Origin of the sequence: Chroococcidiopsis sp. [FACHB-1243], assembly GCF_014696895.1 — a bacterium.
Lineage (GTDB): Bacteria > Cyanobacteriota > Cyanobacteriia > Cyanobacteriales > Chroococcidiopsidaceae > Chroococcidiopsis.
Genome location: NZ_JACJQX010000002.1, coordinates 115,343 through 173,013, shown reverse-complemented (window position 1 = coordinate 173,013; position 57,671 = coordinate 115,343). Strand labels below are relative to the sequence as shown.

Below are 57,671 nucleotides of genomic sequence, written 5' to 3'. Positions count from 1 at the left end.
ATCACGGGTTCTCCTGTTGCAGGTATCGATGCCAACGAACTCATCGACACGCGCGGATTGTGCCGCATTCTCCAAGATGCCATTACTAACAACGGTGAAGGCAATCTCGAACTGAGTGATTTACCTCGAAAATTTAACATAGCTGTGGCTGGTGGTCGCGATAACTCGGTTCACGCCGAAATTAACGACCTCGGCTTGCTTCCAGCATATAAAGACGGGACGCTAGGCTTTAACATCATTGTCGGTGGTTATTTTGCCCCCAATCAATATGTATCGGCAATTCCCCTTGATGCTTGGATTCCTCCCGAAGATGTGGTTGCTTTAACTCTGGCGATAATGATGGTCTATCGCGAAAATGGACCGAGGGAAAACCGCCAAAAGTGCCGCATGATGCACTTAATTAACCAATGGGGAATAGAAAAGTTTCGCGCTGAGGTAGAACAACGGTTCGGTAAACCGCTAGCTACAGCCGCAGAAAAAGATGAAATTGATTGGGAAAAACGCGACCATATTGGAGTTTATCCCCAAAAACAAACAGGATTAAATTATGTCGGATTGCACGTTCCTATCGGTCGCTTGTATGCAAATGAAATGTTTGAACTGGCGCGAATGGCAGAGGTTTACGGCAATGGAGAAATTCGCCTCACCGTCGAGCAAAATTTAATTATTCCCCATATTCCCGATACACGTTTGAGTGCATTTTTAGCCGAACCTCTGCTAAAAGAGCGTTTTACAATTGAGCCAGGAATTTTAAATCGAGGCTTAGTTTCTTGTACTGGAAATGAGTTTTGCGGTTTTGCAATTATCGAAACTAAAAACCGCGCTTTAGCAATAGTTAAGGAACTCGAACAAGAGTTAATCTTAACTCAACCAGTGCGAATTCATTGGACGGGATGCCCTAATTCCTGCGGTCAACCTCAAGTTGCAGATATTGGTTTTATCGGCACGAAAACGCGCAAAGACGATCGCACGGTGGAGGCAGTAGATATATGGATGGGTGGTAAGGTTGGTAAGGATGCCCACTTAGGTAAAGAGGTGATGAAACGGGTTGCCTGTGAAGATTTAAAATCAGTAGTGCGGGACTTATTGGTCGAACATTTTGGGGCAGAAATTAAAGAGGAAGTTTTGGTAGGTTAGATCCCCCCAACCCCCCTTAAAAAGGGGGACTTTGGTTAATTCATATGTAGGGGCGCACAGCTGTGCGCCCCTACCAGCCGACATTCAATCAAGGGGGCTTTAGATTGAAGCGATCGCACCATTACGCCGTTTATCTCCCGCACCTGAAATAATTCCCGATTCATCTTCCATGACTGTATGCACGCCGCCAAAAAACATATTCTGCTTGTTCCATAATAGGGATATTTCATCAGCAGAAATTAAGTGAGCGATCGCTTCCTCATTCCACCCTGGTTCTAGATTCAAGACATTATCTTCCCAATGCAGGCGAGAACTGTTCACAGCTAAATCTACAGGCATTTGAAAATCAATAATATTGGAAATAACTTGTAAAATTGCTGTTCTGATTCGCTTAGAACCACCAGACCCTAAAACAATTTCAGGGCGATTGTCTTTTAATACAATTGTGGGCGACATCATGGAAGAAATTCGTACATTTTCTTGCCATTGATGAAAGCCATGTGGATTTATATCGTCCTCACCTAGCATATTATTTAGCATGATGCCCGTACCTGGAATAATGTAACCACAACCCTCTCCATTAGAAGTTGTGACGCTAGCGGCATTTCCTTCATCGTCCACAACGCTTAGATGGGTGGTACTACCCCACTTATTCACAACTGAATTTAATTGCGATGCATATTCGGTAATTTGAGCAGCAGCTAAAAATGTTTCTGATATATTAGTTTGATAAACATTAGAATCGTACTTTTCTTTTCGAGCGCGATCGGTTAATCGCATTATTTCTGTGATAATTTGTAAGTGCTGCGGCGTGCCAAAACCAATTTTACTAAGATCGAATTGAGACAGCAATTCTAAAGCAAAAGCAATTAGAATTCCTCCTGAACTAGAAGGCGGATTTGTTAATAATGTATTTCCTCGATAATTAATCGTCAGCGGTTCTCTCTCAATAACTTGATATTGTGCTAAATCTGCCTCAGTTAAATAACCGCCATTGTTTTGACAATCTTTAATTAATTGTCGGGCAATATCTCCTCGATAAAACTCTTGCACTCCTCGTTCGGCAAGATAGCTTAAGGTTGCTGCAAAATCAGGCATGAATAATTTATCTCCTACCTCCAGCAACACGCTTTGCGGCGCGTAAATTTGTCGTGCTGCTTTGGTAGCGGTCAAAATTGGTTGTAAAATTCGCCAGCAGTAAGTTTGAAACTCATTCACTTCTATACCATATTTAGCATAGTGAACTGCTGGCTCAGTAACGACATGAAAAGGTAATTTACCTAACTTTTGTTGTACGTGAAAAATCCCTCCAATATTTCCCGGTACGGCAATCGCGCCCAGTCCAATATGAAATTCTTGCACGGCATCGCCAAAATTCACATCTATGGGGTAAAAATTAATTTCTTGTTGAGGTCTTTTATGAATAGGAGTTTGGGAAAAGAAATCAAATAAAATATTCTGATTGTCCTGAGTATGCGCTAAAAGAAAGCCTCCACCAGCAGCAGAAGTCAGCGATGATTCGGTGACAAATGAAGCTAAAACAGCAGCGGCGGCGGCATCAAAAGCATTACCACCCAGGCGAAACATTTCAATTCCGGCTGCGGCGGTTCTTGCATCTCCAGCCGCGATCGTACCGCGTGTAACCTTGCTCATGTTTGCAGATTAGGACAAAAGGAGAATTGGGACGAAAGTAAGTCAAAAGTTAAAAGTCAAAAGTCAAAAATAGCCGATGGCTGACAAAAAGTGTTAATTAATACAGTTTATAGTACACTGTATAAGAGAAAATATACACAAAAGTGAGTATTTAAATAAAGATAAAACAATTTACTGAAAGTAAGTCATATATCACTTTTTAAGCTGCTACCTACTTTCTATTTGCTGAGAACTGATAACTGATAAGTGATGAACCCAAGCTGGGTATTAGAGCGAGTTGGAAATGGTGCGATCGCGGCTGTAGCCTTACATGACGGTCATGATGTCAGACAGGAAGTTGCAGATTTAATGGTCATCAGTGAAGCCGATCGCTGGCGAGAAGAAGACCCATTTACGGCGGCTTGGACGACGATCGCAGATACGCAAATTGTGGTGAAGCGATCGCGGTTTGAATTAGATCTCAACCGTCCTAGAGAAAAAGCAGTTTATATTTACCCCAAAGATGCATGGGGTTTGGAAGTTTGGCAATCCATGCCATCAGCTGAAATTCTTGCCCGTTCCTTAGCTGAATACGATACTTTTTATGCTAATTTAGAACGAATTTTTAGAGATTTAGAACGCCGTCACGGACGTTTTGTTGTATTTGAACTGCATACTTACAATCATCGCCGTTTGGGACGAGATGCCGAACCTGCCGATCCGAGATATAATCCAGAAATTAATTTAGGCACTGCGACACTGGATCGCGATCGCTGGCATTCTATCATCGAAAGTTTTCTCTCGGATCTCCGCAACTTTGACTTTTTGGGAAGGCAACTTGACGTAAGAGAAAATGTCAAATTTTACGGCGGACATTTTCCTACTTGGGTACATCAAAAGTTTCCCGATTCTGCTTGCGTCCTCTCGATTGAAGTCAAAAAGTTTTTTATGGATGAATGGACGAACGAAGTAGATTTAGAGCAATTAGAAGCGATCCGCCACGCCTTACAATCCACCGTACCAGGGATATTGAAGCAGCTAGTGGTAGAAACCAGAGGAAAATATTAATTTTGCTAACTTGAGGGCTAGGTGCGATCGCGATTCGAGTCAACGGTAGACTTAGCCTGTGTAGTCGCGAATTCTATTCGCCCAATCTCTTCGTATTACGAATAGTAAACAGTCAGGTAGGTGAATTCCTACCTGACTGAGAATTTATCCAATATTAACTTTCACAACCTTATTCTTTTCTTCTTCTGCTTTCGGTAATGTGAGAGTTAGAACGCCATTTTGGTAGTTAGCTTGGACGTTTTCATGCTGAATTCTAGTTGGGAGTGGAATGACGCGACGGAACGAACCATAACGAAATTCGGAACGAGTTACGCCTTTTTCTTCTGTCTTGGTTTCAGATTTACGTTCGCCACTAATTGCAACAGCTTCCGCCGTTACTTGTACATCTAAATCTTTAGCTTCCATTCCAGGAACTTCGAGTTTCAGGTGAATTGCTTCTGGTGTTTCTTGCAATTCAGCTGCGGGTACGAACGCCGTACCACCATTACCACCAGTGCGAGGTGACAAGCTGTCAAACAAACGGTTCATTTCTCTTTGTAAATTGCCAAATTCGCGGAATGGTTCCATTTCAAATTCGCGGAATGGTTCCCAACGTACTAGTGCCATAATTACCTCCGAACTTTGCTGTATCTCTAGCTAATGTGTGTTAACTGAATTACCGACTCAACAGCTGTTTATTTGTCGGGGGTTGACTTTTCTCAACCCAATATCAGGCTATCAAAGGTAGTCGTAGGGAGATGTTCGGTTCTTTGCCTATGCTATGTTCTTCTTACCGTAATTAAATGAAGTAGAAGTAGGGTGCGTTAAGTAACGCACCCTACCACGAACTCTTATTTTTTCGACTTACATAAATAGGCTGTAGGTTCTAAAACCCAAAGAGTATATCCTTTAGGAGTTTTAACAATTAAAGCATTGTTGTCTTTTTCCTGAAGTTTAGCAACCACGCTTAAGGCTTTTTCTCGATCTTTAACTGACTTGAAAAAACTATAGTATTGCTTGTTAAACATAATTGCAGCCATTCGTTCATTTGAATCAGGGACGCAAATATGACAAGTACAGAATTCACCAGGAGAGAGAAATAGACTGTTTTGAGGATTGCGGTTGGAAGATGAAATCGTAGGTTGCATAATTTTTTCTGTTATCTATTGACCCAGCAGAGGATAAGTTACAAATAGCGATCGCCCGATCGTAAATATCATTTCTATTATTAAAATATGTAAATTTAGCTGTGAGTGCATACCGTATCATTGCGGATTTCCACAAAACAAAAATAGGTAGCAGGGCTGTGCTACCTAACAGACAAAAATTCTTTGTAGTAGGGTGCGTTACGTAACGCACCCTACCATTGTCGATCGCCGATTTAGACTTGCACCAAATGATAAGGACTGGTCAACTTATCCAACTGCTGGACTAACAAACTCAAGAATAATCCTACGTCTGTCACCACACCGACAGATTCAACCGAACCGCGATCGCTCAGTTTTGTGACTACGGCGGGGTTAATATCGACACAGACCATTTTCACCCCAGCAGCCGTCATATTCCCTACGCCAATAGAATGCAGCATCGAAGAGAGCATTAAAATCATATCTGCTCCCTGCAATAACCGTGCGTATTCGGTTTGAGCCTTAATTAAATCCATCTCGGTGTCGGGTAAAGGACCATCATCCCGAATCGATCCTGCTAAGCAGAAGGGGACGTTGTTGCGGACGCACTCGTACATGACTCCGCTTTGCAATACACCTTGCTCGACAGCCTTAGCAATACTGCCATAACGCCGGATCGTGTTGATAACCTTCAAGTGGTGGCGGTGTCCTCCTTGTACGGCGACTCCCCGCTTCATATCAACACCGAGGGAAGTTCCCATCATATTTTGTTCGATATCGTGGACGGCGATCGCGTTTCCACCCAATAAAGCTTGCACGTAGCCTTGGCGGATCAACTGCGATAGGTGTTCCCCGCCACCTGTATGAATCACCACGGGTCCAGCCGTGACAACCACCTTACCACCTTGGTCGCGTACTTGTCGCAGTTCCCAAGCTACTTGTTCTACTACCAGTTCGACGCGGCGTTCGCTGGAGACTCCAGCAGACATAAAGCTAAATTCCTGCTTGTTGCGCTGTTCCCGCGATTCCGTTTTGCGAATGGTACGAATACCTTCAATTCCAACAATGACGTGTTCGCCAACTTCCAAATCCCGCAATAACTTGCAACGAGCCAAGGGACTACCAGAATTAAATGTAACTGCGATCGCGCCATCCATCCGCTGATTTTGTACCTTCACCCACTCGCAATTTACCCGCACTTCTGTTGGATAAATCGTCGTGACGTAAAAATCATCGGGAGCTACACCCGCTTGATGTACGGGTTCCATATTCACGTCGCAAACTTCTTGCGGACGCGGCACAGCACCCAAATCGATTAGCTGAGATATAATCTCTTCCATCACGTCGCGGGATGGAGCTGTCACCTTCACTTCGGCGGAAGAAGTGCTTTGTCGCTGTTCTCCCAAGCTAAAATTCAGCACCTGGAAGCTACCGCCATTTTCCACGATCGCATCTAAAGCGCGGTTGATTAAACCGGAATCCAACAAATGTCCTTCCATACGGACAGCACGACTTTCCACAGGCGTGCTGGCGTGGACTTCTTCCCGTACTGGTTCTGTCACCCGCAACGTCAGACATTTGGCGGCTCCCCCAGCCTTAAGGAATTCTGTCAGCGGGGTTTCAATTACCTGAAATCCCAGTTTAGTCAAGCGAGCTTTTAAATCTTCACTCGCCTTATTCATTACTACTACCGAGTCGATGTTGACGGCGTTACAAGCAAAATTCACCGCATCGGCTTCTTTAATCGCGATCCGCTTTTCAGCTGGAACCCGCATTTCAATCAGACGGTTGGAATAGGAATCAAAAGCTGGGGGATAGTAGAGGAGATAACCGCCACTCAAGGGACAAAAACAGGTATCGAGGTGATAGAAGCGCTCGTCCATCAAGCGCAAGGATAACACTTCAATATCAAGCCATTTGGCGAGATAAGGGTGAGAATCGAGTTCGGAACGGAAGCCATACCCAGCCCATAACCAGCGTCCTTCCCGATCCAGCAGTGCATCTCCAGCACCTTCAAATGGTAAGTCTTTAGGTAATTCGTGTACCGTGTAACCTTTGGACTCAAACCACTGCTTGAAGAATGGTTCTTCTCCCTGACGCTCCTTGTGGAAGAATCGGCTGAGGACAACTGTATCCCCCAAAACCAAGCCTGCATTCGCAGTAAATACCATGTCTGGTACGCCTGGTTGCGGTTGCACCAAATCGACAACGGCTTGTTCCTTTAGGACATGGAACAACTTTTGCCACTGTTCGACGGCGCGATCGCGGGAGGACTTGTGAATGTTACCCTCCATCCAGGGGTTAATCACGTAGTCCACATCATAGTGGTCGGGGGCGCACATTAAGAAGCGGATCGAAGAACTCATAGAAAGCTTTCTATTGGGTCAATATGACAAACTCTTCATGAATACAGATTTTTATGTCACCAATTCTGTAGAAATTGTTACGGAATCTGTACTCAATGCAACTACATTGCAACTGCAATTCTAGATCTTCATTCTATTACTTTGAGGAACAGTAGGATGAAATGGCTTGTGAGGGGGCGATCGCAATGTTTGTGCTTCGCAATTCTTGATGAGATTAAGTATTTACTCTTATTGGCTGAATTAGCGGTATTGCAGCTATTTTTAATAATTTGCGTGTTAGCTTAACTAATTTGCTGTAGATAAAAGCCAATTGAGTATAGGTGGGCAATGCCCACCCTACTATAAAATCGCTACTATAAAATCGCGATCGCTTAGAGTAACGACAGATTATGGCGATAAATTAGTCAAGCTGGCTTGATTTTTAGCTTGCTAGCAAATAGCACAAACTATTGCCCAATTCTGCTATTTTTAATATTTTCTAAATAATTCACACCGAAGGGTTAGCAACTAAATAATAATCGCGCTTTTCAACCTGTAAACCAACTACCAACTAACATTTACCAATTACCTAGCTAGCTTTTGTATTGCAAAAATGCAGCTATTTCTCATCATAATTAGTCGCCAAATTCAAGAACTACTAATTTTTCTTAACATTTACCTCGATCGCAAAAAACGCTATGTTAAGCTGTTGGCGCGAGTAACATTTGAGGAAATAGAGAAAAGCAACCGTTTTCCATAAATTTACTTATATAGACCGACTAATAAATATTACGGATAAAGCTAGTAGTGTCATGCGTCAACCTACTAGAAAAATTGCATTATGACAACACATGATTTTGCTTTTACTCTTAGTTTGGCATCTCAACTCAACAAAAATTCGTGCAACATAGTTTCCATTATTTTGACTTTTAACTTTTAACCTTTGACTTTTCAGGGGAGGCTCTTTGTGTCAGAAAACTTGCAAGTAACAGATGTTGAATTTTCCCTTTGGGATGAAGAACCAGTTCAACTAATTAACCAAATTCAATCACACGGAGTCATTATAGTTTTAGAAGAGCCAAACCTCAAAATTTTACAAGTCAGTACTAATGCATTTTCTGTTTTTGGAATTTCCTCTGAAGAATTGGTTTTGCAGAATCTAGAAGATCTGCTTGACTCTTATCAAATAGAAAGAATCAAACTAGGACTAGCAGAAGAAAATTTCGATCTGCTCAACCCGATAAAAATTTGGTTGAGAGTTAAAGGAGACGATTACGTAGTATTTGATGGCATATTTCATCGCAATCGAGATAGATTACTGATTTTAGAATTAGAGCCAGCTCTAACTCAAGAAAACATTCCATTTTTAAGTTTTTATCACCTAGCTAGAGCCTCAATTAATCGATTAGCAACAACAACAAAATTACAAGATTTCGGTCAAGTCATCGTTCAAGAAATACGTAAAGTCACGGGATTTGACCGCGTGATGCTCTATAAATTTGACAATGACGGACACGGTATTGTCATTGCCGAAGAAAAATTAGATGATATGGAAGCTTACTTAGGATTGCACTTTCCCGAGTCGGATATTCCTAAACCAGCGAGAAAACTGTTTTGTTCCAATTGGATTAGAATAATTCCCAACGCTCATGCTAAACCAGTAGAACTTTTCCCTTTAATTAACCCGACAAATTTACGTCCGCTAGATTTAACTCATTCAACTTTAAGAAGTGCCTCTTCCTGTCATCTTAAGTACTTACATAATATGGAAGTAGGTGCTTCTTTAACAATTTCTTTAATTAAAGAAGACAAACTTTGGGGGTTAATTGCTTGTCATCATCGCTCGCCTAAATATGTATCCTACGAGCTACGTAAAGCTTGTGAGTTTCTCGGACAAATGATTTTTGCAGAAATTTCGGCAATAGAAGAAACAGACGATTACGACTACAACCTTCACATCACATATGTGCGATCGCAACTAGTCGAATATATGTCGCAAGCCGAAAATTGGATTAATGGTTTAGTTAAACAAGAACCGAACTTATTAGAATTAGTTGATGCTCAAGGAGCAGCCATCTGTTTTAATAACGAATGGACGACAATTGGGCAAGTTCCAAAGCCGGAAAGCTTAAATGTAATCGTACAGTGGTTAAGATATCAGTTTCGAGATGAGGAAGTTTTCTACACGGATACCCTACCACTAGTATTTCCAGAAGCAGAAATTTATAAACATGTTGCTAGCGGCTTGTTAGCGATTCCTATTGCTGAAAAAAGCTATATTTTATGGTTTCGCCCTGAAGTCATCCAAACAGTCAATTGGGGTGGAAATCCGCATGAAGCATATGAATTCACTCAGGAAAATGACAGCGTGTATTTATCTCCACGCAAATCCTTTCGATTATGGCAAGAAATTGTCCAGGGTAAATCTTTGCCGTGGAAAAAAGTAGAAATCAAAGCCGCGATCGATCTGCGTAAAGCCACAATTGAGGTAGTTTTAAGACAAGCAGAAGAACTCTCGCAAATCGCATACGATTTAGAACGTTCTAATGCCGAATTGAAAAAGTTTGCCTACGTCGCTTCCCACGACTTGCAAGAACCATTAAATCAAGTTGCGAATTACGTCCAGTTGTTAGAGATGCGCTATCAAGAACAGCTCGATGAAGATGCTAAAGAATTTATTAGCTATGCGGTATCGGGAGTCAGCCTCATGCAGACGCTCATAGATGATGTACTAGCTTATTCCAAGGTCGATCGACAGAATGTCGAATTTCAACCTGTAGATTTGGAGGTAGCCTTAAAACGCACTCTCAGTGGCTTACAAAGCAGAATTTTAGAAACAGATGCTACGATTTCTTACGATCCGCTACCAACAGTATTAGCAGATAGCACCCAGATGCTTCAGCTATTTCAAAATCTGATTGGGAATGCAATCAAGTTTCGTAGCGACAAGCCACCTATGATTCATATTGGTGTCTCACCATTAGAAGATGCCTGGTTATTTTCAGTTAAAGATAACGGGATCGGTATCGATCCCCAGTTTAGCGATCGCATTTTTGTCATTTTCCAACGCTTGCATACCAGAGATGAATATTCTGGTACAGGTATGGGTTTGGCAATTTGCAAAAAAATTGTTGAATGCCATCGAGGAGATATCTGGGTGGCTTCAGAATTAGGTCAAGGTGCAACATTCTACTTTACAATTCCCGCCGGAGGTAAGAAATATGAGTACAAGCACGGCAGAAAAACTCAGAACCATTTTCCTAGTGGAAGACAATAAAGCTGATGTCCGCTTGGTGGAAGAAGCACTCAAACGCAGTACCATCCCCAACCAAGTCTTATCTGTACGAAACGGGATGGATGCGATCGCTTTTTTGCGTCAAGAAGGAGAGTATACCGACGCACCCCACCCAGATTTAATTCTGCTCGATCTCAACTTACCCAAGAAAGACGGTCGGGAAGTTTTGGCAGAAATTAAAGCCGATCCCCAACTGCGACGCATTCCTGTCGTGATCTTAACTACCTCCAAAAATGAGGAAGATATTTGTCACAGCTACGATTTACACGTCAACTGCTACATTACCAAGTCCCGCAACCTCAGCCAATTGTTTCAAATTGTCAAAGGAATTGAAGAGTTTTGGCTTTCTACCGTAACCTTGCCTGTGAATTAATCCTCATATGCCGATAATTGTGTGTATGACTTTTGACTCCTGTACGGGCGGGTTTAACTCCAGAACTGTTTGCTATTTCACGAGCTTATTCAAAAAACCCGCCCCTACAACTGTACGGGCGGGTTTAACCGCAGAAATCTTTGTTTTGTCACAGGAACCTTTGAAAAACCCGCCCCTACGACACAATGACTCCGGTAAAAGTTCTGTTGATTGAAGACAACTTGGCAGAAGCCAGACTCATGCGAGAGCTGCTGAAGGAGTCTCCAGTCAAGCAGTTTGAACTGGTACACGCCCAGCGATTGCAGGAAGCGCTCGACCGATTGCAAGAGAATTGCTTTGATGTTGTTTTGTTAGACTTAACTCTACCGGATAGCGCTGGGTTAGGATCGCTCATACCATTACTTAAAGCCGTTCCCAGCCTTCCCATCGTCGTGCTGACAAATACGAATGATGACGATCTGGCTCTAGAAGCAGTCCGCCAGGGAGCGCAGGATTATCTCGTTAAGCGACAGGTAAATTCAGGCGTACTGATACGTTCTTTATGCTATGCGATCGAACGCAAGCAGGTAGCTGAAGCGTTAAAAACAGTCAATCAAGCCTTAGAAGTGAGCGTGCAGGAACGCACTGCCGAACTCGTCAAAGCCAAAGAAATGAATCAGTTTAAATCTGATTTTGCTTCCATCCTCTCGCACGATTTTCGCAGTCCCCTAACAACTATTTTGCTAGCAACTGGATTGCTACAAAATAACGAACAGAAATTAAGCCAAGAAAAAAAGTTCGCTCACTTTCAACTGATTCGTTCTGCCATTAACGACATGGCTAGGCTATTAGATGAATTTCTGCTTTTGAGCCAAGCTGAAGCAGGCAAACTCAAATGCAAGCTCATCCCCATGGAATTAGAGCAGTTTTGCAGCAAACTTGTAGAAGAAGCAAAATTAAGTACCAATGCAAAAGACTTGATATTAACTTTTTATTGTCAGAATGGCGATCGCTTGCATGGTTCGGTCTGGGATGAGAGTTTGTTAAAACACATCTTAAGTAATTTACTCAACAACGCAATTAAATATTCTCCTGCTGGCGGTCAGGTACAGTTTGAACTGATCGTTGAAGAAAAAACTGCAATCTTTCGATTTCAAGACCAAGGGATCGGTATTCCTCAAGCAGACCAAGCACAGCTATTTCAGCCTTTTTTTCGCGCTCATAATGCCGAGAAGATTCCTGGGACTGGTTTAGGATTGGCAATTGTGAAAAAATGTGTTACTGCACATAGCGGTGAAATTACCTTGGAAAGCACGGTGGGAATGGGTACGACTTTTACAGTCACCCTACCGTTAATCAAAGGAATCGGCGATGTTTGCCCCGTATTTATGCAATCAATCGAGCAGTTGTAGCAACAAGGCGATCGCTCCTTAATTCGTGCTAATCTTATGCGCTAATCTTAATAGTGACTAGTGGCTGGTGACTAGTAGCTAGAATCTTTTCTAATCACTGGTAACAGGTCACTGGTCACTGCTCCCTGCTCCCTTACCTCTGCTCCCTTTTCAAAGTTATGGCTCTGATTGTCCAGAAATACGGTGGTACTTCGGTTGGTTCGGTGGAACGCATTCAAGCTGTGGCAGATCGCGTTCTCCAAACAGTGAAAGCAGGAAACTCTTTGGTGGTCGTGGTTTCTGCGATGGGTAAGTCTACCGATGTACTGGTCAAACTAGCGCATGAAGTTTCCGCTAATCCCAGTCGCCGGGAAATGGATATGTTGCTCTCAACAGGAGAACAGGTGACGATCGCCCTATTAAGCATGGCATTACAAGAATTGGGGCAACCAGCAATTTCGCTCACGGGCGCTCAGGTGGGGATCGTAACTGAAGCAGAACACACGCGGGCGCGGATTCTACACATTCAAACATCTCGAATTGAAAAGCAACTGCAAATTGGTAAAGTTGTGGTCGTCGCTGGGTTTCAAGGAATTACCAGCACGGAAGAATTAGAAATTACTACCTTGGGTCGCGGTGGCTCCGACACTTCAGCCGTAGCACTAGCAGCAGCACTCCGTGCCGATTGTTGCGAAATTTATACAGATGTTCCAGGGATTCTCACCACAGATCCCCGTCTCGTACCAGAAGCGCAGTTAATGACAGAAATTACTTGCAACGAGATGTTAGAACTTGCCAGTTTGGGGGCAAAAGTTTTGCATCCCAGGGCTGTGGAGATTGCTCGTAATTATGGCGTACCGTTGGTCGTACGTTCCAGTTGGACGAGCGATCCTGGCACTTGGGTGGTTTCGCCCAAACCTCAACCCCGCCCGCTGGTAGATTTAGAAATTGCCCGCCCGGTTGATGGAGTAGAACTGGACGCAGATCAAGCTAGGATCGCTTTGCTGCGCGTCCCCGATCGCCCAGGAATAGCGGCACGGCTATTTAGCGAGATTGCCCGTCAAGGCTTAGACGTAGATTTGATCGTGCAGTCGATCCACGAAGGCAATAGCAACGACATTGCTTTTACCGTCACGACTTCGCTACTCAAGCAGACGGAAGCAGTCGCCGCTGCGATCGCACCCGTGTTGCGCTCCCATCCCGATCCGCGATCGGAGGAAGCAGAAGTGATGGTGCAGCCGCACATTGCCAAAGTCAGCATCGACGGGGCAGGCATGATCGGTCGTCCTGGGGTAGCGGCGCAAATGTTTTCTACCCTAGCTGAGGCAGGAGTTAACATTCAAATGATTTCTACCTCAGAAGTCAAAGTCAGTTGCGTCATTGATGCAACCGACGGCGATCGCGCTGTCGCAGCCCTGCGAGAGGCTTTTGAGATCGTAGAAGAGAGAGTGGTATTGGACAGGGAGGAAGTCAAAAGTCAAAAGTTAGAAGTTAAAAATCACTCCGACTCCCAAATTCCGAATTCCGTATTCCGAATTCCGAATTCTCCCGTTCGCGGTGTCGCCCTAGACATCAACCAAGCCCGTTTAGCAATTCTCCAAGTACCGGATCGCCCTGGATTAGCGGCGAGATTATTCGGATTGTTGGCGCGGGAGAATATTAGCGTGGATACGATTATTCAATCTCAACGCTGTCGGATTGCGAACGGCGTGCCGAAGCGGGATATTGTTTGTACGGTAGCGCAAATGGATGCGGCAGCTGCGAAGCAAGCCTTAGAACAAGCAGCGTCGGAGCATGGCTGGGGACAAGTCGTGGTAGATACTGCGATCGCTAAAGTCAGCGTCGTTGGTGCAGGGATGGCGGGTCAACCTGGAGTAGCGGCAAAGATGTTTGCTGCTTTGGCACAACACCAAATCAATATTCAAATGATCGCGACTTCCGAAATTAAAATTAGTTGTGTCGTCGCTCAAGAACAAGGAGTTGCCGCACTCCAAGCAATTCACGCTGCTTTTGGGTTGAGTGGTAGCGGTGCAATTCAAGTCTCGGCATGATGGAGATTAATTTACCAGAACTGTTACGGCAAGCTTTACAAGGAATAGAAAATCTTGGTGCTACAGGCGCGATCGCGTTTATCTTACTGTACGTCATTGCTACAGTTGCTTTTATTCCAGGCACAATTCTGACTTTGGGCGCAGGCGTTGTTTACGGGGCAGTTTTCGGTTCGATTTACGTATTTATCGGTGCAACCCTGGGAGCCACCGCAGCTTTTTTAGTTGGGCGTTATCTGGCGCGGGGATGGGTGGCAAAAAAAATTGCCAGTCAGCAAAAATTTCAAGTTATTGACGAGGCAGTCGGAAAAGAGGGATTTAAAATTGTTTTGTTAACCAGACTTTCACCTATATTTCCCTTTAGCCTGTTAAACTACGCTTTCAGCATCACTCAAGTTTCGCTCAAAGATTATTTCCTTGGCTCTGCGGGGATGCTGCCTGGGACGGTGATGTATGTTTATCTTGGCTCTCTAGCTGGTAGCCTTGCCACAATTAGCAGTAGCGATCGCCCCACCAATTCAACTATCGTCTGGATAATTCGGATAATTGGTTTTATTGCTACGGTAACGGTAACTCTGTACGTGACTCGGATCGCTCGTAAAGCGTTGGCGAAATTGTAGAAAAACTGATAACTGATAACCGATGTCTCAGGAAACTGAAGGAATTCGACCGGAAGAGCAGCAAATTCTCTATACTACCCTCAATTCGCAGCAAAAAAAGCAAAGACTGCGAGAATTAGCACTAGTATTTCTGAAGCTAGGGACGATCGCCTTTGGTGGTCCCGCCGCACATATCGCCATGATGGATGATGAGGTGGCAAAGCGCAGGCAGTGGATGAGTCGCGAGAAACTACTCGATTTGCTGGGCGTAACTAACTTAATTCCCGGACCCAATTCTACAGAACTAGCTATTCACATCGGCTACGAACGGGCAGGATGGCGCGGTTTGATTATCGCGGGAACCTGCTTTATTTTACCTGCCATGTCGATCGTCTGGGTATTGGCGATCGCCTACAAGCAATACCAAACTTTACCCCAAGCTGAAGGATTGCTCTACGGTATCAAACCCGTTATCATCGCGATCGTCTTACAAGCATTGTGGAAGTTAGGTCAAAAAGCAATTAAGGACGTACCGACGGGGATAGTAGCAGTAGCGGTCATAGTCGCCTTTTTTTTTGGCTGGAATGAAATCGTATTGCTGTTACTGGCGGGACTGGGAGTGATGTTGGTAAAAAGTCTGTGGCGGAGTCGGGGTAATGCGGCAGCTTGGCTGTTGCCGCTATCTTTGCCGCTGGCACAAGCAGGTAGTACAACCCCTACTCCACCTGTAGGCTGGCTGAATGTGTTTCTATTTTTCCTCAAAATTGGTTCTGTGCTGTACGGCAGTGGTTATGTTTTACTTGCCTTTTTGCAACGAGATTTGGTAGAGCGCCATCAGTGGCTAACGTCTCAACAGCTTTTAGATGCAGTTGCGATCGGTCAATTTACCCCTGGTCCCGTGTTTACCACTGCTACTTTCATCGGCTATCTTTTAGCTGGTCATGCAGGGGCGATCGCGGCTACAATCGGAATTTTTCTGCCTGCATTTGTACTAGTCGGCATTATCAATCCCTGGGTTCCAAAACTACGTCAATCTACTTTAGTTGGTGGTTTTTTAGATGGGGTAAATGCTGCATCTTTGGGCTTGATGGCTGTTGTTTCATATACTTTGGGACGTACGGCATTGATAGATATCGTGACTGTAGTTTTAGCAATTGCTAGCGCGATCGCTGTTTTCCGCTTCAAGATTAATTCTGCTTGGTTAGTTTTAGCTGGAGGAATTATTGGCTTAATCTTACAATTAGTAAGGTAAAAAATCTCCCCAACTTCTATTTCATTATTAAAAATATTGAGGTATTAATGCGTGACTTTTAAATTGACTAAAAATTAAGTTGTTGTCGGAGTTGTTGGAAAGAACTTCTCAAACTATTAGCAACAAAACCGATCGCGCTGACCATAACTGCCAGAATAATACTAGCTGCCACAACTCCCACAATGACGAGTAAGCCATCACCTTCACTCATACCTAGACTAATGACAACGATCGCGATCGCGGGCAGCATATTTCCTAGCGGGATAGGCAAGGCAATAATTATCGCCATCAATAAAATAAATAATCCTAACAACCTTTGTACCAATCGCGAAGTGATAAAACCCCAACGGGGACGGACGATTTTTTCAGCTTTTGCGAGGTAATTCAGCCCTTTTTCTACCACCTTGGCTAAATTTTTTTGCTTCCAACGCCGTTTAGCCAGCCATTTTGGTAGATAAGGACGAGAAAAACCCAAACTTAATTGCGCCGAAACCAGCATTAACGGGATTGCAATAATCGCCGATACACCCGCCACAGGAAGGGGTAATGCTTCTGGTAAAGCGCAGATGACCAGCAAAGGACCATAAGCGCGATCGCCCAACTCTACCACTAACTCCCCCAAACTGACATACTCTTGTTCGGCGTGCCGTTCTAGAAACTGCCGCAGCAATCTAGAAGTATGCAAGCCTGGGAAAGATTTGGTAGTAGAAGGCATGGCGAGATAACTTAGAAATTCGTCATTGGTGAGGGCGCACGGATGTGCGCCCTCACTAAGCACAGTCTATAAGCAACCCCTAACTATACGCCTCCATCGGTTGGCAGGAACAGACGAAATTGCGATCGCCAAAGGCACTATCAATTCGTCCAACGGCAACCCAGAACTTGTGTTCTCGCGTCCACGGGGCGGGATAGGCGGCTTGTTCGCGGGTGTAAAGATGTTGCCAATCGCTTGCTAGCAGACTTTCAGCAGTATGGGGAGCATTTTTTAATAAATTATCTTCCCGACTGACCTTACCTGCTTCAATCTCGGCAATTTCCTGCCGAATGGCAATCATGGCATCACAGAATCGATCCAATTCTTCCTTCGATTCGCTTTCTGTGGGTTCTACCATCATCGTTCCTGCTACGGGCCAAGAAATTGTCGGGGCGTGGAAGCCATAGTCCATTAAGCGTTTGGCAATGTCTTCGACTTCAATTGAGGCAGTTTTCTTGAGCGATCGCAGATCTAAAATGCACTCGTGGGCGACAAAACCAGCCTTACCCTTGTACAGTACGGGGTAGTATGGCTCTAGTCTGCGGGCGATGTAGTTGGCGTTAAGAATCGCTACTTTAGTCGCCTCTGTCAATCCCTCACCGCCCATCATGGCGATGTACATCCACGAAATTGTTAGGATGCTAGCACTGCCCCAAGGTGCAGCGGAGATTGCGCCAATGGATGTCATTTGTCCTTTGTCATTTGTCAAATGACCGATGACTAATGACGGATTGGGGAGGAAGGGGGCGAGGTGAGTTGCTACGCCAATTGGACCCATCCCAGGACCACCACCACCATGAGGGATACAGAAGGTTTTGTGCAAGTTGAGGTGACAGACATCTGCCCCAATATCTCCAGGGCGACACAAACCGACTTGGGCGTTGAGATTTGCCCCATCCATGTAGACTTGTCCGCCGTAGGCATGGACGATCGCGCAAATGTCTTTAATTTGTTCTTCAAATACGCCGTGGGTGGAGGGATATGTCACCATCAACGCGGCGAGTTCGTCTTTGTGCTTTTCTGCCTTTGCCTGCAAATCTTCTACGTCTACGTTACCTTGTTCGTCACAGGCGATCGCCACTACTCTCATTCCTGCCATCACCGCACTAGCCGGGTTCGTACCGTGAGCAGATTGGGGAATCAAACAAATATTCCGATGCCCTTCTCCCCGACTTTCATGATATTGCCGAATCGTTAGCAGACCAGCATATTCACCCTGCGAACCAGCATTGGGTTGGAGAGAAACCGCAGCAAAACCCGTAATTTCCGCTAACCATGCTTCTAACTGCTGGAACAAAATCTGATACCCTCGCGTTTGCGACAGCGGGGCAAACGGATGGAGGTTGCCGAATTCCTGCCAGGTGACGGGCATCATCTCTGCCGTTGCATTCAGTTTCATCGTGCAGGAACCCAAGGGAATCATCGATGTTGTCAAGGACAAATCCTTTGCCTGCAACCGATAAATGTATCGCAGTAATTCTGTTTCCGAATGGTAGCGGTTGAAAACGGGATGGGTGAGAAATTCGCTGATACGGGTCAGTTGTGTGGGAACTTGTAGGGGCAGGTTTTGCTGTGATGCCTGACTACCTAAAGACTTGTCTGATAAACCCGCCCCCAATTCTTCAATGGTGAAGGGTATGTTTTTGCTACCTGCGAAAATCTCGAATAAGTCGGTTAAATCGACTTCTGCGATCGTTTCATCTAAAGAGATACCTACAGACTTTTCATCGAATATCCTTATATTGATTTTCTTAGCTTGGCAAGCCTGCAAAATATCATCTAAGTTACGATTGACTAAATTAATCCGTAATGTATCGAAGAAAGATTCTGAACTAATGGTGTAGCCTAGCTGCTTTAATCCTGCTGCCAAAATTGCCGTAAATTTGTGGATTCTCGTAGCAATTTGTTTCAGTCCTTGGGAACCGTGATACACCGCATACATCGAAGCCATGACTGCCAGTAACACCTGCGCCGTGCAGATATTACTCGTCGCTTTGTCGCGACGGATATGTTGTTCGCGAGTTTGTAGTGCTAGGCGTAAGGCTGTTTTCCCGTGGACATCCTTAGAAACTCCGACAATCCGCCCTGGAACTTGTCGCTTAAATTCTTCTTTAGTGGCAAAATATGCTGCATGAGGTCCGCCATAACCCATCGGTACGCCGAAGCGCTGCGTGCTGCCTACCGCAATATCAGCACCCCACTCTCCCGGGGGAGTCAATAAAGTTAAACTCAAAGGATCGGCGGCGACAGTCACCAATGCTCTGGCAGCATGGGCTTGTTCTACAAATGCCCGATAGTCGTAAATCGTACCGTCACTGGCTGGATATTGCAGCAATACGCCAAATACTGGCACGTCAAACTTGAAAGTTTGGTGGTCGCCAACAATCACGTTAATTCCCAGCGGTCTAGCACGAGTCTGCACGACTTGAATTGTCTGGGGGTGGCAGTTTTGGGAGACAAAGAAAGCTTTTGCCTTCGTTTTGCACAGACCATAACTCATAGTCATGGCTTCGGCGGCGGCTGTGCCTTCATCTAGTAAGGAAGCATTGGCAATCTCCAAACCCGTCAAGTCAATAATTGTCGTTTGGAAATTCAGCAACGCTTCTAGTCGTCCTTGAGCGATTTCTGGTTGGTAGGGAGTATAAGCAGTGTACCAGCCTGGATTTTCCAAAATATTTCGCTGAATTACTGGTGGAGTAATGCAGCCGTAATATCCCATGCCGATAAACGATCGAAATACTTGGTTTTTTGAGGCGATCGCCTTTAACTGCGCTAAAGCCGCATATTCGCTGCGATCGCCTTCCAATTGCAGCGATCGCTGTTGGCGAATGGCTTGTGGCACTGTCCGGTCAATCAAAGCATCAAGGGTCGGTAGTCCCAACACTTCTAGCATTTGCTCAACCTCAATCGGTTGAGGACCAATGTGTCTTTGTCGAAATGAAATTGACTCGCTACTTATTTGTTTTTGCTGCCGATCGCGTCGAATACGAGGACTGTCTAGTACCACAAATAGCTTCTCCAGTAGTATCTTATTAATATTCTGCAATATTTCGTTCGATTCTCGGTTATCGAAGAAGTCAGTTGTTAATGAGGGAGCAGGGAGCAGGGAGCAGGGAGCAGAGAAAAAAATATACTCCTGACTTCTCCCTTGTCTTCCTTGTCCCCCTTGTCTCCCTTGTCTCCCTTGTCTCCCTTGTCTCCCTTGTTTACCCAGCCCCTCGCTACGCTCCCTCTACCTGGGCGCGATATTCTTCAGCAGTGAGAGCCTCATCTAATTCGCTGGCATCTTCGACACGCACTTTCAGTAACCAGCCTTCGCCATAGGGATCGTCTGCTAGTTGTTCTGGTGTCTCTAGTACAGTTTCATTGCGTTCGACGACCGTACCAGTCACAGCGGAGTACATATCTTCTACGGCTTTGACTGATTCTACGGAACCAAAGGTTTCTCCCTTAGTGACGCGATCGCCAACTTCAGGTAGTTCCAGAAACACAATGTCACCTAACTGATCGACAGCAAAAGCAGAAATGCCAATCGTAGCAATATCGCCATCCATGCGGACGTATTCGTGCGAGTCAAGATATTTTAGGTCGCTTGGATATTCCAACTCCATGTCAGTTCCTCAACCAAATCGCGGATCTATCGTTAATTAATATGCTTTACTATAGACGCGATCGCCTAGTAGTCAATCCCTTTTCAGTTATCAGTAAGAGCGTGAAGAAAGGGTGTGAGGTGACTCCTGACCAGTGACTCCTGACCAGTGACCAGTTCGTTATTTTATCTCCTCTACCCCCTCAGCTCCCCTGCCCCTCAGCTCCCCTGCTCCCTTGTCCCCCTTGTCCCCCTTGTCTCAATTTTGAATTTTGTTCCCAACTCACTTCCCCAGACGATTCTTAGCTCGATAGAAGGGTTTTTTCACAACTACCGCTGGATAGGTCTTGCCTCTGATTTCTACGTCTAAGGTTTGCCCTGGCTGGCTGAGGGGTGTAGGAATGTAGGCTAAGGCGATCGGATAGCCTAACGTGGGGGATAAAGTGCCGCTGGTAATCTCTCCGACAACTTTACCTTCAGATAAGACTTGGTAGCCGTGGCGGGCAATGTGTCGCCCTGGCATTTGCAACCCTACTAATCGTCGTGAAACTCCGTTTGTTTTCTGTTGCTCTAGGATATCGCGCCCGATAAAGTCGCCTTTGGTGTCGAGATGAACGAGCCAGCCTAAACCTGCTTCTAAGGGGGTGGTATTATCGTCAATGTCTTGCTCATAAAGTGCCATAGCTGCCTCTAATCGTAGGGTGTCTCTCGCCCCTAGTCCACAGGGAATGACTCCGGCTTGAGCGAGCGATCGCCACACCTTCACGCCTGCTTCTGGGTCTACCATCACTTCAAATCCATCTTCTCCGGTATAACCAGTCCGAGCCATAAAACTCGGTTCTCCTAGTATCTTTGTTTCTAAATGCCCGAAGGCTTTGATTTGAGATAAGTCTGCTTCTACCAAGTTTTGCAATTGCGCCACGGCTTGCGGTCCTTGCACCGCAATTAAGATTTTCTGGCGTGAAATGTCTTGTAGTTCTACCTGCTCTGGGTCGAGGTGTTGCAACAACCATTTTTTATCTTTACTGGTGGTTGCCGCATTGACGATCAATACTCCTTGCTGCGTGTCATTATCTTCTCCTTGGTAGTAGAAGATGATGTCATCGATAATTCCGGCTTGCGGATTTAATAGCACCGTGTACTGTGCTTCTCCCGATCGCAGCCGACTCAAATCGGAGGGGACTAAGTTTTGCAGTTGAGCGACTAGCTGTTTTCCCCGCAGGACGAATTTACCCATGTGGGAAATATCAAACATCCCTGCCGTTGTTCTGACCGCAGCGTGTTCTTGTCCGATCCCAACAAACTGCACGGGCATTTCCCAGCCACCAAAACTCGTTAACCTTGCCTTCAGTTCCAGAGCGAGGTGATAGAGGGGTGTTTGCGCTAGAGGTAGGGCAGTTTCTTCTTGATTAGCCACAGATAGTCTTGTCGTTGTAGGTGAATCTTTATCTATCCTACGGAAACATTAGGTGTACGGGAAAGTCAAGATTGTTCTTCCAAGTATCAAAATACACTTTTTTGAATTTAAGTAAGACGATTAAGAAAAATTGGGGAATTTGTTTCCTCTATTGATTTATGCATGTAGAGCGATATTTTTTACAAAAAATGGTACTTGGCTTGGCAAAAAAGGTTGGCTATAGATTGTAGCCTTATTAAGGTTAAATAATTGTCTATTTACTCGTGTTTATACATATTTATTTTTTCCAAAGTTGCGATCGCAGTCATTTTTTTATAGTTAAATTAAAAAAGTAAGATTTTACTGTGTTTTATTTTATACATGAAGCAAGGACGTGAAATACAGAGATTTAAGGCATAAACACGTTAGATACGAAGATTTTCTTTGAAAAATCCACATATATAAAGATAGCGATCGCCAAATATAAAGACTATGTGAACTGAGCGAGTTTGTTCGGGAAACATAAAAACTGACTTTGTATCCTAGCCGCATGAAATAGCCAGCAAAACTCAGTCATTCCTATGGTTTATGGATGACAAGTTTGTGCTGGCAATTGAGACACACCAAGACTAACTTTTTACGATTTACGACTATTTTGAGTGAGGGATTGACATCATGTCCGTAATATTTGGTACAGATTTAGACGATTCCTTAACTGGTACAGGCGGCAACGACAGAATCTATGGCAAAGCCGGAAATGACAACCTTAACGGGAATAAAGGCAACGATCTCCTTTATGGTGGAGTAGGTGACGATCGCCTGTTGGGTGGAGATGGCAAAGACACCTTATATGGCAATGAAAATAACGATTTTTTGAATGGCGATGCAGGTGATGATACCTTGTACGGGGGTAGCGGTAACGATACCTTGTACGGGGGTAATGATAACGATACCTTATACGGCGATGCAGGTAATGACTTTCTCAACGGTTATGTCGGTAACGATCGCTTATACGGCGGCTATGGGAACGATGATTTAGAAGGTTCGTTTGGTAACGATGTTGTCAATGGTGGATCTGGAGACGACATTATCAATGGTGCGGGTGGTTTTGGACCAGAGCCATATAGTAGTGCCAGTCGCGGCTCTAACGAAATTGATACCCTTACAGGTGGAGCCGGAAAAGATAAGTTTAGACTTGAATCCAGTGGTGCTGGACGCGATGGTCGAGGTGTTTCCTATCGCTATGGCAACAACGACTATGCCTTAATTACTGACTTTAATTTGAATGAAGATGTCATTACACTCAGTAGCAATGATATCTCTGGACCATCATTTCTGTTTACAGATGTCACCTATAGTTTGGGTGCATCGCCTGACGGTTTGCCATCGGGAACGGGAATTTACGCTCAATTTGCTAACAACACTAGTGCAGCACCAGATCTAATTGCGATCTTACAAGGTGTTTCTCCCGACACGCTTGATTTGAATGCATCCTACTTCCAGTATGTTCGGTATTCTTAATAATCAGTTTTGCCTTACTAGCAAAGCTTAACTGAACAAGGCGATCGCTGACTTGCCAAAATTGCGATCGCCTATCTATATCGCGGCGCACTGAGTTAAAAAAACTCGGTAATTTTGTGTAGCATTCACGCGATCGATCCGCTCTAATTTTAGTAGATAAACTAACGTTTTATTTATGTCTCAGTATTTTCACTTGATTTAACTCTATTCGTGCTGTAGCGAATTCTATCTAAGTCATAAGCTTGTCACTTTGGCTATTGAGAAATGGTTCTTCGATGCACGTTATTCAGTGCTATCAACCATCAAGTATTAACTATTAACAGCTACCACGGAAAGTTTACAGCTAAAATTGATACGTTCTATCTTAGTTAATGGCTAGGTTTTTTTGGCTTATTCAAATAGAGAAAAATGGACAAAAACATTTGTTAAAAAAATATGATAAATGAGATGACATAACGTAGAAATAGCATTATATTATCAGTATTACCGCATCAGTTTAACTTGCAAAATATCCAGTTTTTTGTAGATCGACTGTGTTACTTGCAAGTAAAGACAAAGCGCGATAATTTATCGAGGATTGCATCAATTAACTTCAGTAAGTCGATCGCTTACTAGTTTTTGGCTGGGCATATATTTAACGCTTTAATTCATTGAAAGCCAAACACTATTTGGATAGTTTTGTTGTGGCAATTTGAAAGGCGATCGCAGGGTAAAAACATCTACATAAACTAATTAGAATTCTTAGAATTCAAGGTTGCTCGACATGGCAAATATCTTTGGTACGAACTTAGACGATACCTTAACTGGTACGGATGGCAACGACGGCATCTATGGCAAAGCCGGAAAAGATACCATATCTGGTTTAGGTGGTAATGACCGCATATATGGCGATAAGGATAACGACACGCTCAAAGGCGAGAATGGCAACGATCTCCTAGATGGTGGGGATGGAACTGACCGTCTCGAAGGTGGAGATGGTGACGATATTTTATATGGTGGTGCTGGCGACGACTTAAGTGCTGACTATATTGATGGCAGACCTCCTTTACGAGGAGGGTTATTTGGTGGGACTGGTAATGACATTCTCTATGGGGGAGATGGCAACGACTGGCTTAATGGCGAAGATGGCAACGATCGCGTATATGGAGGAAATGGTGATGACCACCTAGAAGGTGGTACAGGAAATAACAGATTGTATGGTGAGAGCGGTGACGACTTCATCGCAGTAAGTTTTTTTCTAGGTGGAACAGAGACAACCAAGAACTTATTAGATGGAGGAGATGGAGCCGATCGACTCGAAGGAGGATATGGCGAAGACACCTTATATGGTTGCAGCGGTAGCGATAATTTAAATGGTTTGCAGGGCAACGATCGCTTATTTGGCGGCAAAGATACTGATTATTTAACAGGTTCATTTGGAAATGACACCTTAGATGGAGGCGATGGAGATGACTCTCTATACGGTGCTGGCGGAACGTACTTTCTCGGTCCAGTCAGTCGCGGTCGTGGAGAGATAGATCGGCTGACAGGTGGAGCGGGAAAAGATCGATTTACTCTGTCTGGCGGGTCTGGACGTGACGGTGTTGGCGCTTCCTACAGATTTGACGGTAATAGCGACTACGCTCTGATTACTGACTTCAACAAGAACGAAGATGTCATTCAGCTAGCAAAAATTGAAAGCGGTCCAATGGTTTATCCTGCAATCACAATTGAGTACAGTTTGGGTGCAGCACCAGAGGGTTTTCCACAAGGGACGGGAATCTATGTAAACAACCTCGGTGCAAAACCAGATTTGATTGCGATCTTGCAAGGCGTTTCTCCCGACTCTGTAAGTCTAAGTGGGACTTATTTCCAAATTTCCTAACTGCTAGTTTTTTGACTGCTACGCATACTTATTAGAATTAAAGGCTTATCGACATGGCAAATATCTTTGGTACGGACTTAGACGATACCTTAACTGGTACAGATGGCAACGACAGAATCTATGGTAAGGCAGGAAAAGACACTATATCCGGTTTAGGTGGGGACGATCGCATCTATGGTGGTGCGGGTAACGACTCTCTCAACGGTGGAGATGGTAACGATACCTTATGTGGTGACGAAGATAACGATTCTCTGGAGGGTGGCAGTGGTAATGACACTTTGTACGGTGGCAGTGGCAATGACAACCTATACGGTGGCGACGGTAACGACACCTTACAGGGAGGCAACGGCAATGACTATATAGAGGGTGGATTTGGTGAAGATGTTATCTATGGAGGTGACGGCGACGATAGTATATTAGGCGATCTCGACCAAGCATATAGCAGGACTGGTGACAGAGATCGCATTTATGGTGGTGCTGGCAACGATCGCATTTACGGTCGTTCTGGTGGAGATGAAATCTATGGCGACGAGGGTGACGATCTGCTAGCTGGCGATGGCTACGGCGCGATCTCTGGTCAAGACTATTTTGCATACAAAGACGATAACGACCGCCTCTATGGTGGTAACGGCAAAGATATATTAGTTGGCGAGTTCGGGAGTGATGTTTTAGATGGAGGATCTGGAGATGACACCTTGATTGGTGCTGGTGGTAGGCAGCTACGTGGTACTTATGATGGTAGTCGCGGTAATTCAGAAAAAGATGTTTTAACTGGAGGATCGGGAAAAGATACGTTTGTCCTTTCAGGTATCGGTGGTAGACCTGGTTCAGGTACTTATTATGGAGCAGGGGATAGCTACGCTTTGATTACTGACTTCAATCAGCGTCAAGATACAATTTTGCTAGCAAAAAATGAGCAATTGATGGGTTACCCTCAGTTCGAGATTGAATACAGTTTGGGTGCAACGCCGGAAGGCTTGCCAGCAGGCACGGCAATCTATGCAAATAATGTAGACAGCCAACCAAATTTGATTGCGATCTTGCAGGGTATTTCTCCCGATTCTATAAATCTGAATGCGTCCTACTTCAAGATTAGTGACGAGTACGTTCGGTATAGTTAGTTGCTGTCTGTGAGTGACATTTGTAGTGGCGCACAGTCGTGCGCCACTACAGAGCGTTTGTTTTACCCAATTGAAAACTGCTCTGACTGCACGATCGCCTATCCCGATCGCGTACCATCATGTGACAAGAGTTATTTTGTGTTAGAACGCGGCGATCGAGTACATTATTGGGTAATACTAGGGCGAGAAGCCTAAAGTTACGCTGCCGATCCAAGATTCGATAATGCAAGAGGACATGAATGCACGCGGAATAATACTACAACCTGGTACGCTACTGGATAGGGCGATCGCAATAACCCAACATGCCCTTGAACGCGGGGCTTTAGTCACCATTCCCACCGAATATCAGTTTGTAGAACAGCAAGGCGTGCGCTTCCTCGTCAGAACAGCCACCAATCTCAATCGCAAAGACGAGGCAAAGCAAAAACAGGATCGGCAAAATGCTACGACTGGTAAAGACTTTAATCCCTTTCTACCCTACGATAAAAACTTATACGTAGCAGACATCTCCGAAACTCATGTTTGTTTGCTCAATAAATTCAATGTTGTCGATTGTCACCTGTTGCTAATTACCCGCGCCTTTGAAGAACAAGAAGACTTACTAACTCTCGCTGACTTTACTGCCATGTGGATCTGTCTGGCAGAGATTAACGGACTGACATTCTATAACGGAGGCAAGACCGCAGGCGCAAGCCAACGTCACAAACATTTGCAGCTCGTTCCTTTACCACTCACACCCGCAGATTCTCCTCGAATTCCCCTCGAACCTTTGTTGGTAACTACTAATCGCGGTAAAGTCGAAACTCTACCAAGCTTGCCTTTTGTCCATGCTTTCATACAACTAGAACCAATTCAAACGAAATCTCCTCAAGCAGCTGCCACAGTAACGCTTAATTATTACTACCAAATGCTCAATGCAGTGGGGCTAAAGCATGACATCGGCTCGAATAACATCCAAGCAGGGGCTTACAACTTGCTCGTAACGCGCCAATGGATGTTGCTGATTCCCCGTTCTCAAGAAAGCTTTGAGTCGATTGCCATCAACTCTTTGGGATTTGCTGGCACAATGTTCGTGCGTGACGATCGACAAATGCAAATCTTAAAAGAATTGGGACCGATGCGCGTGTTGAGTCAGGTGGGAATATCAAAAAGTGATAAGTCGTAGGGGCGGGTTTTTTTGAAGATCCTTGCGAAAAACAAATAGTTCCGCTACTAAACCCGCCCGTACAGGAGTCGGGGGAAGAGAGCAGAGGAGCGATAACTAACAACCAACAACAAATTTCCCACACTCCACACCCCACACCCTTTCTTCACTGATAACTGACAACTGATAACTGAATATATCTATCGTAGGAGAGATTTATTCAGAGCAGTTGTCTCCCTTAAGTTAAGTTTTAGAGGGAGCGATGTTTCTGTCGGCGTTGGAGTGAGAAGTAAGATGGTGGAACTGTTTTGGCATAGCAAGCGATCGCTTTCAACCTGAGACAGGAACATATGGCTAACTTGCGTCATAGTCAATTGTTGGTGAGGGTTGCTAGCGCGATCGCAATTGGTGTTGGTTGTCTGGCTCTGATTGGTTGGATATTTGATATTGCTATTTTCAAAAGCGTAATTCCAGGCACAGCCACGATGAAAGCGAATGCAGCCGTGGCTTTTATTTTAGCTGGCGTGTCTTTATTTATTCGCAATGGTAGGGGCGCACAGCTGTGCGCCCTAACTAGAATAACGACTCCCGACTCCCTAATTGCTAGAATTTGCGCTGCTGTTGTCGCCTTAATTGGTTTGCTCACTCTTTGCCAATACATATTTAATTGGAATTTGGGGATTGATGAGTTGCTGGTTCGAGATTTACCGTTGTCTCCAGCAAATCCTTATCCTGGTCGCATGGCGGATAATACTGCTTTGAATTTTGTGCTGCTAGGCGGGGCGCTGTGGCTGTTGGCTGTTCGATCCCCCCAACCGCCCTTACAAAGGGGGGCAAGTCAATCCTCCTTCTACGGGGAGATAAACTCACCTGTTCGATCCCCCCAACCCCCCTTACGAAGGGGGGCAAGTCACCATGGAGAGACAAACCCACCTCATCCATCGCCCCTATCAAGGGAGACAAACCCAACTCATCCACCCCCCTTTTTAAGGGGGGCAGGGGGGGATCGCATTTTCTTGGCTCAAGCTTTAAGTCTTGCTGTTATTTTAATTGCCTTACTTGCTCTTATAGGATATGCCTATGGCGTAGAAGTTTTTTATCGGTTTATTGTCTACTCCACCTCAATGAGTTGGCACACGGCAATAATTTTTCTCTTGCTCGGTGCAGGTACGTTGTTGGTAGATCCCGATCGCGGTTTTATGGCAGTTGTCACAAGCGAATTGAATGGGGGCATAGTTGCGCGTCGTCTGATTCCTAGCGCGATCGCAATTCCAATAATTTTGGGTTGGCTGATTTTGCAGGGATACCGCTGGAAACTCTACGATCCAGGTTTCGCGATCGCACTGTTGGTATTATTGCTAATTGCGGTCTATATCAGTGTAATTTGGCATAATGCCAGATCTTTGAACCGAATAGATCGCGATCGTCAACGCACAATAGCAACTTTACAGGAAAGCGAAGCCAAGTTCAGACGCATCGTAGAATCAAACATTATTGGCATCTACTTTGGTGACTTTAGCGGACGAATTTTTGAAGCCAACGATGCATTTCTCTCCATGATGGGATACACCCGTCCTGAGTTAGCAGCAGGAAAGCTGTATTGGAATCGCATGACACCGCCAGAGTATGAAGCATTAGATCGACAGAGAGTTGCAGAAATTCAAGCATATGGTGCTTGTTCTCCGTTTGAAAAAGAATATCTTCGTAAAGACGGGATTCGCGTGCCGATTCTGCTTGGTATTACTCAAATTGAGGGTGGAGAAAACGGCTATAGTGCTTGCTTTGTTATCAACTTGACAGAACGCAAACAAGCTGAAACTGCTTTGCGTGAAAGTGAAGAACGTTTCCGCCGTGCTGTCGTCAACGCACCATTTCCGATCGTTATCCATGCCGAAGATGGCGAAGTCGTGCAAATTAGCCAAGCTTGGACGGAATTATCCGGTTACACTGCTGATGAAATTCCCACAATTGCAGCTTGGACGGAAAAAGCTTATGGAGCAGCAAAAAATACAGTTAAAGCAAGCATAGAGCGCTTATACAGCATAGACAGAAGGCTAGAAGAAGGAGAATTCTTAATTACTACCAAGCAGGGAGAAAAGAGGACTTGGGATTTTAGTTCTGCTCCCTTGGGTCATTTGGCGGATGGTAGACGATTGGTTATCAGCATGGCAGCTGATGTGAGCGATCGCAAGTTGACTGAAAACGCATTGCGTCAGAGTGAAGCTAGGCTAAGACTTTTTGTCGAATCGGATGTTATTGGCATTTTACACGGAGACATTTATGGAGGCATAAGTTATGCCAATGATGCCTTTTTACACATTATTGGTTACACTCGTGCCGATTTAGAGACAGGTAGAGTGCGCTGGAACGATTTGACTCCCCCAGAGTATTTACCGTTGGATGCTGAGAGAATTGCCGAGGCACAAACTAAGGGAAGTTGTACGCCATATGAAAAAGAGTATATTCGCCAAGATGGGACGCGAGTTTTTGTGATGCTGGGTTATGCCTTGCTGGGGGAAAATCGAGAACAATCAGTAGCATTTATTTTAGATATTAGCGATCGCAAACATGCTGAAATCGAACGCGATCGCTTTTTTACACTTTCTTTAGATATGCTTTGTATCGCTGGGTTAGATGGTTATTTTAAGCGGATAAATCCTGCTTTTGAAACCATTCTCGGCTTTACTCAAAAAGAAATTCTTCAGACACCATATTTAGATTTGATTCATCCAGAAGACCGAGAAAAAACTCTTGCTGAGGTCGAAAAACTCTCAACTGGAGCTATTACTGTCAACTTTGAAAATCGTTTTTTATGTAAAAATGGTTCTTACAAATGGCTGATTTGGAGTTCTGTACCCGACGTTGAATCAAAACTGTTATATGCAGTGGGACATGATGTCACCGAACGCAAACATTTAGAACACAAACTGCGCAAACAAGCAGAAGTTCTGCATAAACTGAACGCAACTTTGGAAGAAAGAGTCAGGCAGCGCACGGCACAACTTGAAGCCGCTAACCAAGAATTAGAATCTTTCTCCTACTCAGTTTCCCACGATCTCCGCGCTCCCTTGCGTCACATTGCCGGATTTGTCGATTTGCTGCAAAAGCGAATTAAATCCAACACCACATTGGATGAAACGAGTCAGCGCTACCTCAATATTATTATTGAAACGACTCAACTAGCTGGCAAGTTGATCGATGACTTATTATCCTTCTCCCGCATGGGACGCATGGAAATGCGCTTCACCAATATTGATATGAATTTACTGGTGCAGGAGGTATTGCAAGAACTAGAGCTAGAAACTAAGAAACGCCAAATTTCCTGGCAGATTAAAGCCTTACTGAGCGTTCAGGGCGACCCGGCAATGTTACGGTTAGTATGGCGAAATCTGATTGAAAATGCGCTTAAATATACTAAGTTAAACTCGCAAACAGAAATTACTATTGGGAGTCAAATTTTATCAGAGTCTCAGGAGGTGGTATTTTTCGTAAGAGACAACGGTATCGGTTTTGATATGCAGTACGTAAATAAATTGTTTGGAGTGTTTCAACGCCTGCACAGCGACCCCAACTTTCAAGGTACGGGAGTAGGATTAGCTAATGTCCAACGCATCATACACCGTCATGGTGGGCGAGTGTGGGCAGAAGGAGAAATAGGTAAAGGAGCAACGTTCTTCTTCTCGTTACCAAGACTGGGAGTGAGGGGTGGAGAGTAGAGAGCGAACAATGGAATTAAAGCGCATTCTCCTGGTGGAGGACAGCATTAACGACGTAGAGTTAATCCTGACTGCCCTAGCAGAAAACCATTTAGGTAACGAAGTCGTCGTTGTCCGCGATGGCGAAGAAGCTTTAGATTATTTGTACCGCCGAGGCGTGTATCGATTGCGTCGCGAAGGCAATCCCGTTGTGGTGCTACTCGATCTAAAACTACCTAAAATTGATGGGATAGAAGTTCTAGGGCAACTAAAAGCAGATAGATTTCTGAGAACCGTGCCTGTAGTGATTTTGACTTCTTCCCGCGAAGAACAAGACTTAACTCGCTGTTATGAATTAGGTACAAACGCTTATGTAGTTAAACCAATTGATTTTCGTGAATTTGTGGGTGCGATTCAAGGTTTAGGGCTGTTTTGGGCAATTATTAACGAGCCGCCTCCTGGCTCGCTGTCTAGCGCTCGTAACGATCGACCAAATCAAGGAATAGAATGATGTCACTCAAGTTTCTGATTCTAGAAGACAGCATACTGGATGCAGAACTGATTACTGCGTTACTCGCAGAAAGCGAGATTGAGTGCGAATCGATTCAAGTGAAGACCCGTTCGGAGTTTCAAGCGGCACTCGAACGGGGTGGGTTTGACTTGATTCTGTCTGACTATTCCTTGCCTGGTTTTGATGGCATTTCTGCCCTGGTTATGGCTCGACAGCTCTGCCCAGACGTGCCATTCATTTTCGTGACAGCCACAATGGGGGAAGAAGTGGCAATTGAAACCCTCAAAGGGGGTGCAACTGACTACGTACTGAAACAACGCTTAGAGCGCCTGATTCCTGCCGTAGAGCGATCGCTACGCGAAGCAGCAGAACGTCGCGCCCGTGTTGTTGCCGAAGCAGAACTCAACCGTCGCGAAGAAGAATTTCGCGCTTTGGTGGAAAATTCTCCCGATATTATTGCTCGATTCGACCGAGATTTGCGTCATCTGTACGTGAATCCGGTAGTCGAAAAAGCTACAGGCAAGCCACCCGAAATGTATGTCGGAAAAACTCATGCTGAAGTGGGTGTACCAGCAGAAATTTGTACGCTTTGGCAGTCGAGTTTGCGCCAAGTATTTGCAACTCAAAAAGAAGACTTTTTTGAATATGATTTTCCCGCACCGGGCAATGGCATTCGTTATTACCAAACGCGAGTCGTACCAGAATTTAATCCAGACAGTTCGGTACAAACCTTACTAGCAATCACCCGCGATATCACCCAGTCCAAACTTGCAGAACAAGCATTACGGGCGCGAGAAGCTCAACTGCAACAGCAAGCTGAGGAACTTAAACGAGCAAATCAAGTTAAAGACGAGTTTTTAGCCGTACTTTCCCACGAATTGCGATCGCCCCTCAATGCAATCCTGGGGTGGGCGAAATTATTACGGACTCGTAAATTCAGCCCTGAGATTTTCAACCGCGCTCTGGAAACGATCGAACGTAATGCTCAATTACAGACTCGGTTGATTGAAGATTTGTTAGATATCTCGCGCATCATTCGCGGCAAACTCACCCTCAATCCTCAACCTGTCAATTTAGAAACAGTCATTACCAATGCTTTAGAAACTGTTGGTCTCTCAGCTCAAACTAAGTGCATCGAACTAGTTTTTGAGGGAGCAGGGAGTCGGGAGTCGGGAGTCGGGAGTCGAGAAGAGAGACAAGGGGGACAAGGGGGACAAGGGGGACAAGGAAGCAATTCTAGCCACCAGCCACTAGCCACTAGCCACTCCCAATTACCAATTACCAATTACCAATTACCAATCGTCTTAGGAGATCCGAGTCGGTTGCAGCAGATTGTTTGGAATCTCCTTTCCAATGCAATCAAATTCACTCCAGCCGGCGGGCGTGTAGAAGTAAAATTGCAATTATCAAATAGGGAGCAGGGAGCAGGGACGAGCTGGGAGCAGGGAGTTGAGAGAGCAACTACAAATTCAAAATTCAAAATTCAAAATTCAAAATTAGATTGCGCACCACGCAACACACTCTTATCGTCAACTATCAACCAACAACTAACAACTAACTACGCCCAGATCGCAGTTACAGATACCGGAATTGGTATTAGTGCCGAATTTCTGCCCCATATATTCGATTACTTTCGGCAAGCAGATGCGTCGATTACTCGCAGTTATGGCGGTTTAGGTCTGGGTTTAGCAATAGTACGTCACTTGGTAGAACTGCATGGGGGAACAGTCTGCGCCGAAAGTCTAGGAGTGGGACAGGGAGCAACATTTAGAGTTATGTTACCCCTGCTGGAGAATTCCGAATTCGGAATTCGGAATTCGGAATTCGGAATTAATCACACCCGTACGGGCGGGTTTGGAAACCCGCCCCTACCGATTCCCGACTCTCGACTTAATAACATCCGAGTACTAATCGTAGAAGACGATCGCGACACGCGAGAATTTTTAGCGCTGACTTTAGAAGAATATGGGGCGCAGCTAATCGTAGTTGATTCAGCAGTAGCAGCGCTAGAAGCGCTGGAAAAATCGCTACCAGATGTCTTAGTGAGCGATATTGGGATGCCAGCAACAGACGGCTATACATTTATCCAGAAAGTCAGGGCATTACCCCCAGAACAAGGCGGAAAAATTCCCGCGATCGCGCTTACAGCCTATGCTAGAGAACAAGACCGCGATCGCGCCATAGCAGCAGGTTTCCAAATTCATCTTACCAAACCAGTCGTTTCCGATGAATTAGTAGAAGCGATCGGGCAGTTAATCAGTTAACAGTTATCAATTATCAGTGTAGAGACGTTACATGTAACGTCTCTACAAAAGTGTCAGTTATCAGTTAACCAACAACCATCAACCATCAACTATCAACCAACAACAAATATAGAGATAGAATAATTTTCTGTTCTCTTTGCGCAACGTCCTTATGTCTGCCATTCCTGCCGCACCTTTTTCCATTGAAGAAATCGCTGCTGAAGGCATTAAGCCGGAAGAATATGAAGAAATTGTCAGAAGACTGGGACGACACCCTAATAAAGCAGAGTTAGGCATGTTTGGCGTGATGTGGTCGGAACATTGCTGTTACAAAAATTCTCGACCGCTACTAAAACAGTTTCCTACCACTGGTAAACGCATCCTGGTAGGACCAGGTGAAAATGCGGGTGTCGTCGATTTGGGTGACGGGCTGCAACTAGCTTTTAAAATTGAATCTCACAATCACCCCTCAGCCGTAGAACCGTTTCAAGGGGCTGCAACTGGAGTCGGAGGCATTCTGCGAGATATTTTTACGATGGGGGCGCGTCCCATTGCCTTACTTAACTCTTTGCGTTTCGGTTCCTTAGATGATGCCCGCACCAGACAGCTATTTAACGGTGTGGTTGCAGGAATTTCTCATTACGGTAACTGTGTAGGAGTCCCCACAGTCGGGGGAGAAGTCTATTTCGATCCGGCATACTCTGGTAATCCCTTAGTTAATGTCATGGCATTAGGATTGATGGAAACGCCAGAAATTGTTAAATCGGGGGCATCTGGTACTGGCAACCCAGTTTTATATGTCGGTTCCACCACCGGACGCGATGGCATGAAAGGAGCGAGTTTCGCCAGTGCAGAATTGAGCGAAGAGTCAGAACAAGACCGTCCCGCCGTGCAAGTGGGCGATCCGTTTTTAGAAAAATCTTTAATTGAAGCTTGTTTAGAAGCATTTAAAACTGGAATTGTCATTGCAGCGCAAGATATGGGGGCAGCTGGGATTACCTGTTCGACATCGGAAATGGCCGCTAAAGGCGGCGTAGGCATTGAATTCGACCTCGATAAAATTCCCGTGCGCGAGACGGGCATGGTTCCCTATGAATATCTGCTCTCGGAATCTCAGGAACGAATGTTATTTGTCGCCCACAAGGGTAGAGAACAGGAATTAATCGATATTTTCCACCGTTGGGGACTTCATGCTGTCGTGGCTGGTACGGTAATTGAGGAGCCAATTGTCAGAATTTTATTTAAGAGCAAGGTAGCTGCTGAAATTCCTGCTAACGCATTGGCAGAAAACACACCCCTCTACCACCGAGAAATATTGAGCGAACCGCCAGAATATGCCCGTAAAGCTTGGGAGTGGCAGGCTGAATCTCTACCAACCTGTACCATTGCTGGAATTAACATCCAAGGTCAGCACCAAAATTGGAACCAGATATTACTAACTTTACTCGATACCCCAACGATCGCCTCTAAACGTTGGGTTTATCGTCAGTACGACCACCAAGTACAAAACAACACAGTCATATTTCCTGGCGGTGCAGATGCCGCAGTTGTCAGATTGCGTCCTGTTGAAGAAGTCAAAAGTCAAAAGTCAAAAGTCAAAACTAACCCCGACTCCCCTAAAGGCGTAGCTGCCACAGTCGATTGCAACCCGCGTTACGTCTACCTCGATCCTTATGAAGGTGCAAAGGCAGTTGTTGCAGAAGCCGCCCGTAATTTGAGCTGTGTTGGGGCGGAACCAGTTGCGGTGACAGATAACCTCAATTTTGGTAGTCCAGAAAAACCAATTGGTTATTGGCAACTTGCAGAAGCTTGTCGCGGTTTAGCAGAAGCCTGCCAAGAATTTCAAACCCCCGTAACTGGCGGAAATGTCTCTTTGTACAACGAAACCTTCGACTCTGAAGGCAAGCCACAACCAATCTACCCTACTCCCGTAGTCGGGATGGTGGGCTTAATTTCCGACTTATCTAAAACCTGTACCCAAGGCTGGCAAACCGAAGGAGATATCATCTATCTTCTAGGAATCCCCTTAGTGCCTTCTTCGCGCCTTAGCGTCTTTGCGCGATCCTTTTCCCAAATCACACTGGGTGCATCCGAATATCTTGCCACAATTCACGGCATAGTCGCCGGAAAGCCACCCCAAGTAGACTTTGACCTCGAACGGCGCGTTCAAGCTACCTGTCGAGAAGGCATTCAACAAAGTTGGGTAAAGTCAGCGCACGACGTTGCTGAAGGTGGATTGATAGTCGCCCTTGCCGAAGCCTGCATCAGTACTGGATTGGGTGCTGAAATTAACCTGGGGTTAACCGACGATTTACCGCAACGCTGGGATGAAATTTTATTTGGTGAAGGTGGGGCGCGAATTTTGGTTTCCGTCTCACCACAACATCAACAAGTATGGGAATCCTATTTAGCAGAGCAACTCGGAGATAACTGGCAAAAACTCGGTCATGTCGGTAGTCCTACCCAAGATTTACAGGTTTTCACAACCGACCGACAGGCAATTATAACCGCTACGATTGAGATGATGCGCGATCGCTTTTTCAACGCTATAGAACGGCGGCTATCTGACTCAGCTACCCTGCCGTAGCTAAGTGACAAAAAAATAATTGACCAAAATCTTGCCCTTAACAAAATTTATGACGATACTGTTGTATGTATCTTGATTAACATTTTTTTAAGTATTAGTTAATCTTTCCAAACTCATGAGTTTGGATTATCTAGTTCGCCAAGTCAATTCCACAAAGTCAACCCGCCGCTCAGGAGCAACACTGTAGCATGGATTTCTACCAGCCCACTTCAGGAAGTATGCAGGATGTAAGTCACAGTATGGACATGCGATCGCTTCATCCTTCAGAACCCTCTGACAAGCAAGAAGAAGCTTGCGGCGTTTTCGGCATTTACGCACCCGCAGAGGACGTTGCCAAACTTACTTACTTCGGTTTGTACGCCCTACAACACCGAGGGCAAGAGTCAGCCGGAATTGCTACGTTTGACGGCACGACAATTCACCTACACAAAGAAATGGGGCTGGTTTCCCAAGTCTTCAACGAGTCAATTTTGCAACAAATGCCTGGTAGGATGGCAGTCGGTCATACCCGTTACTCTACTACTGGCTCTAGTCGGGTCGTGAACGCCCAGCCTGCGGTGGTCGAAACTCGTTTGGGTAGTTTTGCCTTAGCACACAACGGCAATTTAGTCAATACCAAAGCTCTGCGAGCAGAATTACTCCAGCGGCAGTGTAACTTTAACACGACGACAGACTCAGAAGCGATCGCCTTTGCGATCGCCGAAGCAGTTAACGATGGTGAAGATTGGTTAGATGGGGCAATTACCGCTTGCAAACGCTGCCACGGCGCTTTTAGTTTAGTGGTCGGAACCCCAGCAGGGTTGATGGGAGTGCGCGACCCGAACGGCATTCGTCCCCTTGTCATTGGCACGTTGGGCAACAATCCCCATCGCTATGTTTTAGCTTCTGAAACCTGTGGTTTAGATATTATTGGTGCAGAATACCTGCGAGACGTAGAACCAGGCGAACTAGTATGGATTACTGAGGCAGGCATAGCCTCCTATCACTGGGCGCAACAACCCCAGCGCAAACTATGCATCTTTGAGATGATTTACTTTGCCCGTCCAGATAGCGTCATGCATAACGAAAGCTTGTACACCTATCGCTTGCGATTGGGCAGACAACTGGCAAAAGAATCTCTTGTAGAAGCAGATATGGTCATGGGCGTACCTGATTCCGGTATCCCCGCCGCAATTGGCTTTTCTCAAACCTCTGGGATTCCCTATGCCGAGGGGTTGATTAAAAATCGCTATGTTGGGCGCACCTTCATCCAACCAACTCAAATGATGCGCGAGTCAGGCATCAAAATGAAACTGAATCCCCTCAGAGATGTCTTGGCTGGAAAACGAGTCATCATCGTTGATGATTCTATCGTACGCGGTACGACCAGCCGCAAACTCGTTAAGACACTACGCGAGGCGGGTGCAACAGAAGTGCATATGCGAATTTCCTCCCCTCCTGTCACTCATCCCTGTTTCTACGGCATTGACACGGATAATCAAGACCAGTTAATTGCTGCGACTAAATCAGTGGAAGAAATTGGCAAACAAATTGAAGTCGATTCCCTCGCCTACCTCAGTTGGGAAGGAATGCTGTTAGCCACAGGAGAAGACCCTAATAGTTTCTGTTCGGCTTGTTTCACAGGCGATTATCCCGTCGCCGTACCCGAACTCTTGAAGCGTTCTAAGTTGATGCTGGAAAAGTCGTCGGTTTGATCCAAAGGCAGTAGAGACTTTCCACGGAAAGTCTCTACTGTATACATTCATTTGAACGGGCGATCGCAGCAGTCAGGTTTTTTATTGCCTGCATCTTTCGATAAGCCAGAAGAGTTTAGACGTTACATGTAACGTCTCTACTGTTAACTGTTAAGCCATTCTAATATTTGTGCATTGACCAGTTCTGGAACTTCATCGTGAGGACAATGACCAGCATTAGGAATGGGAACAATCTCAACATTGTGTCCCTTCTCCTTTGCTTGTTGAAAAATTTTAGCACCAGTAATTGGTGTCCAAGGATCGTCCGCACCCCAAATCACCAAGAGAGGATGCTGGACGTTCGGTAAAAGTTCAGCAATGGTGGGACCAGGAGGCGCAGCCAAAATGGAAGCAAATACTTGTTGCGCTCCAGGGTCACAGGAAGGCGCATGTAAAATATCTACTAGTTCATCTGTGACGGCTTCTCGATTGCGGTAAACTTGAAGTAAAGTCCGGCGAATCTGGGGCTTTTGGCGAACCCGATTGAAAATAATTTTTCCCGTAATTTGAGAACGTACCAAGCGATTAAACGCCGACATCACCACTCGTAAAGGTGGATTGAGTTCGTGGGGACGGTGAGATAATCCCCCCGCACAGTTAATTAAAATTCCCCCAGCAGCTATTTCTGGATGGTTGGCAACTGTCATCAAGCTTAGCAGCGCCCCAATCGAGTTACCGACAAATACCGTAGGCTTTTGAATATGTTCCGTCCAAAAATCTTTTAGTAGTTCTTGCCATACTTCCATCGTGTAGTTTAGTGGTGGCTTATCAGAACCACCAAAACCAAGTAAGTCTATGGCAAAGACTCGATAACCACCTGCTGCTAAGGCTGGAATATTCTTGCGCCAATGTCCAATCGAAGCACCGAAGCCATGTACGAGCATTAAGGGATTACCCTCGCCCATGACGGTATATTGAATCTTGTAGCCTTGCCAGTGCCAAATCTGTTTCTCGATAGATGCCGTCGATGCTAGCTGCGGAGTAATCACGAGGGGATATGAAGATTTATGAATGGTTGTCTTTATAGATCGTACATATTTTTGCTAGACGTGCCAGCGCTGAGCGTGGAGAGTAGCGCCAAGTACTAGCAATTATTGCTGTAAGAGAATAACTGTTTACGGGGACGTACGCTCGGATTAAGCTAAATCCCAATCGTTATTTTTTTATTGACCGAACCTCATGAACAGACGCGATTTATTGATTTTATCTGCTGGTGTTGCTACTACACCTCTACTAGTGCAGGCAGGAACGGGAAACGCTCAAACCAAACCTACAGCCAAAGGCGAAACGGTTACTCTAGGTAAAGATTTACAAGGATACTACGTTCGTCCCCAAGGCAGCGGCACTTTTCCCGCCATCATGGTTTTTATGGAAGCATTTGGCTTAAACCCAAATATTAAAAATGTCTGCGATCGCTTCGCCCAAGCTGGCTATGTTGCCCTTGCCCCAGATTTCTATCATGGCGATGTTTACGAATACAAGGATGTACAAGCAGCAGTAGCCAAACTGAAATCTTTAAACGACGATACTGTCATGGCTGAAGTCGGACAAGGTTTAGACTTCTTAGCCAAACGCCAGGAAGTAGCCGCAGATCGCATTGGCGTAACGGGTTTTTGTATGGGTGGCAGACACGCATTTTTAGCCAATGCCGCTCACGCCGATCGACTCCAAGCAGTAGTAAGTTTTTACGGTAGTGGCATCGCCGTGGACAAAATAGGACGCAAACCTTTACTCGATCGAGTTGATGCCATGCGATCGCCCATCATGTTAATTTACGGTGCGGATGATGAGATGATAGCCGCCGACGAACACGCTCGTATTAGCCAAGCCCTTTCCCAAGCTAAAAAACGTTACATTCTCACCGTCTTTCCCAACGCCGGACACGGCTTTTTGAGCGATCGCCGCGATAGCTATGCCGCCGCCCCAGCCAAAGAAGCATGGGAAATGACTATGAATTTCTTTCAACAGTATTTGAAATAGATTGTCATTGGTCATTCGTCATTCGTCATTCGTGTTTACCAATGACAAAAGCACTTGACTTAGAGCGTACTCTAAGTTCTAAGGTAGTGGCATGGACGTAGAACTGACGATTCAACAAGTTGCAGAACGGACGGGTTTAAGCGTACATACATTGCGTTACTACGAACGCAACGGGCTGCTAGAACCCGTTAACCGCGCCGCCAATGGGCATCGACGCTATTGTGCAGTAGACATCACCAAGATCGAGTTTTTGACTCGTTTGCGAGCTACAGGGATGCCCATTCGTCAAATGCAGCGGTTTGCTATACTACTGCGACAAAACCCAGCCGCAGTAAGCGATCGCCTTGCCATTCTGGAGGCACACGAACGAGAAGTAAAGCAACGCATTCAAGAACTGAGTCGCAACCTAGAAATCATTCGCTGGAAAATTCAACACTACAAGGAGCTAGAAATAAGCAGTCAAAGCGATCGCGCTTGTATCGAAAGCGGTGTACCTCAACAGCAACCTCCTGAAAATGAGGCTTTAACGCTTACCTAGTAGGGATATCGACGATATATTTCGGGAGCAATATTGTGAATAGTCTCAATGGCAAAGTTGCCCTGATTACGGGGGGTAACTCAGGAATTGGGCGTGCCGTTGCATTGGCTTTTGCCAAAGGAGGAGCAAAAGTTGCTGAAACTGTAGTTTGGCTTTGGTTGGAGGCATCTGCTTTCATCAACGGAGAAACTATTTTGGTTGATGGAGGCTATACGATTCCTGGCGTGCGTCGATCGTAATTGAGGTTAAGTAGAAAAATGCTAACTCGGCAAGTTGTCAGAATTTTCATCTTGGCGTGCGTTCCCATGCTCTTCGTTTTGTGGATAACTTTGATGGAGGTTCCAATTATGGCTCGCATTGACACCACAGCACTCGCTCAGACTACCCAGACTAAACCAAACAGCGATCGCTACGCACGAGGCTTAAATGTTATTAACAAAGTCAACCGCGAAGGTGCTGAAAATGCTCGTAAAAGCGTGCAGGACATCGCTCCCGATTTGATGCGCTACGCCATAGAATACCCCTTCGGCGATCTCTTATCGCGTCCTGGTTTAGATCTTAAGTCTAGGCAAATCGCCACGGTAGCAGCACTGACAGCCCTTGGAAACGCCCAACCTCAACTCAAATTTCATATCAATGGCGCGTTGAACGTTGGCTGCACGCGGACAGAAATCGTTGAACTGATAACGCAAATCTCAGCATACGCAGGTTTTCCCGCCGCCTTTAACGGCATTGCTGCTGCTAAGGAAGTATTTCAAGCACGAGATGCACAAGGACTGAAAAACTAAGTAGGAGAGAAATGGTGAAGACACGCAAATTAGGGCGAGAACTTGTAGTTTCAGAACTCGGACTTGGCTGTATGGGAATGTCCATCGCCTACGGTGCAGCTGATGAGACGGAATCAATTGCCACCATTCAACGGGCGCTAGATTTAGGTGTAACCTTCCTCGATACTGCCGAGATGTACGGTAACGGAGCCAACGAGGAGCTTGTAGGAAAAGCAATTGCCTCTCGCCGCGAGCAAGTTATTATAGCAACCAAGTTTGGCATTCAATACGATGCAGCTTTCCAAACTTTACTAGTTGATAGCAGTCCAGAACGAGTTAAGCAATCGTGCGATCGCTCTTTACAGAGACTAGGCGTGGACTACATCGATTTGTACTACCAGCACCGCGTCGATCCCAAAGTCCCAATTGAAGACACAGTAGGGGCAATGGTAGAACTCGTACAACAGGGCAAAGTCCGCTATCTAGGGCTTTCCGAAGCAGCTGCGACTACCATTCGTCGCGCCCATGCCGTGCATCCTATCAGCGCCTTACAGAGCGAATACTCGCTCTGGAGTCGCGATGTAGAAGACGAAATTCTACCGACTCTGCGGGAATTAGGGATTGGATTTGTCTCGTATAGTCCGTTGGGTAGAGGATTTCTCTCAGGACAAATTACCAGTCCAGATGATTTTGCTGCTGACGATTTCCGCCGTCGTCTGCCTAGATTTCAAGGCGAAAATTTCCGCAAAAATTTACAATTAGTCGATCGCGTCAAAGAAATTGCTACAGCCAAAGGAGTGACACCAGGGCAATTAGCACTAGCTTGGGTACTTGCCCAAGGGAACGACATCGTTTCCATCCCTGGTACGAAACGCCGAGTTTATTTAGAAGAAAACATTGCCACAGTCAATCTTCAGCTCACTCCAGCAGAGCTAGCACAAATTGATGCAGTCGCACCAAAAAATGTTGCTGCAGGCGATCGTTATTCTCCTGCAATTATGAACAGTCTCAATCGTTGAGTAGTTTCAGTCGTCAATGCGTGGTGCGTGATGAGCAGGGTGTGGGGGAGCCAGCGCCGTGCGGGGGTGTCCCCCGTTGAGGCGACTGGCGTTGTAGGGTGTGGGGTGTAGTAAGTGGTATTTTTGCTCCCGAGCGCAACCTTGCGCTCTCTTCTCTCCCTCAGCAACCTTGCGCAACCTTGCGCCTCCTCAGCTCTCTTCCCCCGACTCCCGACTCTCCTTTAGCCCTTTTTATACAAGTATGTAGTTTAACTAGTTGCACACTATGCTGTTGCTCCGCTAGCCTAACTAAATTAGTCTAGCTGTCCGATTTATATGGAAGTAATACACCCTTACTGTGCGGGTTTGGATGTCCAGAAAAAAGCTGTACTGGCGTGCTGTATTACCTCAAACTCAAAAGGAGAGAGGGTAAGTCAGACGCACAGCTTCAATAATAAAGTGCCGGACTTACTAGCTTTATCTGATTGGCTAGGAAGCAATGGCGTGACTCATATCGCATTAGATATTACTGGTGAAGACTGGAAAACGGTTTATCACATTCTGGAAGCTAATTTTAGCGTTTTAGTTGTCAATGCCCAGCGGATCAAAGATGTGCCAGGACGTAATACCGATACGCCGGATTTTGAATGGCTAGCCGAATTACTACGTCATGGTTTGATCCGCAACAGTTTTATTCATCCCGTACCCCAAAGAGACTTACGAGACTTGATGCGCCAGCGTCATTTCTTAGTCAAAGAACGCCTGCATGTGGTCGATCGCCTTTACAAAGTTTTGGAATCAGCCAACGTTAAACTCGTATCTATGGTTAGCGATATCATGCATATCTCTGCCCGTGCTTTACTAGTGGCGATCGCCGAAGGAGAAACGAATACTTCTAATGTCAGCGATATCGCGATCGATCTACGCCAGCAGCAGCCGCAGGATTCCTATTTTCAACCCGTGCGATCGCATCATCGGTTCCTAATTGCCAATCACCTAAATCACATTGATTTTCTCGATCGGCAGATTGGCATTTTTAACGACAAAATTGCTGAATACGTGCAAAAGCGAATTGTTCGCATCACAACTTCTGGTACGAATCAAGTACAACCATCCACCCATGCTACTGCTAACTCCGTGCAAACTGCCAAACTCATTCCCAGTTGGGAAGAGGCTTTAGCAGCTTTCTTAAACGGAGGTAGAATCTAAAAATTTTAGATTTGAGATTTTGGATTATAGTCCGAGCAATGGCGTTCTCTTAAAAGTTTGCTGTTGAGGATGCTTGCTATCGCTCGGCAATCCACAATATCTGCTGAAATAATTTCTCAATACCTTCAGTTCCAACATCTTGTTACCATTTGACCAATTCAAAATTCACGCATTCAAAATTAACTTTGAATTTTGAATTGAACCGCAGCAACTTGACTGGAGGAGTCTACGTAATTTTTCAAGGACACCAAATGAAGACTTGGCTATTATAGTATCGACCATTACCCAGATGAGGGGTGTTTGCTATGGCTCGCTACACTTGTTCATTTACAGTTGCAGATGATGTAGAGTTTTTGCGCCAATTATTGAGTCAAGTTTTGCACTCGTGCCATTTAGATATTCAACACGATAAAAGCGATTACATGATGGCGCGAGAACGTCTGGGTCAAGTCTCGTTTTCAAAGCTAGTCAAGGTGGAAGCACTCATCGATAAAACTACCGCTACTACCTCAGCAACACGGGTAAATTTGATTGTAAAAAATGAAGAACTACCACTTCAAACAGATAATCACTGCTACCAAATATTTAATTTAGTCAAGCAGGCGATCGTAGATAATTGCCAATGGCAGTTAGTAGAAACTGCGGTTTAGTCGATTCAGATCGAAGCCTTCTACCTTCTGCCTTCCTGCATGAGTTTGCATCCAGTTTGCAGTTTTGCGAATTGGTCTAATCGTCAAAATCTGGCATCATATTGGGTCCAATCAGCGTCACGTCATATTCATCCAGTGGCGCTGAGGGAATGGTATCGCGTTTGAGGAGATAGTAGATTGCCCGTACCCTCGGACCAAAAACAACTTCATCCTCATCTTGCAGGTCGTGGACTTGAAGCTTGCGACCGTTAATTAATAATCCATTAGCACTCGGCTTGCCCTTAGCATCACCGTCTACAATTCGATAGAAGGAACTGCCATCCTCCTGTGGCAATCGAACTAAAGTGGCATGGCGGCGAGATACAAACTGTGAAAACAGCCGAATATCGCAGCGGGAGTCTCTACCAATAGAATAAACAGGACCGTCTAAAACAAACTCTTTGCGCCCCTGATCGTCTTCTATAATTAGTAGATGGTTCTGATTGGGTTGTGAAGGCATTGAAAGCGGGTTGTGATTTATTGTAGGTTTTGATTCTCTAGAATATGTAACCTTTTGAGGTATCCATTACTCAACCACACTCTTGAGTAATCATTCTTGACCTAGTTTAACCTCGATTAGTTGAGATCGAGTCTATTTTTTAAACGACGTAATAACAAGGAGTTAGTAACGACACTAACAGAACTAAATGCCATGAGCGCTCCCGCCGCCGCAGGACTGAGGACGAATCCCGATATTGGTAGTAATACACCTGCTGCGATTGGAATTCCGCAAACATTGTAAGCAAATGCCCAAAATAGATTTTGGCGAATTTTGTTAAATGTCGCTCTACTGAGATGAATTGCTTCCACAACATCGGTTAAATTCGTTCCCATCAGCACGATCCCAGCCGTCTCCATCGCTACATCTGTCCCAGCTTGCAAGGCAATCCCCACATCAGCTTGAGCTAAGGCTGGCGCATCGTTGATTCCGTCCCCTACCATTGCGACTACGGAGGGAGTCGGGAGAGTGGCTAGAATTGCTCCCTCTGCTCCTCTGCTTCCTTGCTGAAGTTCTTGAATCACTCCTGCTTTTCCGTCGGGGCGGATATTGGCGAAGACTTGCTCGATTCCCAGTTGTCGGGCGATCGCACTCGCAACTTCTTGTCTATCTCCAGTCAAAATAATGACTCTCAGCCCCATTTTTTGCAGGCTCTCAACGGTTTTCTTTGCCTCTGGTCTGGGAGTGTCCATCACCGCAATTAGACCTGCTAGCTGCCCCGCTACAGCAATGTAGATCGTTGTTTTACCTGCGGTTGCAAGTGTTTGAGCTTGGGTTTGCATGGCTGCATCAATAATGATTCCCTGCTCGGTCAACCAGTCGTCATTACCCAGGAGTACCTGTTGTCCTTCGACTACAGCAGATACTCCCAATCCTGGTGCGGTATGAAATTCGCTAGCTGCTGGAATTAATAAACCCTGTTGCTTGGCTTCCTGTTGAATTGCTGTCGCTAGGGGATGAATCGAGCCGCTTTCCGCCGCTGCTGCTAATTGTAGAAGTGAGGAGAATTCGGAATTAAATTCTCCCTCCACTCCCCTGCTCCCCTGCTCCCTGCTCCCTGCTCCCTGCTCCCTCATTCCGACTTCAATACAGTCAGTCACCACGGGACACCCAGTTGTCAGGGTTCCAGTTTTGTCAAATACTACCGTATCTAACTGGTGTACTCGTTCGAGGACATCCCCACCTTTAATTAATAAACCTCGCTCGGCTGCCATACCCGTACCGACTAAAATTGCTGTAGGAGTAGCGAGTCCCAAGGCACAGGGACAAGCAACAACCATCACCGCGATCGCCAGTTTTAAACTGAGCAATAAGGGAGAATAGTGCGTAGGGGCGCACGGCTGTGCGCCCGTACAGGAGTGGTGCGTGGCGTAGTAATGAGCTAAATGTTGAGTGTGTAGCGAGTGATGCGCGTGATGCCAATCTGTCACAGTTAAGACATCAGACCAAATATGAGTGCCGAAAAAGTACCAGAAGGTAAATGTTAAAGCGGCAACTGTTAGCACGCTGTAGGTAAAATAACCAGCTACCGTATCGGCTAATTTCTGCACTGGAGCCTTACGGGTTTGGGCTGCTTCTACTAATGCCACAATTTGAGATAGGGTGGTATCCTTACCTGTACGAGTGGCGCGAATGGCGATCGCACCCGATTGATTTAACGTCCCCGCTGCTACGGTGTCTCCGATTTGTTTCATCACGGGAATCGATTCCCCTGTCAGCATCGACTCATCTACTGTTGTTTGTCCTATTACCACTTCCCCATCAACGGGAATTTTTTCCGATGGTAAGACTTGCAACCATTCTCCAACACGGACGCGATCGGCAGGAATTTCAATACTCGTATTTTGTCCCTGGGACGTGACTTTTTCTGGATTTGGAATTAATCGTGCAATTTGGGGTTGTAGTGCAAGTAAATTTCTAAATGCGGTGGCGGCGCGTCCTCTAGCTTGTTGTTCTAACGTCCTGCCTAGTAAGATAAATCCCAGTAACATCACTGGTTCGTCAAAGAAACACTCCCAACCTAGTTGAGGGAAGAGTAAAGCTATCAGGCTTGCCGTATATGCCGTTAGTGCGCCTAAGCCCACTAAAGTATTCATATTCGGCGCGTTGTGACGTAATCCTCGCCAGCCATCTACTAAAATTTCTCGTGCTGGTAGAAGTAGGGTAACTGTAGCTAAGCCGCAGTGAAACCAGATATTACTTAAAATCGGTAAGACTGGTCCCCCTAATTCGCTCAAATGCCCGATACTGGAGAGAACGAGCAGTATGGATGCTACTGTCAGTTGTCTCTGTGCCGATCGCATTTTTTGGCGATGTTTTTCTTCAACATCTTCGCCAACATTTGTTTGTGCTGTTTCCGCAGTCCTGGCTTGCGTTGCAAATCCCGCCGCTGTTAATCTTTCAGCTAAGGCGACTGGTTCGATTGCACCAGATTCGCACTCTACAACTGCAACTTCCGTCACCAAATTCACGCAAGCAGAAATTACGCCGGGATGTTGAGATAATTGTTTTTCTACAGTTTTGACACAACCCGCGCACTTCATTCCCTGGACATCCAGAGTAATGCTTTCGGTTGACGTGGCGATCGCGCTAGTATCTACTGGCTGTGGTTCGGTTTTTGGGACAAGTTGCATATGACAACTAGAGTGACTTGCAAAAAAGGCTCAGTAACCACTCTAGCGTTATTGCCACCAGTAAAGAAGATTCGTCAGCTACAGCCGCTTGTTTTACAGCAGATTTAAAGTTTTTTCCCAGACTTGCGAGTTAAGCTAAATAATATTTTTACAGAATTTTCCTATCAACTGCCCTTACAACTTGCAGCAGATATTGGATTTTGAGTTTCTTTCTGATAGAGATAATTCCTAAATATTCTTATTCATAGCTTGCTTAAAAAATTCTTAGTATTCTCCTTAGCGCCTTTGCGTCTAACGCTTCGCCTACGGCTGATGCGTGACCTACAATCTTCCTATGATAAATGTCACGTTGCACCACTCCCCAAAATATACAGACTCATCAGCGTGCCACTATTCCAAAGACTATGCAACAACATCGGTGCTAAAAGATTGCGCGATCGCGTGTAAACTATCCCTAAAATTATTCCCAATGTCATCAACGGTAAAATTTCCGAAAGACTCAGGTGAGCTAAGGCAAACAAGAAAGCACTCAAAATAATTGCCCACCAAACAGACATATATCTGGTAAGAGAAGGTAACAGAAAACCGCGAAACAGAAATTCTTCAAACAAAGGAGCAGCGATCGCGGCAGTAAAAAAGAATATACTCAAAGCTACACTATCTCGTGCTTCCAATGCTAACGATAAAAGTGGATTACTCCCCCCTTGCCCTTGCCACAATTGTTGATTGATAATTGACACGATCAATACCAAAGGCAAAGCAACGCAATACCCACCAAAACCCCATAATATCCAGTTACTTCGCCAGTTAAAACGAAACCAGCCTTCAGGGAGGGGAAAAAACGATTTAATCGATAAATATAAAACTCCCAGCCCTCCCGCAGCTAGTAGTAAGTAATTAACCAAAACGTAGAAAGCCTGAATCCTAATTTGTCCGCCTACAGGCTTGACACCAAGAAATGAAAGTGTTAGGGGAATTAACACTTGTCCCATCAGGAAAAAACCGACAATAAATACTTGCCAAACTATTTCCCCAGTCCAAGGTGTAACCCAAACTGTATCTTCATTTCGAGATAGAATAGATTCTTTGCCTTTTCTCAATCTCTGAGCTATCAAAAAAATCAGCAACCCTAAGCCAGTCACGCCTGCCAACCAGGGTAAACTACCAATAATTGCTAGCTTGACAATCGCTCGTTCGGCTAATTCTTGTTGTGTCGCTTGTAGTTGTGCAAATGCATCTTGTCGTTGCTGAAGTTCGTAAAGCCGCAACAAAGTGCGATCGCGAAACCATCCATCTAGATTAGCTTGAATCAACTGCTGTGCGTCAGGCAACAACCGCGCCGGATTGCTCCACAGTCCGATGAGGGCGTTAGCTGTATCTTCGATGCGGGAGTCGGGAGTCGGGAGTCGGGAGTCGGGAGTCGTAAGTGAAATACTCTCCCCTTGTCCCCCTTGTCCCCCTTGTCTTATCAAACCTTCCCAAGTCTTCACCGCCTCCGCCGTCTTTCCTTGCTGTGCTTGGAGAATTCCCAACCGTAGGGTGAGTTCGGCGTTGAGTTTTTCTAATCGATCGAGCGATCGCTGTAGGATATTCTCTTGGTTAGAACGAGACGTTTCTGTCACTGGTGGAGTGGCAGATTCAGGCTGAGGAGTAGCTGGTACGGATTCAGGTAGCGATCGCGCTTGTTTGAGTTGTGCTAAAGCTTTCTGAATGTTTTGTTGGGTTGAAGTCTTAGCTTCCTGATATTGCTCGATTGCCGTTTCTATAGGCTTATCTCCCAACAAAGCTTTACGAGCATTAGTCAAATCTTTACCCCTACTATCTTGGGGTTGCCACTCGGCAGCACGCAAGAGAAGATTGGTTTCGTAGAGTTCCAAGCGGCTTTGAAATTGTGGCTGCTGCCAACTCTGCCATAAAGATGTTCCAGCCAGTAAAACTGTTAAAACCGTCAACGCACTTAAAACTACCCGCTTAATTGTCATGCCACACTCTAGAATGCGATCGCCCTTCTTGAGCATTATGGCAAGAAACAGCCAGGGGGAAAAATTTTTCCCTAGCGATGGCGATCGCTGCAAGTTAAAATGACCCTGGCAATAAATTTGAATTCTAAACCTTAGCTCTTATCTAAATGACCACTCGTGTTGTAATCGTGCGCCACGGACAAAGCAGCTATAACGCCGAACGTCGCATCCAAGGACGTAGCGATGTTTCAGTCTTAACAGAACAAGGACGTGAAGATGCCCTCAAAGTCGGCGCAGCCCTTAGCAATCTCAACTTTGCCGCTATCTACTCCAGCCCGCTGCAACGTGCCAGACAAACAGCAGAAATCGTTCGCAACTGTTTCGCCACGACAACACCTCTAACAGTTACAGAACAGTTATTAGAAATTGACTTACCCCTATGGGAAAAACTCACAGTCCATGAAGTCAAGGAGAAATTTCCCGCAGATTACCGCTTGTGGCACGAGTTTCCTCACGAATTCAAAATGGAGCTACAAACGCCCCAAGGCACAAAAGAGCATTTTCCCGTCCTCGCCCTCTATCAACAGGCACGACAATTTTGGCAAGATATTCTCTCCCGCCATGCTGGGGAAACTATCTTAATTGTGGGACACAACGGCATTAACCGCGCCCTTCTCAGTACCGCAATTGGCATTTCTCCCAGCCGCTATCATTCCATCCAACAATCAAATTGCGGGATTAGCGTTCTGAATTTCAAACCCCCCTTCCCGCCTGCTGAAAGTGGCAGCCAAGGCGGTTCCGTACAGCTTGAATCAATGAATCAACTTGCCCACCTGGGAAGAGATGTTTTACCATCTTTCCGACCGAACCATCAAGGACAAAGAATCTTACTAATTCGGCATGGCGAAACCGAGTGGAATCGCCAGACCAAATTTCAAGGGCAAATTGACGTTCCCCTCAATGACAATGGCAGAGAACAAGCCCGTAAAGCAGCAGAATTTCTCAAAACCGTAAAACTCGATTTTGCCTTCAGCAGTCCGATGCTGCGTCCCAAGGAAACAGCCGAAATTATTTTGCAGCATCACCCCGAAACTCAACTGAAGTTATATGACGGACTCAGAGAAATCGGTCACGGACTTTGGGAAGGAAAATTAGAAGCAGAAATCGAACAAACATTTCCAGGGGAACTAGAACGGTGGCGGACAGTACCAGGTGAGGTGCAAATGCCAGAAGGAGAAAACTTACAGCAAGTCTGGGAACGCAGCGTTGTTGATTGGCAGACAATGCTAGCTTCGGTCACCGATCGCCCTCAGACAGGTATAGTAGTGGCACACGATGCCACAAACAAAGTTTTGCTATGCCACGTTTTAGGTTTATCCACCGCTCAGTTTTGGAACTTCCGCCAAGGTAACGGAGCCGTGACAGTCATCGATTATCCTCAAGGCTTAAATGGTTTACCCGTGTTGCAAGCAATGAATATTACTACCCACTTAGGCGGGGGCGTACTCGACAAGACCGCAGCTGGAGCGTTGTAAATATCATTGGTCATGAATAAGTCAAAAGTCAAAAGTCAAAAGTCAAAACCAAGAACAACTAACCACGATTTATGACAAATGACATAGGGCGAAGCCCCTCCCGTAGGGTATGACAAATGACAAATGACAATGAGTGAATTACTACGACAAGTACGGGTTATCGATCCGGTGACGGGGAGCGATCGCCAAGCATGTGACGTGTTAATTGTAGATGGTGCGATCGCCGCAATAGCGCCACAATTGACCGATTATCCGGCTGATACTCAAGTTAATGACTGTCAAGGCTCGATCTTAGGCACGGGGCTGGTAGATCTCTATAGCCATTCGGGAGAACCAGGGTTTGAAGAACGAGAGACGCTGGCAACTCTTGCAGCTGCGGCTGCTGCTGGCGGCTTCACGCGCGTCAATTTGTTACCCGATACCATTCCGCCTGTGGATAATTCGGCTGTGGTGTCTAGGCTACTGGGAAAGGGACAAGGGGGACAAGGGGGACAAGGAAGAACTGAGAAATTTGCTCCCTTGTCTTCCCCCTCTCCCTTGTCTCCTCAGCTCCCTCAGCTCTCTTTTTGGGGTGCGCTCACAACCGGAGTCCAGGGACAGCAAATGACGGAGTTAGCAGAATTGGGGGCGGCGGGAATTGTGGGTTTTGCTGACGGTCAGCCAATTGAAAATTGGGGGCTGTTGCGGCGGATGTTGGAATATCTCAAACCTTTAGATAAGCCAGTAGCGCTCTGCGCTTGTCACCGTGGTCTGGTTGGCAATGGAGTGGTGCGAGAGGGTGTTTACTCTATGCGATCTGGCTTACCTGGCAATCCGGCGATCGCCGAAACAACTGCTCTGGCTGCTCTGCTAGAATTAGTTGCCGCGATTGGTACTCCCGTGCATCTGATGCGGGTTTCTACTGCCCGTAGCGTTGAGTTAATCGCAACGGCAAAAGAACGTGGTTTACCAATTACCGCTAGTACGACTTGGATGCATCTATTGCTCGATACTAAAGCCTTGAGCAGTTACAATCCTGCTTTACGGTTAGAACCACCTTTAGGCAATCCTGAAGACGCTGTAGCCCTACGTCAAGGCGTGCGGACGGGAGTTATAGACGCGATCGCGATCGACCACACGCCCTATACCTATGAAGAAAAAACTGTTGCCTTTGCAGAAGCACCCGCTGGAGCAATTGGCTTAGAACTCGCTTTACCCCTACTGTGGGAAAATCTTGTAGCAACTGGAGAATTTTCCGCCCTAGAATTGTGGCAAGCCTTAAGTCACCGTCCAGCTGAGTGCTTGCAACAGAATGTAAATGCGATCGCTCCCAACTCGCCAGCTGAATTGATTCTCTTCGACCCCCAACACACTTGGACTGTGACGCAGCAGACTTTAAAATCTCGCTCTCACAATACTCCTTGGTTGGGACAACAAGTCAATGGTCGCGTTGTCAAAATCTGGCTGTAGAGACTTTACACGTAACGTTTCTACAGATTAATTCAACTCTCCAATTCGGTTGAGAGGCCAAAACCGGACAATTGCCCGACCAATGATATTATCTCTAGGGACAAATCCCCAAAAATGACTGTCATAACTGTTGTTGCGGTTATCGCCTAAAACTAGGTAAGAATTCGGTGGTACGGTGACAGGTCCGTACTGGTACTGTGGCGGAGCTTCAATATACTTTTCCTGTAAGGGGCGATCGTTAATATAGACCCGCTCTCCTCTAACTTCTACTTTATCCCCTGGCAGTCCAACAATGCGTTTAATAAAAGCGTCTTTCAGGTTAGGATTATCTTTTTTAATTGTCTCTGTAGGTGAAAATACGACAATATCGCCCCGTTCCGGCTCGACAAAATGATAGCTGACTTTGTCCACAATCAGCTTGTCATACTTTTGGAGTGTCGGAACCATTGATTCTGAAGGAATCCAGCGGGCTTCAGCCACAAAGGTACGAATACCCAAAGCCAAAATTACACTCAAGATAATCGTTCTGCCTAGTTCTCCAATCCACGATCCTTCGTTGTCTTGAGGAGAATTCTGCTCTGGCACTTGATTTTGGACTCGCGACATAGATGCTAAATCTTTTGTTTAGGGGGTAGTAGGTTAAAAAAACGTAACTTGGTGACAAATATTGCTTGTTAATCGGATCTATAGAAATTGTATTCTCTCTATTATCAGTTATCAGTGGCTAGTGACTGGAATTGCTCCTCTGCTTCTTCTGCTTCCTCTGCTTCTTCTGCTTCCTCTGCTTCCTTGTCTCCCTTGTCTCCCAACTTACGACTTACGACTTACGACTTCTATATGTCATCTACTTCTAGCTTACTCATTCGCCACGCTCGTATCCTGTTGTCCTCTGGAGAATTTCTCTTGGGAGATCTTCTGACTCGCGATCGCCAGATCGTTGAAATTGCCCCAAATATTTCCGCTCCCAGCGACGTAGCCGTGACGGAAATTGACGCAACGGGTTTAACTTTGCTACCAGGGGCGATCGATCCGCAAGTCCACTTTCGCGAACCAGGACTAGAACATAAAGAAGATTTATTCACCGCTAGCTGTGCTTGTGCTAAGGGTGGAGTGACTTCATTTCTGGAGATGCCTAACACTCGTCCGCTGACGACGACTCAACAAACGTTAGATGACAAGCTACAACGAGCTGCGCAAAAGTGTTTGGTCAATTATGGCTTTTTTATCGGAGCAACTGCTGAAAATCTCCCCGACTTGCTGACTGCCCATCCCACATCAGGGATCAAGATTTTTATGGGTTCGATGCACGGGGCATTATTGGTAGATGGAGAAGCGTATTTAGAAGCAATTTTTGCGCGGGGCAATCGCTTAATTGCCGTTCATGCCGAAGATCAAGCCCGCATTAACCAAAGACGACAGGAATTTGCTGGGATTCACGATCCGGCAATTCACTCGCAAATTCAAGATAATCAAGCCGCGCTTCTAGCGACACAATTAGCGCTCAAACTGTCGAAAAAGTACCAACGTCGCCTGCATATTCTCCATATGTCTACAGCTGAAGAAGCTGAGTTATTGCGGCAAGACAAACCGAGTTGGGTAACGGCGGAAGTTACGCCCCAGCACTTGTTACTTAATACCAGTGCTTACGAAACAATCGGGACTTGGGCGCAGATGAATCCACCCCTGCGATCGCCTCACGACAATGAAGTTCTCTGGCAAGCTTTACTCGATGGTGTCATCGATTTTATCGCCACAGACCATGCGCCGCACACCTTAGAAGAGAAAGCCCAGCAATATCCCAATACACCTTCTGGTATGCCAGGGGTAGAAACATCTTTGCCTCTAATGCTGACACAGGCAATGCAAGGGCGCTGTACCGTCGCCCAGGTATCTCATTGGATGTCTACAGCTGTAGCCAAAGCTTACAAAATACCTAATAAAGGGGCGATCGCCCCTGGTTATGATGCCGATCTCGTCCTCGTCGATTTGAATAACTACCATTCCGTCAGACGAGAAGAATTACAGACAAAATGTGGCTGGAGTCCCTTTGAAGGTTGGAATTTAACTGGTTGGGCTGTCTACACCATTGTCGGCGGTCAAATCGTCTACGATCGCGGCAAGTTAAACACTCAAGTTAGAGGGCAAGCTTTGAGTTTTGGCGAGTAATTGTTGACAGTTCTCAGTGAAGAAAGGGTGTGGGGTGTAGGGTGTGGGGTGTGGGGTGTGGTGAATTAATTGCGAAAAGGCGCGAATTGTCTTGCTCCCTCAGCTTCCTCAGCTTCCTCAGCCTCCTCAGTTCTCTTCTCCCCTGCTCCCTAACAACAACTTCAGCAAATTTACGGATATATTTTTTAAATAGCTAAATATTAATAAATTCTAAAATTCGTATCAAATAAGATAATACCGCGAACCTACGGAGGACTTAAAAATAGGAAATGTTAGGAGTTCACGACATCAGTAAATTTACGGTGGTAGCCCTATAGAACTTTATGATTTCCTAAGAATGTTATTCACCTCGATGGGTTAACAATTCTCATTGGTAGCAGACGATCGCTTTTTAAATTTACTTTTTAAAATTGAAATTATTGAAGGCGATAACTGGGTTGAAATTATACTTAACCGTACTGCAATTATGGGTTTTGGGAACTTCTTTAGTCAAGCTTTTAAGGGTTAGCAAAGTCAAACCCATGAGACTACGCCAAAAAATACTGCCAATTGTCGGAACTACTCTAGTTAGCCTGGTTACAGTTCTTTACACTACCTCGTCTACCGTTTTACTTGGTAGCTTTATCCAGTTAGAGCAACAGGAGACTCGCACTCGGGTTGAGCGAGTCCAAAAAGCTTTGGATGAAGAAATTTTTCGAGTCAATCTGATTGCTACAGATTGGGCTGAATGGGACGAAACTTACGTGTTCTTTGACAACTCGAATCAAAGCTATATTGACAATAATGTAGATAATCTTAGTCTCACTAACGTCCAGCTAAACTTAGCAGCTTTTGTCAATTCATCGGGGAAAATTGTTTACGGAAAATTTTCCGAGCCGACCTGTCAAAAATGCTTACCTGTTGGTAGCGATCTTCAACAACATTTGGCTAGCAAGGAACTGTTGCGGCGGGGAGATAATGCGATCGCCGGATTAATTCTGCTCCAACGTACCCCAATATTAATTGCTGTCAAACCGATTCGCAAAACAGATCGGAGCAAATCGAGTCATGGAGTCTTGATTCTCGGTCGCTATCTCAACCGCGATGCGATCGCTCGCATATCCGAACGCACTCATCTCGATTTTGCTCTACACGCAGTTAATGACGATCGCCTACCTGCCGATCTCCAAGCAGCAAGGACTGCTTTATTACAGCAGCAAGTTTTGGTGCGTCCTCTCAACGAACAAACTATTGCTGGATATACTCTGATTAGGGATATTTACGGGCAACCTGCTGTCATTGTGAGCGTTAAAATGCCCAGAAATATCTACCATCAAGGACAAGCTAGCATTCGCTACTTATTTTTATGCTTATTGGTCGTTAGTGTAAGCGTGAGCGCGATCGTGCTACTGCTACTCGATCGATTAGTGTTTTCAAGGCTTTCTAGCCTCAGTAGCAATGTTCGCAGTCTCGGCACGGGAGACGCAGTATCCCAAAATATAGCAGCAAATAAAGATGAGTTATCAAGCTTAGCAGATGCAATTAATCATATGCTGCAAGCTTTAGCAGATTCTCAATATCAGCAACGAGCAAGGGAAGAACGTTATTACAAATACAGCAAGATTTTAACCGAGCTAGCTAAGCGACAAACGGCAGAAAATAGCGACCTCAACGCTCGTTTACGTGAAATTACGGCAGCAGCAGCCGATACTCTAGAGGTGGAGTATGCCAGCGTGTGGGTGTACAGTCCTGGAGGCAGAAAATTACAGTGTGCGGCTCTATATCAATGCAGTACTGCTGCGTATACAACAGGGATGGAGTGGCAAGCGTCAGATTATCCTGGTTACTTTAAAGCCTTGCGTCAAGAGCGAGCATTAGCAACAGCAGATGTACGCACCGAACCCAAAACCAAAAAAATGGCAGAGCGATTTTTGGTAAAACTTGGAATTGGCGCAATGGTGAACGCACCAATTTACCTCAATGGTAGGATTGTAGGTATTGTCTGCCACGGACACAAGAAAACATCACGCCAATGGTTAATTGAAGAACAAAACTTTACAGCTTCGATCGCGAATTTAGTTGCTTTGGCATTATCAGCTTGGGAACGACAACGATCGCAAGTTGCCTTACAGTCAGCCTACGACGAAGTAGAAAATAAAATTCGCGAACGGACTGGAGAATTAGCAGAAGTCAATCAGCAACTCCGCGCCGAAATTCTCGCGTGTCACATCACTGAGAAAAAACTGATGCATCAGGCTTCGCACGATCCTTTAACTGGATTGGCTAACCGTACTTTATTCATGCAACGTTTAGATAGCGCGCTCGATCGCAGTCAACAAGAACATTTTTTATTAGCTGTTTTATTTGTTGATTTAGATCGGTTTAAATCAGTTAACGATACTCTAGGACATGCAATTGGCGATCGCTTGCTAATTGCAATTTCACATCGTCTGCAAGCTTGTCTGCGCCCAAACGACTTAGTAGCCAGGTTAGGAGGAGACGAATTTACTATCTTACTAGAAAATATTAAAAATACGAATGATGCCGTACATGTTGCCGAGCGCATTCAACGAGAATTAAATTTACCTTTTCACTTCGGCGGACATACGATCGATACTAGCGCTAGTATTGGTGTTGCCTTTAATCTTACAGGTTACGAACGACCGGAAGATTTGTTGCACAAGGCTGACCTCACTATGTATCGGGCAAAAACTACTGGTAAAGGACGTTATGAAATTTGCGATCGCAATCCGGTCGAACAGTCGGCGCGGCGATAATTTATTTCTCTACTCCCGATAACGCAACCCTGATTCCTAAAGCAATTAAAACTGCTCCCATTGCCTTTTCTAAATAATGAGTCACGGAAAACAATTTTCCTTTAAGTA

General features: G+C 45.5%; 44 protein-coding genes and 1 pseudogene (2 of these 45 running past the window's edge). 30 read left to right on the top strand and 15 right to left on the bottom strand.

Annotated elements, in window-relative coordinates; all coding sequences use genetic code 11:
* Window positions 1-1,137 carry the 3' portion of a ferredoxin--nitrite reductase gene (locus H6G17_RS02130; protein WP_192153713.1) on the top strand. 432 nt of this gene lie to the left of the window's left edge, so 1,137 of the gene's 1,569 nt are visible here — the last part of the coding sequence; the start codon falls outside the window, past its left edge; the stop codon is at window positions 1,135-1,137.
* Between the two features lie 99 nt (window positions 1,138-1,236).
* Here H6G17_RS02130 and ggt read toward each other — a convergent pair whose 3' ends face one another.
* Complete coding sequence (ggt, locus tag H6G17_RS02125; protein ID WP_192153712.1) at window positions 1,237-2,790, bottom strand: gamma-glutamyltransferase; 1,554 nt, start codon at window positions 2,788-2,790, stop codon at window positions 1,237-1,239.
* Window positions 2,791-3,039: 249 nt separating this feature from the next.
* Between ggt and H6G17_RS02120 the strand changes: the two genes are divergently transcribed.
* Window positions 3,040-3,837, top strand: coding sequence for an N-formylglutamate amidohydrolase (locus H6G17_RS02120; RefSeq protein ID WP_192153711.1), 798 nt, complete (start codon window positions 3,040-3,042; stop codon window positions 3,835-3,837).
* Between the two features lie 144 nt (window positions 3,838-3,981).
* On the opposite strand, the gene H6G17_RS02115 is transcribed toward H6G17_RS02120, so the two are convergent.
* From H6G17_RS02115 to H6G17_RS02105, 3 genes are all read right to left on the bottom strand, one after another.
* The gene (locus H6G17_RS02115; RefSeq protein WP_192153710.1) at window positions 3,982-4,443 is read right to left on the bottom strand and encodes an Hsp20/alpha crystallin family protein; all 462 of its coding nucleotides are present in this window, start codon (window positions 4,441-4,443) and stop codon (window positions 3,982-3,984) included.
* A gap of 224 nt (window positions 4,444-4,667) precedes the next feature.
* On the bottom strand, window positions 4,668-4,964 hold the full coding sequence (locus tag H6G17_RS02110; RefSeq protein WP_192153709.1) for a hypothetical protein: 297 nt from the start codon (window positions 4,962-4,964) through the stop codon (window positions 4,668-4,670).
* A 233-nt stretch (window positions 4,965-5,197) separates the two neighbouring features.
* On the bottom strand, window positions 5,198-7,309 hold the full coding sequence (locus H6G17_RS02105) for a TIGR00300 family protein (RefSeq protein ID WP_192153708.1): 2,112 nt from the start codon (window positions 7,307-7,309) through the stop codon (window positions 5,198-5,200).
* Between the two features lie 946 nt (window positions 7,310-8,255).
* Between H6G17_RS02105 and H6G17_RS02100 the strand changes: the two genes are divergently transcribed.
* From H6G17_RS02100 to H6G17_RS02070, 6 genes are all read left to right on the top strand, one after another.
* Window positions 8,256-10,565: an ATP-binding protein gene (locus H6G17_RS02100; RefSeq protein ID WP_192153707.1), complete on the top strand. Its 2,310-nt coding sequence runs from the start codon at window positions 8,256-8,258 to the stop codon at window positions 10,563-10,565.
* Entirely contained in the window at window positions 10,510-10,956 is a 447-nt protein-coding gene (locus H6G17_RS02095; protein ID WP_192153706.1) for a response regulator, read from the top strand. The genes H6G17_RS02100 and H6G17_RS02095 overlap by 56 nt, the downstream gene beginning before the upstream one ends.
* A 185-nt stretch (window positions 10,957-11,141) precedes the next feature.
* Window positions 11,142-12,347, top strand: a complete 1,206-nt coding sequence (locus H6G17_RS02085; RefSeq protein WP_192153704.1) for a hybrid sensor histidine kinase/response regulator — start codon at window positions 11,142-11,144, stop codon at window positions 12,345-12,347.
* Window positions 12,348-12,505: 158 nt separating this feature from the next.
* Window positions 12,506-14,377, top strand: a complete 1,872-nt coding sequence (locus H6G17_RS02080) for an aspartate kinase (RefSeq protein ID WP_192153703.1) — start codon at window positions 12,506-12,508, stop codon at window positions 14,375-14,377.
* A complete protein-coding gene (locus H6G17_RS02075) occupies window positions 14,377-14,994 on the top strand; it encodes a TVP38/TMEM64 family protein (RefSeq protein ID WP_192153886.1) in 618 nt (205 codons plus the stop codon). Before H6G17_RS02080 ends, H6G17_RS02075 begins: the two co-directional genes overlap by 1 nt.
* A gap of 22 nt (window positions 14,995-15,016) precedes the next feature.
* Window positions 15,017-16,225, top strand: a complete 1,209-nt coding sequence (locus H6G17_RS02070; protein ID WP_192153702.1) for a chromate transporter — start codon at window positions 15,017-15,019, stop codon at window positions 16,223-16,225.
* Between the two features lie 67 nt (window positions 16,226-16,292).
* On the opposite strand, the gene H6G17_RS02065 is transcribed toward H6G17_RS02070, so the two are convergent.
* The 4 genes from H6G17_RS02065 to gcvT form a co-directional block, all read right to left on the bottom strand.
* On the bottom strand, window positions 16,293-16,940 hold the full coding sequence (locus H6G17_RS02065) for an exopolysaccharide biosynthesis protein (protein ID WP_192153701.1): 648 nt from the start codon (window positions 16,938-16,940) through the stop codon (window positions 16,293-16,295).
* 79 nt (window positions 16,941-17,019) lie between these two features.
* Complete coding sequence (gene gcvP / locus H6G17_RS02060) at window positions 17,020-19,986, bottom strand: aminomethyl-transferring glycine dehydrogenase (protein ID WP_192153700.1); 2,967 nt, start codon at window positions 19,984-19,986, stop codon at window positions 17,020-17,022.
* A 214-nt stretch (window positions 19,987-20,200) separates the two neighbouring features.
* The gene (gene gcvH / locus H6G17_RS02055) at window positions 20,201-20,590 is read right to left on the bottom strand and encodes a glycine cleavage system protein GcvH (RefSeq protein WP_192153699.1); all 390 of its coding nucleotides are present in this window, start codon (window positions 20,588-20,590) and stop codon (window positions 20,201-20,203) included.
* Between the two features lie 261 nt (window positions 20,591-20,851).
* Entirely contained in the window at window positions 20,852-21,985 is a 1,134-nt protein-coding gene (gene gcvT / locus H6G17_RS02050; protein ID WP_192153698.1) for a glycine cleavage system aminomethyltransferase GcvT, read from the bottom strand.
* Window positions 21,986-22,639: 654 nt separating this feature from the next.
* On the opposite strand from gcvT, the gene H6G17_RS02045 reads away from it, so the two are divergent.
* From H6G17_RS02045 to purF, 10 genes are all read left to right on the top strand, one after another.
* Complete coding sequence (locus H6G17_RS02045) at window positions 22,640-23,485, top strand: calcium-binding protein (RefSeq protein WP_192153697.1); 846 nt, start codon at window positions 22,640-22,642, stop codon at window positions 23,483-23,485.
* A 763-nt stretch (window positions 23,486-24,248) separates the two neighbouring features.
* Window positions 24,249-25,349: a calcium-binding protein gene (locus tag H6G17_RS02040; RefSeq protein WP_192153696.1), complete on the top strand. Its 1,101-nt coding sequence runs from the start codon at window positions 24,249-24,251 to the stop codon at window positions 25,347-25,349.
* Between the two features lie 53 nt (window positions 25,350-25,402).
* Entirely contained in the window at window positions 25,403-26,470 is a 1,068-nt protein-coding gene (locus H6G17_RS02035) for a calcium-binding protein (RefSeq protein ID WP_192153695.1), read from the top strand.
* A gap of 9 nt (window positions 26,471-26,479) precedes the next feature.
* Complete coding sequence (locus tag H6G17_RS02030; protein WP_192153694.1) at window positions 26,480-26,665, top strand: hypothetical protein; 186 nt, start codon at window positions 26,480-26,482, stop codon at window positions 26,663-26,665.
* Window positions 26,666-26,705: 40 nt separating this feature from the next.
* Window positions 26,706-27,635 (top strand): phosphorylase, encoded by a 930-nt coding sequence (locus tag H6G17_RS02025; protein ID WP_192153693.1) that lies wholly within the window; start codon window positions 26,706-26,708, stop codon window positions 27,633-27,635.
* Window positions 27,636-27,964: 329 nt separating this feature from the next.
* The gene (locus H6G17_RS02020) at window positions 27,965-31,330 is read left to right on the top strand and encodes a PAS domain S-box protein (RefSeq protein ID WP_192153692.1); all 3,366 of its coding nucleotides are present in this window, start codon (window positions 27,965-27,967) and stop codon (window positions 31,328-31,330) included.
* A 10-nt stretch (window positions 31,331-31,340) separates the two neighbouring features.
* Window positions 31,341-31,820 (top strand): response regulator, encoded by a 480-nt coding sequence (locus H6G17_RS02015; RefSeq protein ID WP_192153691.1) that lies wholly within the window; start codon window positions 31,341-31,343, stop codon window positions 31,818-31,820.
* The gene (locus H6G17_RS33855) at window positions 31,817-34,084 is read left to right on the top strand and encodes a response regulator (protein ID WP_192153690.1); all 2,268 of its coding nucleotides are present in this window, start codon (window positions 31,817-31,819) and stop codon (window positions 34,082-34,084) included. Before H6G17_RS02015 ends, H6G17_RS33855 begins: the two co-directional genes overlap by 4 nt.
* A 151-nt stretch (window positions 34,085-34,235) precedes the next feature.
* The gene (gene purL / locus H6G17_RS02005) at window positions 34,236-36,650 is read left to right on the top strand and encodes a phosphoribosylformylglycinamidine synthase subunit PurL (RefSeq protein ID WP_192153689.1); all 2,415 of its coding nucleotides are present in this window, start codon (window positions 34,236-34,238) and stop codon (window positions 36,648-36,650) included.
* Window positions 36,651-36,868: 218 nt separating this feature from the next.
* Window positions 36,869-38,344, top strand: coding sequence for an amidophosphoribosyltransferase (purF, locus tag H6G17_RS02000; protein WP_347276400.1), 1,476 nt, complete (start codon window positions 36,869-36,871; stop codon window positions 38,342-38,344).
* 143 nt (window positions 38,345-38,487) lie between these two features.
* Here purF and H6G17_RS01995 read toward each other — a convergent pair whose 3' ends face one another.
* Complete coding sequence (locus tag H6G17_RS01995; RefSeq protein WP_192153687.1) at window positions 38,488-39,372, bottom strand: alpha/beta fold hydrolase; 885 nt, start codon at window positions 39,370-39,372, stop codon at window positions 38,488-38,490.
* Between the two features lie 190 nt (window positions 39,373-39,562).
* Between H6G17_RS01995 and H6G17_RS01990 the strand changes: the two genes are divergently transcribed.
* From H6G17_RS01990 to H6G17_RS01970, 5 genes and pseudogenes are all read left to right on the top strand, one after another.
* Window positions 39,563-40,363: a dienelactone hydrolase family protein gene (locus tag H6G17_RS01990; protein WP_192153686.1), complete on the top strand. Its 801-nt coding sequence runs from the start codon at window positions 39,563-39,565 to the stop codon at window positions 40,361-40,363.
* A gap of 91 nt (window positions 40,364-40,454) precedes the next feature.
* Window positions 40,455-40,901 (top strand): MerR family transcriptional regulator, encoded by a 447-nt coding sequence (locus H6G17_RS01985; RefSeq protein ID WP_192153685.1) that lies wholly within the window; start codon window positions 40,455-40,457, stop codon window positions 40,899-40,901.
* 44 nt (window positions 40,902-40,945) lie between these two features.
* Window positions 40,946-41,056, top strand: a pseudogene (locus tag H6G17_RS34470) (SDR family NAD(P)-dependent oxidoreductase); the annotation flags it as partial.
* A 192-nt stretch (window positions 41,057-41,248) separates the two neighbouring features.
* Entirely contained in the window at window positions 41,249-41,689 is a 441-nt protein-coding gene (locus H6G17_RS01975) for a carboxymuconolactone decarboxylase family protein (RefSeq protein WP_192153883.1), read from the top strand.
* 14 nt (window positions 41,690-41,703) lie between these two features.
* Window positions 41,704-42,687 carry an aldo/keto reductase gene (locus H6G17_RS01970; protein ID WP_192153881.1) on the top strand — a complete coding sequence of 328 codons (984 nt, stop codon included), beginning with the start codon at window positions 41,704-41,706 and terminating at the stop codon, window positions 42,685-42,687.
* 6 nt (window positions 42,688-42,693) lie between these two features.
* Here the strand turns inward: H6G17_RS01970 and H6G17_RS01965 are convergent, their stop codons facing one another.
* A complete protein-coding gene (locus tag H6G17_RS01965; protein ID WP_192153684.1) occupies window positions 42,694-42,864 on the bottom strand; it encodes a hypothetical protein in 171 nt (56 codons plus the stop codon).
* A 138-nt stretch (window positions 42,865-43,002) separates the two neighbouring features.
* Between H6G17_RS01965 and H6G17_RS01960 the strand changes: the two genes are divergently transcribed.
* Both H6G17_RS01960 and H6G17_RS01955 read left to right on the top strand, forming a co-directional pair.
* Window positions 43,003-43,875, top strand: coding sequence for a transposase (locus H6G17_RS01960; protein ID WP_015157265.1), 873 nt, complete (start codon window positions 43,003-43,005; stop codon window positions 43,873-43,875).
* Between the two features lie 305 nt (window positions 43,876-44,180).
* Complete coding sequence (locus H6G17_RS01955) at window positions 44,181-44,525, top strand: hypothetical protein (RefSeq protein ID WP_106545965.1); 345 nt, start codon at window positions 44,181-44,183, stop codon at window positions 44,523-44,525.
* Window positions 44,526-44,601: 76 nt separating this feature from the next.
* Here H6G17_RS01955 and H6G17_RS01950 read toward each other — a convergent pair whose 3' ends face one another.
* The 3 genes from H6G17_RS01950 to H6G17_RS01940 all read right to left on the bottom strand — a co-directional run bounded on the left by H6G17_RS01950 (window position 44,602) and on the right by H6G17_RS01940 (window position 49,678).
* Window positions 44,602-45,024, bottom strand: a complete 423-nt coding sequence (locus H6G17_RS01950) for an FHA domain-containing protein (RefSeq protein WP_015157263.1) — start codon at window positions 45,022-45,024, stop codon at window positions 44,602-44,604.
* Window positions 45,025-45,140: 116 nt separating this feature from the next.
* Window positions 45,141-47,696 (bottom strand): heavy metal translocating P-type ATPase, encoded by a 2,556-nt coding sequence (locus tag H6G17_RS01945; protein WP_192153683.1) that lies wholly within the window; start codon window positions 47,694-47,696, stop codon window positions 45,141-45,143.
* 344 nt (window positions 47,697-48,040) lie between these two features.
* On the bottom strand, window positions 48,041-49,678 hold the full coding sequence (locus tag H6G17_RS01940; RefSeq protein ID WP_192153682.1) for a type II CAAX endopeptidase family protein: 1,638 nt from the start codon (window positions 49,676-49,678) through the stop codon (window positions 48,041-48,043).
* 146 nt (window positions 49,679-49,824) lie between these two features.
* On the opposite strand from H6G17_RS01940, the gene H6G17_RS01935 reads away from it, so the two are divergent.
* Entirely contained in the window at window positions 49,825-51,192 is a 1,368-nt protein-coding gene (locus H6G17_RS01935) for a histidine phosphatase family protein (RefSeq protein ID WP_192153681.1), read from the top strand.
* 123 nt (window positions 51,193-51,315) lie between these two features.
* Window positions 51,316-52,641, top strand: a complete 1,326-nt coding sequence (locus tag H6G17_RS01930; protein WP_192153680.1) for a dihydroorotase — start codon at window positions 51,316-51,318, stop codon at window positions 52,639-52,641.
* Between the two features lie 27 nt (window positions 52,642-52,668).
* Here the strand turns inward: H6G17_RS01930 and lepB are convergent, their stop codons facing one another.
* Window positions 52,669-53,247, bottom strand: a complete 579-nt coding sequence (gene lepB / locus H6G17_RS01925) for a signal peptidase I (RefSeq protein WP_192153679.1) — start codon at window positions 53,245-53,247, stop codon at window positions 52,669-52,671.
* Between the two features lie 231 nt (window positions 53,248-53,478).
* Here lepB and H6G17_RS01920 point away from each other — a divergent pair, with 231 nt between their 5' ends.
* The 3 genes from H6G17_RS01920 (at window position 53,479) to H6G17_RS01915 (ending at window position 57,563) form a co-directional block, all read left to right on the top strand.
* The gene (locus H6G17_RS01920; RefSeq protein WP_192153678.1) at window positions 53,479-54,807 is read left to right on the top strand and encodes a dihydroorotase; all 1,329 of its coding nucleotides are present in this window, start codon (window positions 53,479-53,481) and stop codon (window positions 54,805-54,807) included.
* A gap of 370 nt (window positions 54,808-55,177) precedes the next feature.
* Window positions 55,178-55,315, top strand: coding sequence for a hypothetical protein (locus H6G17_RS33105; RefSeq protein ID WP_206757140.1), 138 nt, complete (start codon window positions 55,178-55,180; stop codon window positions 55,313-55,315).
* A 13-nt stretch (window positions 55,316-55,328) separates the two neighbouring features.
* Window positions 55,329-57,563 carry a diguanylate cyclase gene (locus H6G17_RS01915; RefSeq protein WP_192153677.1) on the top strand — a complete coding sequence of 745 codons (2,235 nt, stop codon included), beginning with the start codon at window positions 55,329-55,331 and terminating at the stop codon, window positions 57,561-57,563.
* A gap of 1 nt (window position 57,564) precedes the next feature.
* Here H6G17_RS01915 and H6G17_RS01910 read toward each other — a convergent pair whose 3' ends face one another.
* Window positions 57,565-57,671: the 3' end of a LysE family transporter gene (locus H6G17_RS01910; RefSeq protein ID WP_192153676.1), read on the bottom strand. It continues 535 nt past the right edge of the window; 107 of the gene's 642 nt are visible here — the last part of the coding sequence; the start codon falls outside the window, past its right edge; its stop codon occupies window positions 57,565-57,567.

What these genes read in the sequence shown, in the direction of transcription:
- ggt (WP_192153712.1), bottom strand. Translation starts at nt 2,790, where the DNA reads ATGAGCAAGGTTACACGCGGTACGATCGCGGCTGGAGATGCAAGAACC.
- H6G17_RS02120 (WP_192153711.1), top strand. Translation starts at nt 3,040, where the DNA reads ATGAACCCAAGCTGGGTATTAGAGCGAGTTGGAAATGGTGCGATCGCG.
- H6G17_RS02115 (WP_192153710.1), bottom strand. Translation starts at nt 4,443, where the DNA reads ATGGCACTAGTACGTTGGGAACCATTCCGCGAATTTGAAATGGAACCA.
- H6G17_RS02110 (WP_192153709.1), bottom strand. Translation starts at nt 4,964, where the DNA reads ATGCAACCTACGATTTCATCTTCCAACCGCAATCCTCAAAACAGTCTA.
- H6G17_RS02105 (WP_192153708.1), bottom strand. Translation starts at nt 7,309, where the DNA reads ATGAGTTCTTCGATCCGCTTCTTAATGTGCGCCCCCGACCACTATGAT.
- H6G17_RS02095 (WP_192153706.1), top strand. Translation starts at nt 10,510, where the DNA reads ATGAGTACAAGCACGGCAGAAAAACTCAGAACCATTTTCCTAGTGGAA.
- H6G17_RS02085 (WP_192153704.1), top strand. Translation starts at nt 11,142, where the DNA reads ATGACTCCGGTAAAAGTTCTGTTGATTGAAGACAACTTGGCAGAAGCC.
- H6G17_RS02080 (WP_192153703.1), top strand. Translation starts at nt 12,506, where the DNA reads ATGGCTCTGATTGTCCAGAAATACGGTGGTACTTCGGTTGGTTCGGTG.
- H6G17_RS02075 (WP_192153886.1), top strand. Translation starts at nt 14,377, where the DNA reads ATGGAGATTAATTTACCAGAACTGTTACGGCAAGCTTTACAAGGAATA.
- H6G17_RS02070 (WP_192153702.1), top strand. Translation starts at nt 15,017, where the DNA reads ATGTCTCAGGAAACTGAAGGAATTCGACCGGAAGAGCAGCAAATTCTC.
- H6G17_RS02065 (WP_192153701.1), bottom strand. Translation starts at nt 16,940, where the DNA reads ATGCCTTCTACTACCAAATCTTTCCCAGGCTTGCATACTTCTAGATTG.
- gcvH (WP_192153699.1), bottom strand. Translation starts at nt 20,590, where the DNA reads ATGGAGTTGGAATATCCAAGCGACCTAAAATATCTTGACTCGCACGAA.
- H6G17_RS02045 (WP_192153697.1), top strand. Translation starts at nt 22,640, where the DNA reads ATGTCCGTAATATTTGGTACAGATTTAGACGATTCCTTAACTGGTACA.
- H6G17_RS02040 (WP_192153696.1), top strand. Translation starts at nt 24,249, where the DNA reads ATGGCAAATATCTTTGGTACGAACTTAGACGATACCTTAACTGGTACG.
- H6G17_RS02035 (WP_192153695.1), top strand. Translation starts at nt 25,403, where the DNA reads ATGGCAAATATCTTTGGTACGGACTTAGACGATACCTTAACTGGTACA.
- H6G17_RS02025 (WP_192153693.1), top strand. Translation starts at nt 26,706, where the DNA reads ATGAATGCACGCGGAATAATACTACAACCTGGTACGCTACTGGATAGG.
- H6G17_RS02020 (WP_192153692.1), top strand. Translation starts at nt 27,965, where the DNA reads ATGGCTAACTTGCGTCATAGTCAATTGTTGGTGAGGGTTGCTAGCGCG.
- H6G17_RS02015 (WP_192153691.1), top strand. Translation starts at nt 31,341, where the DNA reads ATGGAATTAAAGCGCATTCTCCTGGTGGAGGACAGCATTAACGACGTA.
- H6G17_RS33855 (WP_192153690.1), top strand. Translation starts at nt 31,817, where the DNA reads ATGATGTCACTCAAGTTTCTGATTCTAGAAGACAGCATACTGGATGCA.
- purL (WP_192153689.1), top strand. Translation starts at nt 34,236, where the DNA reads ATGTCTGCCATTCCTGCCGCACCTTTTTCCATTGAAGAAATCGCTGCT.
- purF (WP_347276400.1), top strand. Translation starts at nt 36,869, where the DNA reads ATGCAGGATGTAAGTCACAGTATGGACATGCGATCGCTTCATCCTTCA.
- H6G17_RS01990 (WP_192153686.1), top strand. Translation starts at nt 39,563, where the DNA reads ATGAACAGACGCGATTTATTGATTTTATCTGCTGGTGTTGCTACTACA.
- H6G17_RS01985 (WP_192153685.1), top strand. Translation starts at nt 40,455, where the DNA reads ATGGACGTAGAACTGACGATTCAACAAGTTGCAGAACGGACGGGTTTA.
- H6G17_RS01975 (WP_192153883.1), top strand. Translation starts at nt 41,249, where the DNA reads ATGGCTCGCATTGACACCACAGCACTCGCTCAGACTACCCAGACTAAA.
- H6G17_RS01960 (WP_015157265.1), top strand. Translation starts at nt 43,003, where the DNA reads ATGGAAGTAATACACCCTTACTGTGCGGGTTTGGATGTCCAGAAAAAA.
- H6G17_RS01955 (WP_106545965.1), top strand. Translation starts at nt 44,181, where the DNA reads ATGGCTCGCTACACTTGTTCATTTACAGTTGCAGATGATGTAGAGTTT.
- H6G17_RS01950 (WP_015157263.1), bottom strand. Translation starts at nt 45,024, where the DNA reads ATGCCTTCACAACCCAATCAGAACCATCTACTAATTATAGAAGACGAT.
- H6G17_RS01945 (WP_192153683.1), bottom strand. Translation starts at nt 47,696, where the DNA reads ATGCAACTTGTCCCAAAAACCGAACCACAGCCAGTAGATACTAGCGCG.
- H6G17_RS01940 (WP_192153682.1), bottom strand. Translation starts at nt 49,678, where the DNA reads ATGACAATTAAGCGGGTAGTTTTAAGTGCGTTGACGGTTTTAACAGTT.
- H6G17_RS01935 (WP_192153681.1), top strand. Translation starts at nt 49,825, where the DNA reads ATGACCACTCGTGTTGTAATCGTGCGCCACGGACAAAGCAGCTATAAC.
- H6G17_RS01930 (WP_192153680.1), top strand. Translation starts at nt 51,316, where the DNA reads ATGACAATGAGTGAATTACTACGACAAGTACGGGTTATCGATCCGGTG.
- lepB (WP_192153679.1), bottom strand. Translation starts at nt 53,247, where the DNA reads ATGTCGCGAGTCCAAAATCAAGTGCCAGAGCAGAATTCTCCTCAAGAC.
- H6G17_RS01920 (WP_192153678.1), top strand. Translation starts at nt 53,479, where the DNA reads ATGTCATCTACTTCTAGCTTACTCATTCGCCACGCTCGTATCCTGTTG.
- H6G17_RS01915 (WP_192153677.1), top strand. Translation starts at nt 55,329, where the DNA reads ATGAGACTACGCCAAAAAATACTGCCAATTGTCGGAACTACTCTAGTT.